Origin of the sequence: Anabaena sp. UHCC 0204, assembly GCF_009711975.1 — a bacterium.
Taxonomy (GTDB): domain Bacteria; phylum Cyanobacteriota; class Cyanobacteriia; order Cyanobacteriales; family Nostocaceae; genus Dolichospermum.
In genome coordinates, this window is sequence record NZ_VIKW01000010.1 from 1 (window position 1) to 57,671 (window position 57,671).

The window sequence follows — 57,671 nt, forward strand, 5'->3', positions numbered from 1 at the left end:
GATTTTAGTAGTGTGAGAGTGCATACAGATAGCAAATCAGATCAACTAAATCAATCATTGAATGCTAAGGCATTTGCCACAGGACAAGATGTATTTTTTAGACAGGGAGCGTATAATCCTACAAGTAGAGATGGGCAACATTTATTAGCTCATGAATTGACTCATGTAGTGCAGCAAAATGGGAATACAGTTCAACCAAAATCATTAACTAAAATTGCTCGGAAAGAAAATAAAATTGAATCCAAGATTGCCGAAAATCCTCCAGAACAAAAAGAAGAAGATAATGAATCACAGGTAGAAAAATCAACTTCACAAACATCATCCACTTTAGATGAAAATACCGCCAAAACCTCTCAAACAGTAACAGCAAAGTCAAATAAAGCCAGTTCTGAAAATGTAGCAACTGCTAAAGAAAGTAATGAAACTGTTGAAAATGCGGATACCCCAGTAGGTGAACAAGAAAAAGCCAGTACCACAACAGAACCCAGCAAACAACTAGCGGCTGCTGGTGCAACAGACACCACCAACAACTCCAGTAATAACCAAACCACAAGCATCAGTGGATCTGCCAGTACAGCTATAGCAGGAGGTGGAGCAAAAGCTCCCGCTTCAGCAGAACAAGATCCTGATTTTCAAGCAGTAGTAGGTAAATCTCAGACAGTAGCTGGACAACATAAGCAACATGATCCAGCCCAGTCCAAATCTCAACAAGCCCAAGCCGCAGCCCAACCTCCTAGCAATGAAGTAGAAAGTAAAGCCCAAGGTAATCATGTTGGCGACATGGGGCAAACAGAAACCCCACCATTTGATGCAGCCGGTTTCAAAGCCAAATTGATGGAGCGCATTGCGGAAATGGCTCCTAAAACATTGGAAGAAGCTGATGACTTTAAGAAAAACAATAAACTTGATTCCATGAAAGGGGAATTAAGTGGAACAGTCAAAGAAGAACAGAAAAACTCCCAAGGTTCACTAGAAGAAAAAACCAAAGAACCACCAAGCACTAATGGTATAGAAGCCAAACAAGTCACACCACTACCACCACCAGAACCAGGAACAGCACCATCAAATATTGGCGCAGATAAAGCAGCACCTAAACCAAAAACACAAAGTGAAGTAGAAGCACCACTACAACAAGACAGTAAAAAACTTGACCAACAAATGGCGGAAGCCAAAGTAACAGATGAGCAATTAGCAAATTCCAACGAACCAGAATTTCAAGGTGCATTAGCCAGCAAAAAACAAGCCCAAACCAGCGCAGAAAAAGCAGGTCCAGAATATCGTCAACAAGAGCAAAACTTAATAACTACAGCCAAAGCTACGGCTGAATCTACAGCACAACAGCATTTACAACAAATGCAAACTGTGAAAACACAAAATTTAACTCAGGTATCAAGTGAGCAAATAGGAACAAAAGGCAAAGATGAAGAAGCAAGAACGAAAATAGCAGGTGATATTAATAAAATCTATGAAGCTACGAAAACAAAAGTAGAACAAACACTTAGTGGACTAGATAGTAAAGTACAACAAGCCTTTGATACAGGAGCAGCAAACGCCAAGAAAACCTTTGAGGATTACGTTGGTAAGCGCATGGACGATTATAAAAATGATCGCTATGGCGGCATTTTAGGACCAGGGAAATGGTTGTGGGACAAATTGTTTGGTATGCCCAGTGAAGTTAACGCCTTCTATCAAGAAGGAAGACAACTGTACATCAACCAGATGGATGGTGTAATTAATAATGTCGTAAGTATTGTCAGTCAAGGATTAACCCAAGCGAAAGCAGAAATCGCTAATGGAAAACAAGAAATACAGCAATATGTCCAAAAACTCCCCCAAGAATTACAAGCAGTTGGACAAGAAGCCGCAACAGAGATTCAAGGCAAATTTGATGAATTACAACAGAATGTTGACGATAAACAAGGCGAATTAATTGAGAGTCTCGCCCAAAAATATCAAGAAAATTTGCAAGCGATAGATGCCCGCATTGAAGAAATGAAGGAGGCAAATAAAGGTTTTATTCAAAAAGCTTTCGACTTCATCGTGGGAGTCATCAAGACGATTATTGAGCTAACCCAAATGCTCTTGCAAGTGCTAGCGCGAGTTGCTGGCGTAATTGGGCAAATCCTCAAAGACCCGATTGGTTTCTTGACTAATTTGATTCAGGCGGTGAAGCAAGGCTTCCTCAACTTCATGAAGAATATCGGGAAGCACCTCCAGCAAGGATTAATTGGCTGGCTGACAGGCACAATGGCAGAAGCTGGTATTCAAATGCCAGAAAACTTAGACATCAAAGGGATCTTTAGCCTAGCAATGCAGATTTTGGGCTTCACCTATGAAGCAATTCGCGCCCAAGCCGTGAAAAAATTGGGTGAAGAAAAGGTCAGTCGGTTGGAACAAACTGTTGATGTATTTCAAGTCTTAGCCAGTGAGGGAGTGGCGGGGATATGGGACTTTGTCCAAGAGAAAATGCCCTTGCTAAATCTTTACCAGTAGTCATCAGTTTCCTAGCAAGTCTTTTGGGCTTAGATGGAATTGCCGGCAAGATTCAAGCAATCTTCCAGAAGTTACGGAAACCGATGGAAAAAGCAGTTGATTGGGTAATTGATAAAGGCGCGAAGGCGTTTAATAAAGTTGGCAACAAGGTTAAGAATAGCAAGTTGGGTAAGAAGGCCGGAAAACTGAAAGATTCGGCGAAGGAAAAATATAAAGCCGGTAAGCAGTGGGTTGAGGATAAGAAGGAAGCTGCCCACAATTGGGTTGACGGCAAGAAAAAATCAGTTAAGGATAAGTTTGACAAGTTTGGCAATAAAGTCAAAGATAAGTTTGGGTTTGCCAAAGATAAGGATAGTAAGGAGAAGCAAGGCAAAGATCACAAGACCGATGAGCGCACAATGGAGCAAAAGAAAGCTGACGTTCACAAAGCTGTGGTCGATGCTGAGAAGATAATGGAGCAAAAGGGTGCTACGCCAGATAGCATTAAGGCAAAATTACCAGCTATCCAATCACAGTACAAATTAACTGCGATCAATCTAGTAAAAGAGAAAAGCAACAAATACCATATAGAAGCAAAGATTAACCCTAAAGAAAATTCAGATTCCATTTCTCTAGGGGATGGTGAAAGAAAACCTGCAACAATCAAGAAGATATTCTTTGCATCTAAGGAGAATCAAAAACAGACCCCAGAGGGTGAAGCTTGGTATGGTGACTGGTTATTAAAAAAATTGAATAGTTTTGCACCAGGTTTAGACGATAGCAAACTAAAAACGAGAAAAAATACTATTAGAAGCATCAGAGGTGACGATAATACATGGACAGAGCTGCAAGGTGCTATTTATGCTCCGTTCATAGAAGACAATCGCCAAGCTATCCAGACTCTTCAAGGAGAAATGGATGATTGTAAGTATTTACTGAGTCTTGAAAGGGGAGGAGCATTCCTAGCTGATCAGTTAACAAAAGGAAAAAATCTTCCTAGTAAAAAAATTCAAAAAAGAACTCTAAGCGAAGAGGAAGCTCAAGCTCTCAACACGAAAACAGATGCTCACAAAGTTCAACAGCAGTACGATCTAAAAGAAGGTATTAAGCAACTGATGAGCGGTAAGGAAAATGAAAATATCACCATAGCTATCGCAGAGACTCTAGTAGGTGGTGGCTCTAGAGATGCGTTGATCAAAACCGTGAAAGAGATACTAGAGAGTGGCGAATATCCTAATCTTAAATTTAAACTTCTTCTGCTACAACAAACAATACATACAGAAGATGAAGGACAAGGTATAGTACGGCAAGGATTAACTAAAGTTAGTGGGATAACGGAAGCGAATCGAATACAAATTGTTACTGGATCGACAAAATATATTCTTGGAGAAGATGTGGGTTATCAATTGGCTAAGAGTGGCGGTAATTCAAATAAACCAGTAATTGTGTTTCAAGGAACTAAAGAAACGCTAGTTGCTTACCAAATAACTCCAGAAAATAATACAACAGCAAGAGATATAATTACAGACCTGAATGCAGGAGCCTACACTGGCCTTCTGCCAGGGATATTATAAGATCCCATGATGGAAAAGGAAAAACACACCTTTATTCTTTAATAAGCGGTGAGAGTTTGGACAAATTTTTCTTGGTCGTAGTCAGTAATAATCCATGTCCTAGTACTAGGAGATAATTTTGCTCCCCACTGGCCATTATCGCAGTACAGATCAACCTCAGCCCAAGTCCCGATAGATTCATCAATAGCACAGCAAGCAGCTAAAGGATCGTGAAATTTTTTGCCAGCAGGTTTCTTTTTCAAATAGGCATCCATCCCTTTCCAAATGTAGGCAAGAGCCTTGCTTTTGTCTTTTACTGCCTCGAAATGCTTGTGCATCTCTTGGTCATAGTAAACTTTATGGCAGACGTTTTTAGACACAAAACGTCTAATACCAATACCTGAATACTCTAAAGCTGCTAACGCCGATTTTGAATCTCCATTCAGGTTATAGCTAGGACAAGTGACCATCCCCTTGAACTTCTCCAACTGCTGTTCAGGAGGAATCACACCTTGACCAGCAAATCCCCCTTGGGTAACTAAACGACCTAGTTTCAACACTTCTCCCCCTGGTATTGAACTAAGGGTTATGGCAGCACCAAGGTTCTTAAGAGGCGCACCCGTAATCAGGGTTGTGTTCTCGTCACAGCAACGCAGCAGAACCTCACCTCCCGGTTCAGCATCGTAGGAGGGAGGTATGTTTCCATAGACTTTGTAGTGCCATCCAGAGACGCACTGCTTTCCATGCTCAAGATTATAAGCTCCCACGGGGATATTCAAACCAAACCATTGCGTGAGTGCGTGTCGAACTAATCCAATTTGATCGGGTGTACCAGGAGTGACGGTTACTGCCTTAAGGTTAACCTGGGGATGTCCAATTAAAAAGAGTAGAGTTAGGAAGTCATCAGGATCGCTGGTTTCCATGTCCCAAACTACATTAATCACCCTTACCTCTATGTGCTTTAAACATCAACTCTTATGTAATCTAACTCTTCCATTAACCGATCAAAGTCTATTGGGTTGTTTTCAACAGGTTGTACTAAGGCATAAACGAAAGGAAATTTGCTTTTTGTAACTTCTTCAAATTTATATTCTATTAATTTTTCCTCAACATCAATTGTATTTTCTATTAAAAGTAGTTGATAACCCATTATTTTATTAGTATCATAAAGCGGTTTGATATTTTCCTTTGTCTTTTGAATAGTTCCTTTGCAATTTACTAAATTCCCAATAGAATTAAAATGAACATATTCATGGGCTAATTCATTATTCATTTTATTTTGACTCTCTGTTTTTCACGGCTATCTAAATCCTTACTATAGGAGTAGTATTTGATTTGGAAAAAAGATACATACGTAGGGTGTTTTATCGGCGAGAGTACGGCACCGTCCTCAAGGGTTTGGTGCGTTACAAACTGCATTCTAACACACCTACAATACCTAATTTTGTTCAAAAATCAAATATGATTCCTATATCTTTAATATTAACCAAAAATTCTTAAACAGGATGACCAATAACTTTGAACATCTCCAGTTAAACGGAGACTTAACCCTACATGACTCCTCCCAAACACCCCTAATAGTTTGCGCGATCGCTATTGACCAAGTATTAGCCCTGTTCTGTCAGATTGGGAAAATGCAATACCTGAAAGGTTTACGGGGCTTGGGTTTTGACATTTTATGCAGCAATTTTATTTTTTAATACATAAAAAAGCGCCAAACCTTGATGAAATAAGAGTTACAAAAGATGGATTCGATTATTGTTTTCCGAGAGTGACAAAACAGGGTTAGCGGCTGATGCCCTTGGATGTAGTTTAGGGCGATAGTAAGATTTTGGGAAGTGCGATCGCGCTTGACACCAATCCAATTGATAATGGTGCAATCAGCGCAAAACCAAAAGCGTTGCCTACGGCGGCTCCTTTGGAGCATCGCTCGATCCTGGCTTGGCAGTGGGATAATGTGTAGAGCGATCGCACTGAAACCCGATTTATTAGCGAAACATATTCCACTAACTCAGGTGAGCAATACTCACTAACTAAGCCTGCCATAAGAATTCCAGTGCTTCTCAAAAGTGCGATCTCTAGCTCGATTGTTTACCACAGAATATGTTTACAACAGATAGTTTTGTCACCGCTCAAGCTAAATATTTAGCTGAAGACATGATTGAGTCCGATATTGAGGGTATTGTTGAAAAAGGGCAGGATTATGAGGCTTATTTACAAGAAAGAGGAGTTTTTTGACTGAATATGACTACTTATACTGAAAACCATCAACTTAAAAATGAATTGATATTACATGATAGCTTCCTATCCTCTATAAGTATCAATAATGTTTCTCTAAACTTCATCAAACAAGATGATCAAATCATCGAATGTCGTCTCACATTCCCAGTAAACCTAGAACTCTATCAACGCATTGAAAAAGATGCTCTATTCAATCTTAAACCAGAAATACGCAGCCCTTTTATTGGCGGTAAATTCCTCTTAGAAACTGATATTACCATCGAAATTACACTTCAACCTGACTTACTCCCCCAACTACTAGAAAATGCTAATAACATTGAACAAGCAGCTACATATCTTTTAAAACTTAGTCAACATTTCGACTTCGCTCAATGCCAGCAATCAGAAAATCAAGAAAATATCAATCCCCTATTACAAACAGAAAATTGGCTATGTTTATCTGTAAAACAAACTCAAAATAACCAAGAAATTGGTTATAGTACCTTTTGGAATTACGTCAATCCTGCTACTATCAATAATCCTGATAAAATTAGTCAAGGAATAGTTGATTTTTTCCAAGAATGGACACAAACCAATTTATCAACAACAGGAATTATAAATAATAGTATTAGTGATATTTTCAAGAATTTCACTGATGAGATATTTGGAGAAACAAATAACAATAATATTAATCAAACAATGCTAACAACAATAATTAACTTTTTCCTAGAAGATGATTGGACATTTACCAAAATCGAAGGAGAAACTAGTTTAAGACTAGGTTTTCAAGGAGATAATGGTACATGGAATTGCTACGCTAAAGTCAGAGAAGAACAAAAACAATTTGTATTTTATTCTATTTGTCCATTTAAAGTAGAAGAAGATAAAAGATTAACCATTAGCGAATTTATCACCAGGGCAAATTATGGCATGATTAATGGTAACTTTGAAATGGATTTTAATGATGGAGAAATTCGTTATAAAACTAGTATAGATGTAGATGGAGATCAACTGAGTTCTGCACTAATTAAAAATATAGTTTATGCCAATGTCACCATGATGGATGAATATTTACCAGGAATTATAAATGTAATTGAAAGTGATATTTATCCTGAATTAGCTATTAATAAAATAGAACAAAATGAAGAGATTAACCAATCATTAGATCAAGTTGAACAGTTACCATTGATTATAGCTGTTGATGAACAAAAAGAGGATCTTAAAACCCAAGAGAGAACTCCATATATACTAACAATATTAACACCAGAAGAAATTGCCCAATTTCATCACGCATTACAATTAATGCCTCCTTATCAACATAAACAAGCTAATGCTATATTGGAGAACCTGAAAAAAGAACTTATTTCCAGATTAGGAGAATTAGGAGAAAAAATATTTATTCAAGCAAATATATTTTTTAAAGAAATAACAATATCCGCAAAAAATATTAAATTGATTCAAAGATATTCAGGAATAGCGGGAAAAATACAGTCACTAGTAGAAAAATTACAGAGTTTGAGCCAAAAGGATGACGAACTACCTATAAATACTCCTGAATTAAAAGCCATTTCCGATTTACAAACATTATTTAATAGTGTTGAACAACGGTTACAAGAATTACCAAGTGATGCACTAATTGGTAATAAAGAAGTAGAATTATTGGTAGAGATTGAAGACTTGAGAGCAAATTTAGTTCGCCGAGAGAAGTTGTTATAAGTAATGTTAGTAAATCAATGGTGATGGATAGGATTACAGATTTTGTAACTGATAAATGCCATTATAGACTCAGTAACAGCGATCGCTTCGCTGGCTGTAGGTATCGCCACAGGACAAGCAATTCAAGCTATAGACAATGCCCAGGGGAAACGCATCTAAATGATATTTTTAATAAATTGAAAGAAATTAGCTTCCTCCAGACTCCCACAAATACTGATGCAAAGATAAGATTTTTGTTAAGCTTCCTGGAAAATTAAAATTTGAGTAACTTCTAAGACAGAAAAAAGTAGTAAATATTACGAATTGTATTTAATTAAGACCAATATCGCCGACGAATAGGAACGAAAATAAGTGTTCAAGAAAGTGGTCATCATTGGATGTTTAACCCTATTGTTGCTGATAGGGTTATTGACAGGAAATGCTTCTGCACAAACTTCAATTCCTGGACCTGCTCCTGATCCAGGAGATACAGCATTTATGCTCATATCATCAGCCATGGTATTGTTGATGACACCGGGGTTAGCATTTTTCTATGGTGGATTTGTGCGATCGCAGAATATTCTCAACACATTAATGATGAGTTTTGTGTTGATGGCGATTGTCGGAGTAACCTGGATTCTCTGGGGTTACAGTTTTTCCTTCTCACCGGGTAACTCGATCATCGGTAGTTGGCATTGGATGTTTGGGAATGTGGGTTTAGAAACTCAAGGCTATTTACCCCACATGGCTTATGAAGATGCCCTCAAAGCAGCAGATCCTACCTATGCGGATGTCACTTCCTATGCTAAGACAATTCCCCATCAAGCATTCATGATCTATCATGCCATGTTTGCAATTATCGCCCCAGCCTTAATTTCGGGAGCGATCGCCGAACGGATGAGTTTCCGTGCCTATTGTCTATTTGTGCTACTGTGGTCAACCTTCATCTACACACCCCTAGCGCACATGGTTTGGGCAAAAGGAGGATTTTTAAGTTTATATGGCGGACTAGGCGCTCTAGACTTTGCTGGGGGTACAGTCTTGCATATTAGTTCCGGTGTTTCGGCACTAGTCGCAGCCATTGTCCTCGGACCCAGAAAAAATTATCCCAATCGTCTTAGCCCCCCTCACAATGTCCCCTTTATTTTGTTAGGTGCTGGCTTACTTTGGTTTGGCTGGTTTGGCTTTAACTCTGGTAGCGCCTTATCTGCTGGCACAGTAGCCACAGTAGCCTTTGTTGCCACTAATACATCAGCCGCGGCTGGGGCATTAATGTGGTTGATTTTAGAAGCCCAATTAAGGGGAAAACCTACTGCTGTAGGCGCAGCCACGGGTGCTGTAGCTGGTTTAGTTGGTATCAGCCCAGCCGCAGGATTTGTCACACCTCTAGGAGCAATGTTAATAGGTTTCATGACTGCTTGTGTCTGCTTCTTTGCTGTCAGTTTCAAGCATAAGTTACGGATTGATGATGCCTTAGATACCTACCCTATACATGGCGTTGGTGGGACTGTAGGCGCGATTTTCACAGCCATCTTTGCCACAACTCAAGTTAATCCCGGAGGTAAAGATGGTTTACTGCGTGGTAACTTTAGTGAATTATTTGTAGAACTAATAGCGATCGCTCTAGCCTATATTGTTGCCGGGGTGGGAACTTGGATCATTCTCAAAATTATTAGTGCTACAGTCGGTTTACGAGTTCCAGAGCAAACAGAAAATCAAGGTTTGGATATCCACGAACACGGTGAAGAAGGTTATAACTCCGACTTCGCTGATCGCATTTCTCATAAGTAGTCAGTAGGGGAAGTAGGGAGCAGGGAGCAGGGGAGTAGGGGAGTAGGGGAGTAGGGGAGTAGGGGAGCAGGGGAGCAGGGGAGCAGGGGAGCAGGGAAAACTTCTTAACAACTGACAACTGACAACTGACAACTGACAACTGACAACTGACAATTACCCATGACCAGATTTACAATTAATTCAATATCGGTAATGTTTCCTAGTCGTGTCTAATCGTGTAAAAACCTTTCCTTTCTGGGGATTCTTAGCATTGTTAACTAACATCATCCTAATGTTAGCGGTCATTTTATTGATTTGGCGACAGCAAAAACTAATCCCTGGATTAGAAACCACAGCTATCCCAAATCCCCCAGAACCAGTTAACCTCAACTGGAAAAATCAATATGTACCCCCAGAGTTGGGTCCTCGTCATAAACTCAGTTATCCCCAATGGTTAGATATTCTTAAACAAGAAGCGAAAGCCACTGTTGAAAAAAATCCCCAGCGATTAACTATCCTCGCGGGAGATTCTCTGAGTTTATGGTTTCCACCGGAGTTATTACCGGAAGATAGATCCTGGCTAAATCAGGGAATCTCTGGGGAAGTTAGCAATGGGCTATTACAAAGATTAGATTTTTTTGACCGCACCCAACCAGATATGATTTTAATTATGGTAGGGATTAATGATCTAATTCGGGGACTAGATGATCAGGAAATTTTAGGTAATTATCGGCGAATTATCAATTATCTGCAACAAAAACACCCCCAAGCAGAAATTGTTGTCCAGTCAATTTTGCCTCATGGTGCAGAAGGAATCACTTGGGAAGGAAAAGAAAAACTCCTAGCTATTCCCAATCTGCGGATTCGCAAGTTGAATGAGGAATTGAATAATATCGCTACTGCAAAAGGTGTCAGATATCTCAATTTACATCCCCTATTCACTGATAAACAAGGTAATCTCCGTACAGATTTTACTACCGATGGTTTACATCTGAGTCCTCCTGGTTATCTAGTTTGGCGGACTGCTTTACAAATGTATAGTAACCAACAAGTAGCACCCCAGCTTCCTCAACCACAAAAGATCAACTCAGGAAATCGGATATAAATCACAATTTTCTGTCTTAATCGTCTCCAAGCGCGAGAAAATCAAAAATAGTAATTTTAGTGGCTTATTTCAAATGGATACAAAAGCTTTTAAACGCAGCCTTCAACATTCAGCCAATTACAATCGTAAGGGTTTTGGTCATCAAGCGGAAGTTGCTACACAGTTACAATCTGAGTATCAGAGTAACTTAATTCAGGAAATACGCGATCGCAATTACACTCTCAAACGTGGTAATGTCACTATCCAACTAGCTCAAGCATTTGGTTTTTGTTGGGGTGTGGAACGGGCTGTAGCTATGGCTTATGAAACCCGTCAGCATTTCCCCACGGAACGCATTTGGATTACTAACGAAATTATTCACAATCCTTCTGTGAATAAACGAATGCAGGAAATGCAGGTAGAATTTATTCCCCTCATTGATAAGGTAAAAGACTTTTCTGTTGTTGGTAAAGGTGACGTGGTAATTTTACCAGCCTTTGGTGCAAGTGTTCAAGAAATGCAAATCCTCAATGATAAAGGTTGTCAAATTGTTGATACTACTTGTCCTTGGGTATCTAAAGTTTGGAACACTGTAGAAAAACACAAAAAAGGCGATTACACCTCAATTATTCACGGCAAATACAAGCATGAAGAAACTGTTGCAACCAGTTCTTTTGCTGGTAAATATTTGATTGTTTTGAATTTGAAAGAAGCAGAATATGTCATTAACTATATTCTCAATGGTGGCAATCGTGAAGAATTTTTAGCCAAGTTTGCTAAAGCTTGTTCGGCGGGATTTGATCCTGATCAAGATTTACAACGGGTAGGTATTGCTAATCAAACAACTATGCTCAAAGGTGAAACCGAACAAATCGGTAAAATGCTAGAGCGAACTATGATGCAAAAATATGGACCAACAGAGTTAAATCAGCATTTTCAAAATTTCAATACTATCTGTGATGCTACTCAAGAACGTCAAGATGCTATGTTGGAATTAGTGGAAGAAAAGGTGGATTTAATGATAGTTATTGGTGGTTTTAATTCATCAAATACTACTCAGTTACAACAGATTGCTTTTGATAAAAATATTCCTTCCTATCATATTGATTGTGTTGAAAGAATTCAATCAATTAAGACTATTGAACATCGGCAATTAACAGGAGATTTGGTAATTACAGAAAACTGGCTACCGTCAGGAGAAATTAAGGTTGGTGTTACTTCTGGTGCTTCTACACCAGATAAGGTAGTTGAAGATATCATTGAGAAAATTTTCGCCCTCAAAACAACCGCAGCTTTAGTTTAATCGTAGACTCCTGAAAGGGCGCAGACCCTGCGCCCCTACCTCCTAAAATCGTCCATTACCTTGAACAATGTGTTTTACAGTTGTCAAAGTCTCCAAACTAATAAATCCCCTTCTATGTCCTTTTTGATTTGACATTCCTAAAAATACTGCATCTCCCCGTGAGGAGTTACGGGCAAAACGGGGGGAAGCATTAATGTAGGTGGAGGCGCTATTTACTCCTAAGGCAAATTGACGACTTTCTTGGTAGGATTCTGTAACAATGCTATCAGCATGACCACTACTATATTGATTAATCCAAGCGATCGCACTTTCTAAACTATCTACCAATTTAAACGCCACTGTTTTGGTTAAATAGGGTACTCCCCATTCTCCATCTTTTGCTAATTGCAACTGGGGAAAAGCTTCTACTAATTCCGCATCACCTCTGAGTTCAAAACCTTTTTCCTTTAAGCTACTCCACAATACCGATAAGGAAGATGGTAAAGATTGACGATGAATTAAAACTTTTTCAATCGCATTGACTGGATCTGGTTCGCTTTCATGACTATCCATAATCATCAAGCGCACCATTTCTAAACTACTATTTAGTGACCAGTACAGGTAACAATTACCCATTGCTGATTTTAAAACTGGGCAAGTTGCTTGTCTAACTACCTGTTGAATTAAGCTAGAACGTCCGTAGGGAATAACTAAACTTAAATCCTGATCTTGAGTGACTAAATCTCGCACAGAAGCCCCATGTTCAGCGGTGATTAATTGTACACAACCTGCTGGTAAACCAACTTGAGTAATGGCTGATTGTAGTGAATTAGCGATCGCCGTATTAGAATGACTAGCTTCTGTACTCCCTTTGAGAATAATACTATTACCTGTTTTCAGGCAAAAACCAGCCGCGATCGCCCCCAAATCTGGGAAAGCCTCATAAATAAAGGCGATCACCCCTAAAGGCATTAACTGGGTATAACTTTGGGAGTCTTCCTGTTGATAATCAGCAGTTCTCACTCGTCGCAAAGGATCTGATAATTCCCCTAGTCTTTGCAGAATCTTGATTGTATTCTCCAATCTGGAGGGAGTTAGCTTCAACCAGTCCAAAATTAATTCTGGAACTGCCATTTCTCGACTTGCTTCTAGATCTAATGTATTAGCTTCGAGAATTTCATCAAAATCACATTCTATTGCTTGTGCCATTGCTAACACAGCCCGACTCCTGTCTATCCCCTTCGTAATTCCCAACTTCAATGAAGCTTGAAAAGCGCGTTTTGCACTAGTCATGGGTTCGGGGTAATCATCAATCACTTCACCTGTCATGGAGTTAACGTCTGTAAGTAAGCCAGACCATTAGTGCTGGCAGAATTGCCAACAACACTGCTACCATTGCCCACGAGAGGATGCTGGAACTAGTAGCAAACCACAGGGCTAATGGCAACCATATAATCACTAACACAAAAATAATGCTTAGTGCTATGGGTAAATAGCTTTGTCCTAAGCGAGGTTGAACTATGTGCCAGTTATTTCCTTTCCATCGCCAAGCCCGCTTATAGGGATAGGTGGTAGAAAGTTGTTCTAATACATATCCATTTTCCTCTACAACAAAAATCTGCTGGCAGCGATCGCATCCAAAGGCTTCTGTGAGAGTAATAGGAATCAGTTGTCCCTTGCGACGACAAGGACAAGTATATTCCTTATTCAGGTCAATTTTATCTGGTTTTGGAGATTGCACAAGCGAGGTAAATAACTTGAGCGGTTTTTTTACATTATTCCCCAATTATTCTGAAAATCAGTATGGGGAAACCTAAAATTACTTCTAAAAATTGATGTAGCCCGGAAAGTCTATATTACTATCCCAACTGAAAAAGCCATGACCCACTAGATTAGCAGGCACAGAAGAAAATTTAGCCCTGTTCTCATATCATAGCTTTAAATTAAAAGCGGGTGATGGGATTCGAACCCACGACATCAACCTTGGCAAGGTTGCGCTCTACCACTGAGCTACACCCGCAACTGCACAATAATCTTATTATTCCAGATTTATTCTCAGTTGTCAACCCCTAAATTAAATTTTTTTGTCAGTGGTCAGTTGTCGGTGGTCAGTCGTCGGTTTTAACTGGCTAAATTTGGGCGTAGTTGACGCATTAGACTAGCCATTTCGATCGCATTCATGGCATATTCCCAACCATGATTACTTTTAATTCCGGCTCTTTCTAGAGCTTGCTGCATAGTATCTGTTGTCAAAATGCCAAAAATTACAGGTACACCTGTTTGAAAACTAGCCGCAGCAATCCCTTTAGAAACTTCAGCCGATACATAATCAAAATGTGGTGTTTGTCCTTTAATAACCGCACCAAGGCAAATTATGGCATCATACCGACCAGACATAGCCAATTGCCGAGCTACATTTGCCACTTCAAAACTACCAGGGACCCAAACGTAGTCCACTTGTTCACCTTCGGGATCAGGATCGATCCCGTGACGTTTCAAACAATCTTTACACCCTTCTACTAGTTTAAGTGTGACCAAATCATTAAATCGAGCAATGATCAATGCAAACCGCAATGACTCGGTTTGCAGAAAATTCCCTTCAAAAACTGCCATAACTGCCTCTGAATAAATTTACTCTACCTGCTTTATCAATATACTTTTCTATCTTCAAAATAGAAGAGCAGGAAAGCACAATTAGGAAAAAGTCATCGAGAAAAAAAGTTTTTTCCTTTTTGACCCTTTACCTGGGCTTTTCTGCTCCTCTAATCTGTATGTTATGTGTTAGTGGATAATTAAAGCAGTCAATTAAACCACAAAAAAGTTTAATATACCGACTAACACCACTAAAATTGCCCAAATTCCCGAACCAACCCAGAGCAGTTTTTTAGATTCTACCCAGTTTTGAGGAGTGGCGTAAACAACAGGTACACCAACTACAAGCACAAAAGAGAACAAGACTAATGATATTAAGGCGATTTGAAATACTATGGTCATTTTATTTTTCCCAACATAACGAAATCTTAGTTTTGCCCATAACTGTTACTGTATAAGCAGTCTGGGTTTTTCAGTGAACCTCATGAACTCACAAGGCATCACCTGATCAATTAATATTTTACGTCTGGTTTTTGACACTCTCAGCGTCTAAAGACGCTGAGATTCTTTAATCAATGAGCCAACTTACAATTGCTGGATTACTCCAACAAAAACAGAGGTCGATTCTCCTAAAGCGTTAATTCCGGTATGCCCTACCGTACTTGATTTTTGCATTTCATTTCTCACCAAATTTAGCTTTCCTAAACTGCAATACCGTTAGGTATGACTACGCACTCAACCAAATAAGTTAAGTTTTTACGTTGTTTAGTTATACTTAAATTCTAGAATCGTTGAAATTGTATCACATCTACTATTACCATTCGATGAATTAGGCGCAATATTTTCGCCCGTGTCGCTTATATCTCAGCACGCTTTGTGACTGAGCTTTACGCTTACCGGGTAATTTTGTATGTAACAGTTGCTCATTTCTCATCCTGCAATCTGTTATTTCTTTCGAGGATTGGGTATGGGGATTCGAGAAATGATTAAGATAGAAGTGGCATTAGCCATACTTCTGGGTGCAGTCCTTGCGCCCCTACATATATGGATTTAATTCTTTGTCATACAACTGCTGATTTTGATGCTTTAGGGGCAGCAGTGGGGTTAACTTGTCTTAAAGCAGGAAGTAAAATCGTCTTGACTGGAGGGGCCCATCCTCCTGTAAGAGATTTTTTGGCACTACACCGAGATGAATATCCGTTGATTGAAAGACGTTCGGTAAATCCTGAAAAAATTCGTTCTTTAATAGTTGTTGATACTCAAAAGCGCGATCGCCTGGGTAAAGCCGCTGAATGGTTCGATTTACCCAATGTCCAAGAAATCATCGTTTATGATCATCATCTCGGACAAGAAGGGGATATTCCCACTACCCAATTATACATTGACCAAGTGGGCGCTACAACTACCTTAATGGTAGAAGAATTGCAAAAAAGCCATATTTCCCTCAATTCTGCCCAAGCAACCGTAATGGCTTTGGGTATTCATGTTGATACAGGTTCATTAACATACAAACAATCTACCTCTAGAGATGCTCTCGCATTAGCTTGGTTAATGCAGCAAGGGGCAAATTTATCAGTAATTTCTACTTACCGTGATCCTGGTTTATCGCCACAATTACAACAATTATTAAGTGAAGCTTTAGAAAACTTACACTATCTCTGTTTACGGGGATATACCATTGCTTGGGTGACACTGACAACAGATGGTTTTGTACCGGGTTTATCAAATTTAGCTTCCGAAATAATTGATTTAACCGAATCTCATGCTGTCCTCTTAGCGAATAAATATCCCTTGGGTGAAGATGATTGGCGCTTAACAGTAATTGGGAGAACTCAAATTCCCCATACCAATCTTAATTACTTATTTCAACCTCATGGCGGTGGTGGCCATTCCCAAGCGGCATCTCTCAACCTCCGCACTACAGATGCACAACCAATTTTACAACAATTATTAGATGGTTTAAAAGCCCAAATTCCCCATCCTCCTACAGCTAGAGACTTAATGTCTTCTCCGGTCCGGACAATTCGTCCTGAAACCACAATAGCCGAAGCACAGCGGATTTTATTACGCTATGGACATTCAGGTTTATCTGTAGTTAATACCCAAGGTTTATTAATAGGAATTATTTCTCGACGGGATTTAGATATTGCTTTACATCATGGGTTTAGTCATGCACCAGTTAAAGGTTATATGACAACTAATTTAAAGACAATTAACCCAGATACTTCTTTACCTGAAATTGAATCTTTGATGGTAATTTATGATATTGGCAGATTACCAGTATTAGATCACGGGCAATTAGTTGGTATTGTCACCCGCACCGATGTTTTAAGAGAATTACATCAATTAACAATTCAAAATAGTGGTTCTGCTAGGCTGCCGTCAAAAAAATTCAAAATTCAAAATTCCGAACATAATTTAGGACTTAGTAGTGAATTAGAAAATCGTCTCGCGCCTCAACTTTGGCAATTACTAACTATAGCATCGCAAGAAGCAGAAAAACGAGGCTGGCATCTTTATTTAGTTGGTGGCGCAGTCCGAGATTTGCTACTATCAGATGCGGAAACTCACGCCTTAATGATTAATGATATTGATCTAGTAGTTGATGGTTTTCATAAAACCGCAGATGTCGGTGCAGGTGTAGAATTAGCTAAAGCATTACAACCACTTTATCCAAATGCTAGATTAGAAATTCATGGCGCTTTCCAAACTGCGGCTTTATTATGGCACAAAGATCCAGAATTAGATTCATTATGGGTAGATATTGCCACAGCCAGAACAGAGTTTTATCCTTACCCAGCAGCAAATCCAGAAGTTGAAGCTAGTTCCATTCGTCAAGATTTATATCGGCGAGATTTTACTATTAATGCCATGGCATTGAGATTAACTTCTCCCCGTGCTGGAGAATTATTAGATTTTTTTGGTGGTTTTCTAGACTTACAAAATCAACAAATTCGGATTTTACACGCCAATAGTTTTATTGAAGATCCGACTCGTATTTATCGCGGCGTGCGTTTTGCTGTGCGGTTTGGATTTTACATAGAACCACAAACAGAAGCCTATATTCGTTATGCTATCAATAGTGGAGTTTATGATCGGACTAGTCAAACAAATAATAAAACTCCGGCTTTACAAACTCGTCTAAAAACCGAATTAAAATATATATTAGCAGCATCTTATTGGCAATCAGCTTTAGAATTGCTGAATAGCTTAGGTGCTTTACAATGTATTCATCCTTCTCTCGAATTAGATGCGGAACTGGCTCGACAATTAAATTTGTTAGCACGCTGTTTAGAGAAATTTGACCGCAACCAAACTTTAATAAATTGGCAACTACGTTTAGAAGTATTAATAGCTTATTTAAAACCAGAATATCGCCAAAAAGTAGCGAAGAATCTCCAATTAGCTGATGATAGTATTGCCAGATTACAGAAATTATCTCAAATTCAGTCTGAGGTGATGACATTATTACCGACTTTTGAAAAACCTAGTCAAACTGTCTATTTACTCAAGAAGTATGATTTGCAAACTTTAATCTTAATTGCTTTACAAAGTCCCCGGAAAATTAGAAGACGCATTTGGCAATATTTAACTAACTGGGGAAATATTCAACCGCTGTTAAATGGGAATGATTTAAAAGAATTGGGTTATAAACCTAGTCCTCAATATAAGCAAATGCTTGATGATTTATTAAGTGCTACAGTAGATAGTCTAATTAAGAATAAAGCTGAAGCAAAAGAATTTTTAGCCAAGCATTATCCTCGGTAATTTAGCGACTAGAAGTCGCGGCTACACAGACAAAACCCATCTTCATGGGTTTCAAATTCTGGCGTTGCTGATTAAGATTCTCATTCGTTAGTCACCAGTGCTGTGAATGAAACAATTGTCAATTATCAATTGATAAGATTTTGCCCAAAATGACTGAACACAAGCAACTCCAGTTGGATAATTTGCTAGAATTACGCATTGATTTTGGGAGTTTGATTAATGGCAATAATTTTAGAGATAAATAGTATGAATTTACTATCATGGCAACTACTACAAGTAGGAGTACCTGCTGAGGCAGTTACTAGCCAAGTTGATATGCTGCAAGGACTTATCCAGGCGTTTATTTTAGGGATTGTGCAAGGGATTACAGAGTTTTTACCCATTAGTAGCACTGCACATTTATTAATTGTTACCAAGATATTTGGGTGGAAAGAACTTGGTTCTAAAGATTTTGTTGATGCTATTCAGTTTGGTAGTGTGATTGCTATTTTGTGGTATTTTTGGTCTTTGGTTTCTAGTTTAGTTAAAGGTGCAATTAAAGCCTTTAAAGATAAAGACTGGGAAAGTGAAGATTGGAAAATTGTTGTGGGGATTGCTGTGGGGACAATTCCAGCTTTAAGCATTGGTTTTTTGTTTAAAGATGTCATTCCTGAAAGTGCATTAATTATTGCTATAATGTCAATTGTTATGTCAATTTTGCTAGGTTTAGCCGAGAAAATTGGGACTCGCAAACGAGGTTTCGATACTTTAGAAATTAGAGATGGTATTTTGGTAGGATTAGGACAAACTCTAGCTTTACTTCCTGGAGTTTCTCGTTCTGGTGCAACTTTAACTACTGGGTTATTTCTAGGATTAGAAAGAGAAGCAGCAGCGAAATTTTCATTTCTGCTAGGGTTTCCAACTTTGACGATCGCTACTTTATACAAAAGTCTGAAAATCTTCCAAATGTTTCAATCTCAACAGTTACCAAATAATATTGTCATCTTGCTAATTGTTGGCATCATTTCCACCTTTATTTTTTCCTATTTATCAATTGCCTTTTTAATCAAATATTTACAAACTAAAAACACATTTGTTTTTGTTTGGTATAGATTGGCTTTTGGTATTTCCATTTTATTAGCGATCGCCAGCGGTTGGCAAGGATAACCCTATTATGTAAGAATTCAGGAGTCAGGAGTTAGAATATTACCTATTTCCTGTTCCCTATTTCCGGACAACTGACAACTAACAACTGACAACTGACAACTGACAACTGACTCATGACTACCATTCAACCTGCTAAAATTACTAAGGTGCTTCCTGACTCAATTGCTTCCGAAATTGGCTTTGAAGCCGGGGATGCGATTGTGGCTATTAATGGCACACAACCCCGTGATTTAATTGATTATCAGTTTTTATGCGCTGATGAAATTTTGGAATTAGAAGTTTTAGATACGACTGGAAAAACTCATCATGTAGAAATTGAAAAAGATTATGATGAGGATTTAGGATTAGAATTTTCTACAGCTTTATTTGATGGTTTAATTCAGTGTAATAACCGTTGTCCTTTTTGCTTTATTGATCAACAACCACCGGGAAAACGTTCTAGTTTATATTTAAAAGACGATGATTATCGCCTAAGTTTTTTGTATGGTTCTTACCTAACTCTTACAAATTTGACAGCAAGAGAATGGCAAAGAATTGAACAAATGCGGTTATCTCCTCTGTATGTTTCTGTGCATTCCACAGAACCAGATGTGAGAATTAGACTTTTGAAAAATCCTCGTGGTGGAGAAATTATTTCCCAAATTCGTTGGTTTCAAGAACGAAGATTACAAATTCATGCTCAAGTCGTGGTTTGTCCAGGAATAAATGATGGTGAACATCTAGAAAGGACATTACAAGATTTAACATCTTTTCATACTGGTGAATTACCAACAGTAGCATCAGTAGCAGTTGTTCCCGTGGGTTTAACGCGGTTTCGTCCCCAGGAAGATGAGTTAATTCCCGTGACTAAAGAAAAAGCACAAGAGGTAATTTGTCAAGTTAAATTACTCTCTCAACAATTTCGGAAAAAATATGGTTCTAATGTGGTGTGGTTAGCTGATGAATGGTTTTTAATTGCAGGGGAAGAACTACCAACAGAAGCTGAATATGAAGAGTATCCACAAATTGATAATGGTGTTGGTTCAATTCGTTTATTTATTAAACAATTTACCCAAACTGCAACTGAGTTATTACCACCAAAAATTACACAGCCCCGCAGATTAACTTGGGTTGTTGGTAATGCAGTGGAAACAGCATTTCAACCACTTGTACAACAATTAAATACTGTAGCAGGATTAGAAGTAAAAATACAAGCTTTCTCTAGTGATTATTGGGGACAAAGTATCAGTGTCACGGGTTTATTAACAGGACATGATTTACTTTTAAACTTAAAAGGGCAAGATTTAGGAGAGGGAATTTTATTACCTAGTGTTATGCTTAAACATGGGGAATTGGTATTTCTAGATGATATGACGGTTGAGGAAGTATCTAAAAAATTGAATGTCAGTATTTTCCCAGTAGCGGGAGTAGAGGAATTAATAAATACTTGTATACAATAGGATTGATAATTGACAACTAACAACATTACGGGCGAAGCATTCGGTGTAAGGGCGTTCGAGAAGCGTGCTGGAAGCATCAGCATTCGGAAGATAAATTATCGGTTTTTTCCCAAGTTTACTTTCCGAATGCTTCGCCCTTACGACAACTGACAACTGACAACTGACTAATGAATAACAAAACAGTCGGATTTATTATTTTAAATATTAACCTTTTCCTGTTTAATATCTTGGGAATATTACCTGCAAAAGCTACCAATAATACTCCTGTATTTAGTGTAGTGAATAGCCAAAATAATCCTGAACAGTGGAGGGGAATTAGTAACCGTTTACAGAAACTAGGTGTGAACTATTGTGTCATTTCTTTGAGTAACGTCAAAAATAAGGCTGATTGGGGTAAACCACAGGTATTATTTTTGCCAAACGTAGAGGTATTGACAACAGAACAAGCGATCGCTTTAGATCAATGGGTAAGTCAAGGTGGTTACTTAATAGCTACTGGACCAGTTGGTAATTTATCCACCCCCGGAGTTCGTCAATTATTACGAAAACTGCTGGGAGGTGCTTGGGGATTTAGCTTAAATACTGCGGAAAATTTACAACCTACAAACACGACTATTCCCAATTGGGTAAATCAATCAGAACTTTTTGGGATAGTTCGAGGTGGTGTCATTATTCCTAATAATTCTCCTAGTCAAACTGCTGTAGTTTGGAACTCAAAAGATCGTCCATTAGCAATATTAACAACAGAAAAATCAACCTTATTAGGTTGGCGTTGGGGAACAGATACTGTCGCCCCAGAAGGGTTAGATATTGCTTGGTTAAAGGCTGCTTTGAATCGGCATTTAAAATTACCAGTTAATAGTAAACTGAAAATTGCGAATCCTGCACCAAATTGTCAGCCAGCAACTATAAATACACAAACTCCCACTGTTCCATTTCAACCCAAAATACAAACATCTAGCTTATCAGTTCAACCTAAAACTATACCCCAAAATATCCAAGATCCAATTAATCAACTAGAGCAAAACGTGCGTTTAGATGTTATTCCTAATTCTAACGTGCCGATTGATCAAAAAGAAGCGATCGCTCTGCAAACAGAATTAGAAAATCTCATTAGTCGTGTAGAAAGCGCCCATATATCAGCCTCAGTTACTAATTTTTCTAGCGTCAATAATTCTCAAATCAAAAGAATAGAAACTAGAAAAACAGCACCATCAAACTTAGAAAAAACCTTGATCAAAGCAAGGAATTCCGTCAAGGATCTCCCCTTATTAATTGAACAGAAAAACTATGCAAAGGCGCGGCAATTATGGTTGCAAACAAAATCTGATTTGTGGCAACAATTTCCGATTAATCAACAATTAGCCCAACCAGAAATCCGTTCAGTTTGGTTAGATAGAGGCACAATTGTTAAAGCTGGAAACGAAGCCGAATTAGCCAAAATTTTTGATAAACTAGCACAATCTGGGATTAACACCATCTTTCTAGAAACAATCAATGCTAGTTATCCTATTTATCCCAGTCAAATAGCACCCCAACAAAACCCTCTCATTCGTGATTGGGACCCTCTCGCCAGCGCCGTCAAATTAGCCCATGCAAGGGGAATGGAGTTACACGCTTGGGTGTGGGTATTTGCAGCCGGAAATAGCGCCCATAATCAACTTATTAATGCTAGTCCTGATTATTTGGGTCCCGTACTCGCAGCAAATCCTGATTGGGCTAACTATGATAACAAAGGTAACATTATTCCCATTGGTCAGACCAAACCTTTCTTAGATCCAGCCAATCCTCAAGTCCGGGAATATTTACTGAAACTATATACAGAAATTGCTACTCGCTATCAGGTAGATGGTATCCATCTCGATTACATTCGTTACCCTTTCCAAGACCCGTTTGTTGGTCGTACCTATGGCTATGGTAAAGCTGCAAGAGAGCAATTTCAAGAACAGACGGGGATAGATCCTTTAGATATTTCCCCCAGTCAGCGGGAATTGTGGCAAAAATGGACAGCATTTAGGACCCAACAGGTTGATAGCTTTGTGTCCGAACTATCCAAGACGTTGCGACAAAAGCGGAAAAATCTGATTCTGTCAGTAGCCGTTTTTCCCTTACCAGAATATGAACGAATGCAAAAGATTCAACAGCATTGGGAAGTATGGGCAAGACGGGGAGATATAGATTTAATTGTGCCAATGACTTATGCTTTGGATACGCCGCGGTTTCAACGATTAGCCCAACCCTGGATTAATTCTACAAAATTAGGTGCTACCCTATTAGTCCCCGGAATCCGTTTACTGTCTTTACCAAGTATAGGTGCATTTGATCAACTGCAACTGATTCGAGATTTACCAGTCAGTGGTTATGCGTTGTTTGCAGCCGAAAACTTTAATCATGAACTTGAGCAGATATTTAATAGTACCCAAGGGAGAAAAAATGAACCTATACCCCAGCGTCAACCTTTTCGCACTGCGGCTTCTCGTTATGCAGCGTTGCAAACAGAATGGCAGATAGTCCAAAATAATGGTCAATTATCCATGTCTGCGATCGCTAATACTGAGTTTAATAACCAAGCTAAGGAATTACAAAATGCTTTAAATCAACTGGCAAATGTCCCTACTGCCATTAATTTAATTACAGCTAGAAAGACTTTAACCCGTTTCCAGGCACAATTTCCCACCTGGATACAAGCAGAAAATTCTCCCAATCCTTATCAAGTTAAAGTTTGGCAAAACCGTCTTTTGACTATAGAACGATTAATACGTTACGGTGAAAGAAGATTAAATCTGCGTCGGCAAACTAGTACCAGTGTGAATTAAAAATTAATAATTGTAGCAACTGCCAAGGTGGTTAGGACATTAACTAATGATAAAACAAAAAACAGAAACAGACTTCCCACCCTGTCGCCTGCTATAAAAATGAACACAATTTGGTCCGATCTCAAAACCTGGATAGAGAATTTTTGTCTGCGATTTCCTAAGTCTAAATTTATACATTGGCTAAGAAATAGTTATGTTTCTATAGATAGTGAAAAACGCTTTTGCTTTCTAGCCGAATCTATCCCCCAACAAGTCTGGATTGCTGATATTGAGGGCAGTATTGAATATGTGAATGAAAGAACCCTAAATTACTTTTGCTGTACCAAAGCAGAGATTCTGGGCTGGCAATGGTTAGAAATGGTACATCCTGACGATGTATCAACAACTCTGACTGCTTGGAATTATGCCTTAGTAACAGGCACAAATTATGAAATTGAATTTCGTCTTTACGATAAAGCTTCCCAATCCTACCGTTGGCATTTAGGACGGGCTGTACCTTGGAAAAATCAGCAAGGTCATATTATCAATTGGTTTGGAACAAATACAGATATTCATGACCGATTATCAGCAGAAATTTCCTTGCAAAATAGTGAACGCCGGTATAAAACTATTGCCGCAATCTCACCAGTAGGAATATTTCATACAGATGCTTTAGGCAATTGCCGTTATGTTAATGACCGTTGGTGCGAAATTACTGGTATCAACAGAGAAACAGCCCTGAATATGAGTTGGATTAATACTATTCACCCAGAAGACCGAGAACGAGTTGAAGCTGAGTGGTATCATGCTCTGACACAAAAGCGGCCATTTCGTTCCAAATACCGTTTTCAGCGTTCTCATGGAGAAGTAACTTGGGTTTTAGGTCAGGCTGTAACAGAGATAGATACAGAAGAAAAAGTTATTGCTCATGTCGGTACTATCACTGATATCAGTGATTCTAAACAAGTTGAGGAAGCTTTAGCTGAACGGTTGCGATTAGCTGATTTGCAAGCTGATATAGATGCTATTTTAACCCGGTCAGAAAGTTTAGAAACGATGCTGCGCGGTTGTACGGATATTTTAGTTCAACATCTTGATGTTGCTTTTGCTCGAATTTGGATACTCAATCAAAAAAATAATATCTTAGAGTTACAAGTCAGTTCGGGAATGTATACCCATATTGATGGATTTCATAGTCGCATACCTGTGGGTCAATTAAAAGTTGGTTTAATTGCTCAAGAGGGTAAATCTTATTTTACGAACTCTGTACCAAATGATCCGCAAATTAGTGATCAAGAATGGGTAAAAAGAGAGGGAATCATGGCTTTTGCTGGTTATCCCTTAATTCTTGACGGTGAAACTATAGGAGTAATTGCTATATTTTGTTGTCAAAAAATTAGCGAACTTATTTTTAATGCTTTGGCTATTTTAGCAGATGAAATAGCCTTGGGTATTCAACGGAAAAAAACGGAAATTGCCCTGAAAGAAAGTGAAGAACGTTTTCGCAATTTAGTCGAAACTAGCAATGATTGGATTTGGGAAGTTGATCAAAATGCTGTTTATACCTATGTAAGTCCCAAAGTTTACAATATTTTAGGTTATGAAATCAAAGAAATGCTGGGTAAAATTACTTTTGATTTTATGTCATCAGCACAAGCAGAAAATATCAATAATGATTTTGCAGAAATTTTTATCTCACCACGACCTTTTCAATGTTTGGAAAATTTGCAAATTCATAAAAATGGTTATCAAGTTATACTAGAAACTAGTGGAGTTCCTATTTTTAATGTTGCAGGACAATTCTGTGGTTATCGTGGCACAAGTCGAGATATCACCCTTCAGAAACAGGAAGCAGCCAAGTTAAAAGAAACTCAGCAGTGGCTTCAGGCAATTTTAGATAATTCTCCAACAGTGATCTATGTCCTAGATCCTGAAAATAGATTTATTTTAGTTAATCGGCAATTTAAAATCCTATTTAATCTGACTCAAGAGGATATTGTTGGTAAGCATTTGGATGATATTTTTCCTGTTGATGTTGTCAATCGTTTTGCTGAGTATAATTTTCAGGTATTATCATCTGGTATTCCTCAAGAAAGGGAGGAAATTGTGCCTTTAGCAGATGGAATTCATACATATTTATCTGTTAAGTTTCCTTTGAAAGATGTTAATGGTATTTCCTATGCTTTATGTGGAATTTCTACAGATATTACGGAGCGAAAACGATCAGAAGAATATTTCCGGTTATTAATTGAAAGTGTTAAAGATTATGCAATTTATATGCTAGATCCTCAAGGACGGGTAATGAGTTGGAATTCTGGTGCAGAATGTATTACTGGATATACAGCATCAGAAATTATTGGCAAAGATTTCTCCTGTTTTTTCCCTCCAGAAGATATTTTGAATTCTCTCCCCCGTCAACAATTAAATAGAACAGCTATAGAGGGACGTTGCGAATGTGAAAGTATTTTTGTTCGCAAGGATAATTCTGAGTTTTGGGCAAATTGTATTTTAACGGCTTTGTATGATGATTTTGGCAACTTACGCGGTTTCTCAAAAGTGACCCGTGATATTACAGAACGCAAGTTAGCAGAAAAGTCTTTATTGCGGTTACAAAAGGCGATAGAAAGTACAAGTGATGCTATCAGTATTGCCGATATTAGTGGAAAAGCAATTTATGTTAATCCCGCTTTTACGGAAATATTTGATTATACATTTACTGAGTTAAATGAACAGGGCGGATTATCAGCTAATTTTAAAATTCAGGAAGTATTTCAAACAGTATTTAGCACTGTCCAAAAAGGTGATTCTTGGCGTGGGGAAGTGACAATGGAAACCCGGAATGGTCAGGCTGTACAAATTCATTTATGCACAGATGCGATTAAAGATGCTACCGATACAATAGTTTCTTTTGTCAGTATATATACAGATATTACCCAACGAAAATTAATAGAAGAAGATTTGCGATTAAGTAACCGAGCGATCGCTGCTAATAGTAATGGTATTATCATCGTTGATGTGACTACTGCCCATAAACCCATTATTTATGTCAATCCTGCTTTTGAAAAGATGACAGGATACCTAGCAGCAGATGTCATTGGTCAGAGTTTTCCTCTCTTCACTGATATTCATATTAATCAATCTAGTTTAGCACAACTCACTGCTGCTATAGAAACAGGACAAGATTGTACTGTAATTTTACGTAATTCATCTCAAAATGGTAACTTATTTTGGCATGAATTAAATATTTCTCCTGTTTATGATCATCATCATCTGATTACTCACTATATTGGTATTCAAACTGATATCACTGAACGTAAACAAGCAGAAATAGCATTACTTGTCAGTCAACAACGATTGCAATATTTACTCCATTCCAGTCCCGCTGTCATCTATACTTGCAAAGCTCATGGTGATTATGGTGTTACCTTCATGAGTGAAAATGTTAAATCCATTATGGGTTATGAAGCTAGTGAATTTGTAGCAGGATCTGATTTTTGGTATAGTCATATCCACGCAGAAGATAGAGAATATGTAATTACCGAAATGTCAAACATCGTACAAAGACAAGGAGAGTATATTCTAGAATATCGCTTTTTACATCAAGATGGTGTTTACCGTTGGGTATATGATCAAGGTAAAGTAGTATTAGATCAATCTGCTAATCCCATCGAAATAGTTGGTTATTGGGCTGATATTACAAATCGTAAACAATTGGAACAAGAACTAATAGTAGCACTTGAGAAGGAAAAAGAACTAAATGAACTAAAATCCCGTTTTATCTCCATGACTTCCCATGAATTTCGCACACCTTTAAGTACAATCCTTTCTTCCTCTGAGTTGTTAGAACACTACCGCCACCGCTGGACCGAAGAAAAACAACTAACTCATCTTCGTCGTATTCAAATGGCTGTTCAACGCATGGCAGAAATGTTAAATGATGTTTTAGTCATTGGCAAAGCGGAAGTAGGTAAATTAGAATATAAACCTATTTATATTGATTTGGTTGCTTATTGTCATCAATTGCTAGAAGATGTAAAATCCCATGGAAATAATCACAAAATCATTGATTTTAATTGTCAATATCAATCTATCCCCTGTTACATGGATGAAAAATTACTTAGTCACATTCTAACTAATCTCCTTTCTAACGCTATTAAATATTCACTTCATGCCGATATTGTTAAATTCACCCTTATTTGTCAAGAGGGAAAAGTAATATTTGAAATTGAAGATCAAGGAATTGGCATTCCGGAAGCAGATATCTCTAGATTGTTTGAATCTTTCTATCGTGCTGGTAATGTTGGTAATATCCTGGGGACTGGACTAGGACTAGCAATTGTCAAAAAATGTGTTGATATTTATCAAGGGGAAATTTCCTTCACCAGTCAAGTTAATGTTGGTACTAAGTTTACTGTTACTCTGCCTTTAAATTAAAAAAATCATAATCAAATGAGGTGAATTATGCCGAAAATTTTAGTTATTGAAGATGAAGAATCAGTGCGGGAGAATCTACTAGATTTACTAGAAGCTGAAAATTTTGAAACTGTTGTCGCTGCTAATGGCAAAATAGGTTTAAATATGGCTATGTCGGAACAGCCAGATTTAATTTTATGTGATATGATGATGCCAGAATTGGATGGCTATGGTGTATTAACAGCTTTGCGTCAAGATCCTTTGACAGCAACTGTTCCTTTTATTTTTTTGACCGCTAAATCAGCTAAATCTGATTTTCGTCAAGGGATGAATATGGGCGCTGATGATTATCTCACTAAGCCCTTTACTAGGAATGAATTATTAAGTGCTATTCTCAATAAATTAGAAAAATATGCAAATCTCAGGAAGCATTTATCAGCTATTGCTAATAAGTTAACACCGAGAATGCAGATAGTTATAGAAAATTTACACCAAACAATTAAAGAAAAAAATTTTGCAGGTTTTGAAATTAACTATCAACCAATTGTTGATATTAATACTGGTAGAATTACATCAGCAGAAAGTTTATTACGCTGGCAAAGTACAGAGTTAGGAAGAGTTTCACCACAAGAGTTTATTCCTTTAGCCGAGTCGAATGGGTTAATTATTGATATTGGTAAATGGGTTCTAAATACAGTTTGCAAGCAAATGCGAATCTGGCAAGATGCAGGTATTTATGATTTAACCATAGCCGTGAATCTATCGGCAATTGAATTTAATCAACCAGAGTTGATTACTAAAATTATGTATTTGATATCTAGCAATAATATTCAACCAAATTGTCTAGAACTGGAATTAACAGAAACAATGATTATGGAAGATGTTAATGGGGCAATTAAGGCTATGAATACATTGCGTTCTCTAGGAGTGAAAATCGCCATTGATGATTTTGGTGTTGGTAATAATTCCTTGATTTCTCTCAAGCAATTACCAATAGATACACTCAAGATTGACCGCGATTTTGTCCAAAATATTAATACGGATTACCGAAAATCTGCAATTACAAAAAACTTAATTCGGTTGGGGCATGAACTTAATCTTAAAATTATTGCTGAAGGAGTAGAAACTGAAGAAGAATTAGCATTTTTACGAGAAAACAATTGTGATTCTATTCAGGGCTTTATCTGTAGCCCAGCTTTACCTGCGCTAGAATTTTATAAGTTGTTAATTACGAATAAATCTTTATCTATTTAAGGAGTTAGTTGTCAGTTGTTAGTTGTCAGTTGTCAGTTGTTAGTTGTCAGTTGTCAGTAGAAAGAAAATCACCAATTCCCAATTCCCAATCACCAATCACCAATCACCAATCACCAATCACCAATCACCAATTCCCAATTCCCAATCACCAATTATAAAATGGAAACTAAATCTAATTCGAGTATAAATTCATCCCATACAGGCGATCGCTATTGGGGCTATGTGGAAGTTATAGAAGAGGGCGCAAATTATCGTATCAGTCGGGTAGAAATTAAGCCTAGACACGGCATAAAATCACAAATCCATTATCATCGTCATGAACATTGGGTAGTGGTTTCTGGCGTGGCTAAAGTGACTTGTGGTGATGAGGAAATATTACTCAATCACAATCAATCAACCTATGTACCAGCAGCAACACTGCATAAAGTAGAAAACCCTGGTACGATTCCCTTAGTAATTCTAGAAATCCAAAATGGAGAATATTTAGGTGAAGATGATATAGAACGTCCAGCGGAGGTTAACGAGTAATTTTAAACAAGTTAAAATTTGCCAATGAATAATGCTTCCTTCAACTGGTTTGCCAAAAAATTAGCAAAATTGCAACTAAGAACCTTCTTGATAGTGCCGTTTGTTTTGCAAACGATGGGGATAGTTACATTAGTAGGCTACTTGTCATACCGCAGCGGACAGGAATCTGTAGAGAAGCTGGCTGATCAGTTGATAACAGAAGTAGGCGATCGCATTGATCAACATTTAGATAGTTATTTAGGAAAAGCCCAGGAAATCAATCGTATAAATGTAGATGCTTTCGAGTCCGGAATCTTAGACTTGAATGATTTTAATAAACTAGGTAAATATTTTTATCATCAGGTGCGATCGCTCAATTTTACATACATCAATTTTGGTAGTCAAAAAGGAGAATTTATTGGTGCTGGTTATGGCATAGATAATAAACTAGGAATTGCTGAAATTCCCATATCTGACATCAGCAAAATCCGCTCCTACTCAGTAGATGATCAGGGTAATCGGCTAAAGTTAGAATATGAGGTTAAAAACCCACAAACTAATAATACTGCTTGGTATTTAGATGCCGTCAAAGCTGGTAAACCGATCTGGAGTTCCATTTACACTTGGGGAGATTTACCGAACCACATCAGTATTTCCGCCAGTACACCTGTCTATGACAAGCAGAAAAATTTGTTAGGTGTATTCGGTATTGATTTAGAACTCTCGCAAATTAGTCAATTTCTGAAAACACTGGATCAGAGAAGATCAAATCACATCTTTATTATTGAACAATCAGGGCTAATTGTTGCTAGTTGTGAGGATGAATCCCCTACTCCCATCATCAATGGTAAAGCAACAAGACTCACAGCCTTAAATAGCAGTGAACCGATGATCCGCGATGTGACGCAGGATTTAATACAGCGGTTTGGCAGTTTGCAAGCTATTTCTCAGCCACAAAGTTTCCGCCCTGCTTTAGAACAAAAACCCTTTGTCAGAGTCACACCCTACCGCGACGATTACGGCTTAAATTGGCTCGTAGTGACCGTAATTCCCGAAACGGAATTTATGGCAGAAATTCATCGGAATGCCCATAGAACCATTTTAATTTGTGGTTTGGCGTTGATAATTGCTATTGGCACAGGTAGCTTCACTGCATACTGGATAGCTCAACCGATTTTAAGGCTAATTCAAGCTAGTCAAGCAATGGCCAAAGGAGATTGGCAAGAGTCTTTATCTGAGGATATAGTGGCCGTAGAAATAGCCGAATTGAAGGTTTTAGCAACGTCTTTTAACCAAATGTCGGCTCAAGTGAAAAAAGCCTTTCAGGAATCCGAAACAAAATTTTCAACCATTTTTCACACAACTCCTAGCCCCGTTTGGATTGCTACCTTAGCAGAAGGAAGATGTTTAAATATAAATGAAAGTTTTTGCCAGTTTTGGGGAGATACTCCAGAAAATATCATCGGCAAAACCTGCATTGAATTAGGATTGTGGTTAAATTTAGAAGATTTGCACCACTTCAGACAAACCCTAATTAATCAAAGAAAATTTCTGAATTTTCAAGTAAATATTTGCACCTACTCTCAACAAATTAAAACTGTTCTCATCTCTGCTCAGGTAGAATGGTTGGATGGGCAAGATTGTATTATTGGTGTGATTAGGGATATTACTGATCTCCATAATGAGCTTAGGTTACGCCAACAAGCCGAACAAACTTTATTAGAAAGTGAACACCGATTTAGAAGTTTATTTGAAAATTCCCCCGTTGCTTATCAGTCTCTCGATGAACAGGGATGTTTTATTGATGTCAACTCGCAATTGTGTGACTTATTGGGATACACCCAAACAGAATTAATTGGTCGAAGTTTTGGGGAATTTTGGTCACAGAAGACACAATCTTATTTTCCCGAAGCATTTGGATATCTCAAGTGTAATAGATATGCAAATGCAGAATTGTACCTAACCAAAAAGGATGGTAGTGAAATATTTGTTCTCCTGGAAGGTCGCGTTCAGCAGGATGTAGATGGTAAATTTGTGAGAACACATTGCGTTATCTACAATATCACCGAACGCAAGTACATGGAGGAGGCATTACAGTATAACCAGAATTTATTAGAAACATTAGCATCTAATATTCCGGGAACAATGTATACCCTTGTCCAGCATTCTGATCAATCTTTGACTTTTGAATATGTCAGTGTGGGTTGCCGATATCTTTTAGAATTAGAACCAGAACAAATTTTAGAAAACGCTAATCTTTGTTGTGAACAAATTCATCCTGATGATCTAGTTGGATATAATCTTGCTGCTGCCATTAGTGCCAAAAATCTCCAGCCATTGTTTTACGAGTGGCGAATAATTACACCTTCTGGCAAACTGAAATGGGTGCAAGCAAACTCTCGTCCAGAACTGCGAGAGAATGGTGATATTATTTGGCATGGTGTTTTGCTCAATATCACTAAGCGGAAACAGGCAGAAGCCGCGCTGAAAGAGAGTCAGCATTTCATTGAACAAATTACGGAACTAACACCAAACTTACTTTATATTTACGATCATATTGAACAGCAAAATGTTTATATGAATCGCTCTGTGGGGGAAATATTGGGTTATTCTGCGGCACAAATTCAGGAAATGGGAGCTAATTTGTTTCCTATAATTTGTCATCCTGATGATTTGAATCTGGTCTATAATTCCATACAACAGCTTTATCGTTTGCAAGATGGTGAGTTCGTGGATACAGAGTATCGAGTCAGAAATGCTCAAGGACAATGGCGTTGGCTTTATAGTCGAGATATGGTGTTTTCTAGAACTGGGGATGGTAGGGTAAGGCAAAATTTAGGAACATCCCAAGATATTACTGATCGTAAACAAACAGAGTTAGAACTCAGAAAAAGTCGAGATTTTAAAGAAGCTATTTATAATGAATCTACCGATGGAATTTTTCTGGTTGATGTTCCAGATCCATTTATTCTTGATTGCAATAATCGCGCTGTGGAAATGTTTGAAGTTGCCAGTAAAGAAGATTTAATTGGCACTAAGGGGCAGACTTGGCAAAAACAGCAATTTACTGATGAGGAATTGGTAATGATTGCTGAAGATGTAGCTAAGTTGGGTTTTTGGAGTCGAGAAATAGAATATATTACTAAAAAAGGTCGGAATTTCTGGGGCAATCTGGCAGTAAAACGCATTAATATCGCGGGTAAAGTTATTGATTTGGTGCGAGTTACAGATATCAGCAACCGTAAGAAAATAGAATTAGCGTTGCTGAAAAGTGAGAAGCGGTTAAAAGAGATTTCTGCATCTTCTCCAGGCGTAATTTATATTACAGTTAGAAGATTAGACGGCTCTTGGTATTACGAATATATGAGTCGTGCATTTGAAGATATTCATGAAATTTCTGTGGAACAAATACTAGAAAATCCTCATCTTTGCTTTGAGCAGTTCCATCCTGATGATTTGGCTGGTTATGGAGAAGCGGTGACTTATAGTATGAAAACTATGTCTCCTTTTAATTATGAGTGGCGCATTATTACCCCTTCAGGAAAAATTAAGTGGATAAAAGCTAGTTCTAGACCAGAACTGCGGGAAAATGGAGAGATTGCATATTATGGTATTGTGTTAGATGTGAGCGAACGCAAAGTAGCTGAATTAGCTTTAGAGGCAGCGGAATATAACCTCAGATTAGCAAATCAAGAATTGGAAAAACAGGTACATACTGATGGTTTAACGCAAATAGCCAATCGCCGCTGTTTTGATAGTCGGTTAGAGCAAGAATGGCAACGACTCTACCGAGAACAGCAACCTCTATCTTTACTTTTATTTGATGTTGATTATTTTAAACTTTATAACGATACCTATGGTCATCAAATGGGGGATGAATGCTTGATTAAAATCGCTGAATCCGCACAGCAGGTGATGTACCGAGCCACAGATTTGGTAGCTCGTTATGGGGGGGAAGAATTTGTGGTGATTTTACCTAATACTGATGTTGAAAGTGCGATCGCTGTTGCTGAACGAATTCACGCTGCAATTCAAGATTTAGCAATTCCTCACCGAGCTTCTGAAGCACGGGATACAGTGACTATTAGTTTGGGCATGACTAGTATAATACCTACTTCTGAATCATCACCAGCTACTCTAATTGAACAAGCAGATCAAGCTCTCTACCGCGCTAAACAGCAAGGACGCAATCAATCTGTTATTTTCTGAGTCTCCTGACTGGGCGCAGGCCCTGCGCCCCTACCTCCTGACTCCTTTTTCTAAAACCATCCGTCTTGTTCGAGGGTTTCGATTAATTGCAAACCGCGAGGATCGCCTACTCCCAGAAGTGCGGCTTTAGTATCGGCTCTGACTCCTAAATCTTTATCTTCGGCAAAGGCTTGTATTAATGCGTCAATAGCTGTGGCATAGATGACGTTAGACGGGAGTTCTTTACAAAGCTGGCCGATTGTCCAAGCGGAGTTACTTCGCACGGCAGCGATGGGATCTTGCACTAGGGCTTCGATGAGGGCAGGAATCGCGCCAACGATGGCTTCATAACCTACTTCTGTCATCTGTGCTAGGGCGCTGGCTGCCCAAAGACGGACGGCGGAAATATCGGTTCTGAGGGCATCTGTGAGGGGTGCTAAGGAACGGCGATCGCGGCAATTTCCTAAAGCCCAAACGACTCCTTTGCGAACATAACCATTCCAATCGCGGTTAAGTTGAATAATTAATGGTTCTACAGCTTCTTTTGAGGGGTTGCGTCCAATTCCATAGGCGGCACTGACTCGCACTAGGGGACAGTTATCTGTTAATAGATGAATTAGATGGGGTGTTGCTCGTTCATCTTGAAGATCACAAAAAGCACGCGCTGCTAACATCCGCTGCTGGGGCTGAGGATTTTCTAAAAGTACCAGCATTAAATCTGGATCAGGTTTTTCCACTGCTGACTCGTCAGTCAGTGGTTCTATGTGATCTAGAGGGCTTTCTAGCTCCCCTTCGGCATCGAGTAGGCTTAATTCGTATTCGTCGTACATCATGATTTCACTGTAATCCCTGGTAGGGATCAACATATCAACCCCTGTCAACTGATAATTGTCAATTTTCAATTGTCAATTGTCAATTGTCTAGAGTGATTTTACCATCCAGAGGGATTGTTCTTGATAACCGAGTTGATGATAAAGATTTAATGCGGGTGTGTTGGATAGAAATACTTGGAGGCCGATTTGGCGATTGCCTTTTTGTTTAGCCCAATTTTCTATATAATCCATCAATGCTTTACCAATGCCTCTCCGGCGATGTTCTGGGATCACGTAAAGAAGAAAAATATGCGGATGGCGATCGCCTCTAACCTGATCTATGGCATTTCCCACCCAAAGACAAGCTACGGGGGAAAATGTCTCTCCTTTGCTCCCTACACCCTGCTCCTTTGCTTCTTCATCTACCCACCATAAGGGAGTATCACGAGAAAAGTATTGTTCTACGGTATGAGCAAGGTGGGAAAAATCTTGCTCAGGAAATTGTTCTTGGTAAGTCCGCTGCATGAACTTTACCAAGAGGGCTTTATTAACAGTAGAACCTTTGCGGATTGTATAGCCGGGGATTAATACATTCAAAATTTCAGATTGGGGAAATAAAATTACTGTTTACCCAATTACTAATTATCATCCCAATAGGTGCAGGTGCAGCCATATCGGCAGGTAGAAAAATCCGGGCGCTGACAGCAACTAAGGCAAAGGCAAATATGAGAATTGCGATAAAAGGGGCAATATATTGACGAAGAATAGCCATGTTGTTGATTGTAAATAAATAGCAACAGTATTGATTCTAGCGAACTACGGAAAATAGGATAGGGACGGTTAAATAATTGACAATTGACAATTGACAATTGACAACGAACAACTGACCAATTTTTCTATGATTGTTGATCTCGATCTAGTTCATCTAAAACTCTTTCACAGTACCAATTTTCTGGCATTCCTGGATAGTTTTGCTTGGCTTGTTCAATTAATCTTTCCGCCGCTGCTACGTCTCCAGATAATCTAGCAATTAGGCGATTTTTGAGGTAATTGCCAGTTACTTCTTCGTCTACTTGGGTGGGTATGCTGGGATTAACTGTTTGTAGGGGTTCTCGTCGCAGTTGCCAAAATAAGACGTAATAGAGTGTGCCGAAAATTAGTACCAGGCTGATTGTTCCTAGAAGGGTAAGGAAGTTAAAAGCCAGGTTTTGCAGAACTAATTGTGAAAGGACATAGCCTAGTAAAAGACCTGTAACTATCAGAACAAATGTACCGACAAGAATAACTACTTGGGTTCCCATATATCTTCTTCTTCTTCAAGTCCTGGTCTAGTTACTGCCATTGGTTTAGAATTCCAAGGGGCAAACAATGGTAACAGGAGAAGTCCCGGTACAGCAGCAAAAATACTAATTATGAAAAATAATGGCCAACCTGTACTTTTTGCTAAAGAACCTGCTGGCGCAACTAGAATATCACGACTTACGGCCATAAAACTAGAAAGTAAAGCATACTGAGTTGCGGAATAACGCTGATTACACATATTCATCAAGAAGGCCACAAAGGCTGCTGTCCCTAAACCAGCACAAAAGTTTTCTATGTTGATTGTCAGTACAAGAACCTGATAATTTTTACCAACTTGGGCAAGGATGAGATAGGCTAGGTTGCTGATTGCTTGTAAACCACCAAATACCCAAAGTGAGCGATTCAGTCCAATTTTACTCAAAAATGCGCCACCTGCCAATGTCCCCACTATTGTGGCTATTAATCCCATTCCGCCTTGTATTGCCCCAATGTCGGTTTGTGTGAAGCCGGTTTGTAGTAAAAACGGCGTGGACATATTATTGACAAAGGAATCACCGAGTTTATAGAGAACAATAAATAACAGAGTGAGTATGGCTTGAACTACTCCTTGACGTTGGAAAAATTCTCCAAAGGGCAGGATGACAGCGGCGGTTAAGGATGCTGGTGGATTGATTTCTTTTGGTTCTGGTGCAAATAGGGTGGCAATAATCCCTAATGCCATACCGACTGACATTAGTAAATATACTGATGACCAAGCTATTCTATCGGCGAGAATCAGGGCTAATGAGCCTGTGAGGAGAAGGGCGATGCGATAGCCAAGGACGAATACTGCTGCACCTGCACCCATTTCTAGGGGTTCGAGAACGTCGGTACGGTAAGCATCAGCAGCGATGTCTTGGGTGGCGCTGAGGAAGGCAATAACTACGGCGTTGATGGCTAGGAATTGCAGGGCTTGTTTGGGTTGCTGTAAGGCCATGCAGGCGATCGCTATTAGTAACCCAATTTGGATGGTAATTAACCAACCCCTTCTTCTGCCTAAAAATGGCAATGTAAACCAGTCTAACAGCGGCGACCACAGAAATTTTAAGGAATATGGGACACCTACCAGGCTAAATAAGCCGATGGCGGTTAAATCTACTTTTTCAACGGTCATCCAAGCTTGTAAGGTCTTGCTGGTCAAAAATAGGGGCAACCCGGATGAAAATCCGAGTAGGATCAAGGCTGCCATTTTCTGACTACCGAAAACTCGCAGTAGGGATTTGACTGGATTCATTTTTTATAGTCATTAAGGATATTTGCAGTCATCTGGCTATACTGGCTAGACATTGCAAAATCAGGATTGTACTTTGTTTGTAGCGATCGCAATTAAATCTTCAATTTTCTTGATATTCTGATCTCCTGCTAGGTAGCCAATACCACGATGTAAGTGTAAGCGAAATTGGGTAATTAGGGTTTCTCTATCGGTATCTAAGCCGTCGTTGTAACAGCGTTGTTTGAGGGCTAAAAGCAATATATCGGCTATTTCTCCCCCAAAAACCCGCCATGTCAGTTCGACGTTGCTATCTTGGGGGATAGGTACGGGGGAGGGTGGGGTGATTTCTGCGAGGGAACGACAAAACGCCCACCGACATAATATGTTCCATTGTTCTATTTTTGTGCTGCGTTTGAGTTTGAGTAGTTGTTCTTTGGCTGTTTGGGAGAGTTTGATTCTTTCTATTGGTGATTCCATGATTTTTTGATTAACGATAGCGAAGCGTGGCGTTAGCCATACCGCAGAGGCGCAGAGGACACAGAGGGAAGAGAGGAAGAGGTAAAAAAATTTGATATTACCTCATATTAAAAGTTATTGAGAGGAAGAAATGGGATCTTCGGGAGGTGGATGACGATTAATAGTTTTATCAGCAGCACGAATATTGATAATTCTTTCTCTATTTAAATCTAGTATTGCTATGGTTGCTTTTCCTGTAGGTGTCAAACCAATAATTATTAATCCATTTTTTGACCAAATAAAATGTTCGTTCCATAAGCTTTTTCTAGGGTTGAATAATGCAACTTGATTACCGGAGTCAGGATCTATTGCTGTGAGATTATTTGATTTTCTGCGATTACAATGAAAACAGGCTAATGCTAAATTATCTATAGTATTTTTGCCATCTTTACTTAATGGAATTACATGATCTACTGTAAATAGTACATATTGCCATTTTTCTGATGCGTGACAATATTCGCATAATTCTAATGCGCGTTGACGTACTTGCTGCTGAATTGAATCTGTTATTTTCCGAGTTGACACTTTTATATAGTTTGGTGGTTTTGATTATGAGCAAAATTACGGACTATGCGATTTAGAAAACTGAGATAATCATCTATTTCTTCATAACTATCTAATTCTTGTTCTTCTTCTGGTGTCAGTTGAGAATTTTGTTGTTGCAAGAGTAATGTTTCAATGCGATTCTGGACATTACTAGAAGCACGAAAGATAGGTGTTCCTTCTTGTAACTCGATTCTGATAGCACCTTCTAAGGGTAAGGTAGCAGGTAAATTATGTAAGGTTGGTAGTAAGGGAATTGTCATATTTAACTCTGTGAAATACTAAATGATATTTTACCAAAAATAACCGGGTTTTATTGTGGTTTCTCTTTTACCGGAGTTGTATTGGAGGAGGTATTCGCGGGCTATGGCTTCGGTTTCTTGCAGGTTTTGATATTCTTTTTTTGCTATTTCGGTGTCGGTGGAAAGGAGGATTACTTGATGACTGGCTGAGGGGAAGTATCTTTCTACTAGGTTGTTACGGTGGGAGGAGTCTAGTCTTCCTAGAGGGGTGTCTATGGCGACGGGTAAGCGTCTTCCTGATACTTTGGCTAATCCCCACAAAAATGCGATCGCTAATAGTTGTTTTTCACCGGCGGAAAGGCGATGTTTGGGAACTGGTTTACCGTTTAAATCATATAATGATAAGCCGAAGGTTTTGCTATCAATAGCTATGCGATGTACTAAATCTGATTTATGTAATAAATACAGAAAACAGTTTTTTACTTCTTCTTCTAATTTATTAAGTTTTCTCAGGGTTAATCTTTCTCGAAACACTTTTAATGTTTGTTGAACTTTTAAGGCTGAATCAATAATGTGTTCGCTATTTTGATATTTGAGATTTTCTACTGTATATTCATTTAGTTCTTGTCTCAATCTTTTAGTTTCTGTTTCTAATTCTATCAGTTTTTGAGTCATTATATCTGACTGAGATTTAAGTTTATTAAATTCAGTTTGTGCTTCTTTTACTGCTTTTTGTAGTTTTGTATATTCTTCCGGTGCAGCCGCTGTTTGTACTTGTCTTTCTAAGGTGAGGATTTCTTCTTCATAATTAGTTAGTTCATCTAATTGTTTTTGGGCTGTACTTTTGGTAGTTTGCAAACGATAAGTTATATTGTCAAGTAAACTTAAACTTTCTTCATCTCCATTTAACCAAGTATTTTCTGTTGATAAATTATTGGTATATAAATTATTGATATCTTCAGCTAGAAAAGATTGAATATTAGTAAGTTTATTTGTTTCTAGATTTAATTGTTGTAGCCAATTTAATAATCTTTCATCTCTAGCAATTAATACATCTTTAGCTAATTGGATTTGTTGAGTTTTTAGTTCTTTTTCTCCTTGTCTTTGGACTTGCGATAATAAAGGACTAATTAAAGCCAATGGTAAAACATCAGCAGCTAGTTCACATAAGGACTCACGGACGTTATTACCAAGTTTGAGTTTTTCTTCTTTTTGTTGTTCTAATTGGCTACGTTCAGCGGCAATTTTACCACCTTCATTCACAAATCTATCTAAAGCTTCTTCATGAATTTTTTCTAATTCATCAACCTCAATATTTAAATTTGCTAGTTTTATTTGATTATTTTCGTATTCTTTCTGTTTTTCCTGGAGTCGGGTTTCAATTTCTTCTAATTTGGCTAAATCTTTATTATCTGCAAATTCTCGTTTTTTGCGATTTACTAATATTTCTAAATCAATTGCCAATTTATCTGCTAATTCTAAACCCAAAAGTCCGTTAATCGCATCAACAACTATGGGCGGTGGTATTTCCTGTTCTGCAAGTTCTTTAACTTGTTCACCGTCGAAGAGAAATAAGTTGGAAATACCTAAAGGTAAGATATTTTCTATATATTCATCCCAAATATTTACTAATGAATCAATTGGCCAAGTTTCATCATCTCCTAATATTCCTAAATGGTCTTTTCCGTCTTTAGGATTTTTTTCCCAAGTCCGCACAACTCGATATTTGATTGGTCTATCTTCTTCGATATGTTCAAAAACTAATTCAATTCTGGTTTTTTCTGTGGGGGTACTTTTACTATTTACACATTGGGTTAAAAAGTCACTATAACTCAAATTTCCTCTGGTTGAACATTGGGCGCGTTGTCCATATAATGCGAGGCGAATGGCATCCATTAGGGTGGTTTTTCCGCCGCCATTCATTCCCCCAAACAAGATAATTGGACGGGCGTTATCTTCGTCAATTTGGGGGTTGAGGTTGATGATTTGTTTTCCAGCATAAGGACCGAAGTTTTGCAGGACTAATTCTAGGAAGATCATGATACAATTTTGGATTTTAGATTTAAGATTTTGGATTGATATTGTTCTCTATCGGATGATTAGAGGAAGGGTAAAGATATTACTTTCTTCTCAGCCGAAGAATATAGATTAAATGAACCACGAAGGAGCGAAGAACACGAAGAAGGAAGAAGGAAGAAAGAAGAAGGAAGAAGATAATTAATTTTTATCTGGGAAGGGAGTATTCTATTCATCTGGGTTCTTTTGTGCATATTTGAAGTTAGCCCACGTTTGTGGTTTACTTTCTTGTTTTTCGGGGGTATCTCCTAAGCTTAATTGCTGGAATTTTTCCCGAATTGTGGCAACATCACCATCTAATGCTGCTTGTCTTAAATCCCTTTTTAAATGGGCATTTGCGATCGCTTTTTCTGGAGAACGGGAACTTGTATCAAAGCATTTTTCTAGGCTTTCGTAGATACCTACACGGCGGATTTTTTTCTTGAATTGTCTTTCTGTATCTAATAATCTGGCCATTAATTCTAGGTGCATTCCGTCACCGTCACATATTTCTTCTAATACTCCCCATTCGTCGCTACCAAGTATGCTATGGTCAGCACCAGGACGGGGATCTTTAAATACTTCTCCTGTTACTTCTTCGTATATGCGGGGAACGCTATCATCAAATTCGTGTTTTTCTTCTAACCATATTCGGCGAATTTCACTTAATTCTGCTTGAGAAATTAGGGTAATATCGCGCATATTTTCGGGCGCATTTTGTCGCATTTCTGTTTGCGCTGTCAATAATTTTCTTAGCCAATATTCTCGCCAATATTTTGTATAAGGACCATGTATAGGTTCAACAGATGTTTCACCATTTACATTACGTTCAAATAATTGAACTTCTCCCCGTAACCGACGAAAATCTCTTTTTTCGCGGTCACGGTCAACATCTAATTCAGCACGAAAATCAACTAATGGTTGTAACCATTCTTTTTCTTCATCATTTTGAATCATTGCTTGCATAGATTTATCACTATTAACCAATGTGCAAACCCAGCAACCAAAGCGAGAACTACCACAGCTAGGAGTAGAAGTATCAACAACTAAAGGACATTCATTATCTGCTGTTGCACCCCTATACATAGAAAATAAATCTTTATTGCTATATCCCCAAGGGTTTTCCCATTGCATTAAATATAGCCAAACTTCATCAGTCCGCCAATCTTCAATAGGTGTGTAAAGTAGAGAATTTATTAAATTAGGATGAGGACAAAGGCGTTCTCTGACTCGACCTAATTCACGTTTTTCCATAATCAAACCGCGAGTTATGCTTTCAGTTTTGCGAGTTCCTAAAATAACTATTGTTTCACCATTAGCTCTCACAACATCACGAATAAAAAGATTAGAAGGTTCTATTTTTAATCGTCCGGTACACCAACGGAATTTATTGCGCGGTGCTGGGTAGCCTTTACCAATTAAACCTGCCCAATATGTTTGTTTAGTTTCTGGTTGTAACAAATGAGGTTGTATTGGCATTTGTTGTTCTTGAGCAGCTACTTCCATTTGTTTTAATGAATTTTTTACCCAAGCAGAAACATAGGGATTTTCTACCCCTGTATCTGTCGTAATTACATGAATTGGTTTAGTTCTTTTTTCTGGTGGAAGTCCAGAAATTGCATTCCACACAAGTTGTAAAGTAGCACTGCTATCTTTTCCACCGGAATAGCCTACTACCCAAGGTATCTGGTCTAAACAATACAATTCTTGAATTTCTGTAGAGAGAACTTGGATATACTCCACTAACTCTGCTACAGTACGATTCGGCTGATTTTTATTTTCTGGCTGTTGGGCTGTAGTCATTTTTCCCCACCTATGTATATATGGACTTAGACTCAATACTTCCCTGCGGGGGAAATTATCTGGTATATAAATAAACCTAGCTACGAGTGCAACATATTTTTAAAAATTGCATCCCTAGTATCCATTTTTTTTGACAATAAAGCAAGAGTTAGTTACTAAGTTTTCAAAAAGCAATATGAATAATAGTACAAACACACTAAATGATCAACTCGCTAACGAGTATTTAGAACGGGAAAATAAGGATAAACAGGTATTAGCTTTGCTGCTAGACAGGTTTTTAGAGAAGAAAGACCAAATTCTTGTCCAAAAGACTGAAATGGGTGGAACTGAGGCTTATGTAGGTTCTGTGACATTGGAATGGTTCGCGGGACGGGTACATTTTGCGTCTGGTTTACCCCTGCTGCAAAAAAAGTACAACCCAGACACAGAGAATATTGAAATTGACGCTGATAGTATTGATGAAATTCAACAACGTCCTGTTGATTGGTCGCGTCAAGCACCGTTAGTGCAGTATTTAGCAGCAAGAAAAAACCATAAATTTCCGGCTGTTTTGGTGGTAATTAATCAACCTTGGGTAGATAACCCCAAAGCAGCGGAGTGGGATAGTCAAGGAAGGGCTAAAAAAGCGACTACTGATTTTATACCTTTAGATAAAGATGGTAAAGTTGGTTTACTGAATATTTCTGAAGAAAATGTGACAATTTATGCTTTAGATGGTCAGCATAGATTAATGGGTGTCCAAGGTTTAATGGAGTTAATTAAATCTGGTAAACTCCAACGTTATAAAAAAGATAAAACTGCTGATGAAAGTTTTATTACTCTATCTGATTTAATCGAGAAATATCAAGTAGAACCTGCTTATTTACAAAATTTGCGTCAAGAAAAGATTGGGATTGAATTTATTTGTGCGGTGAATACTGGGGAAACTCATACAGAAGCAAAACGACGGGTAAGATCAATTTTTGTTCATGTGAATTTGATGGCTGCACCTTTAACTAAAGGTCAGTTAGCACAATTAAATGAAGATGATGGTTTTGCTATTGTAGCGCGAAAAATTGCGGTGACACATCCACTTTTAGAACAAAAACCAAATCGTAATCCCCGTGTTAATTGGAATAGTGCCACAGTCGCTGCTAATTCTACAGTTTTAACGACGCTGCAAGCCTTACAAGATATGTCTGAAAGGTATTTGGGGCAAAAGTTCCCCCATTGGAAACCTTTGGAAAAAGGGTTAATTCCCATGCGTCCAGAAAATGAAGAAATTCAGGAAGGAATTGCCGATTTTAAGCTACTTTTTGATAATTTAGCTAATCTTCCCAGTTATAAAATATTGGAACATGAAGAAACAACTGCTTTGCGTCGCTTCTATTTTGAAAAAGATGGTGGTGAGGGAAATATGTTATTTCGTCCAGTTTCTCAAGTTGCTTTAGCACAAGCTTTGGGAACTTTGGTATTTAAAAAAGGTTTTGCTTTGACGGATATTTTTAAGAAGTTGGAGAAATTTGACCGTCAAGGGGGTTTTAGTAGTATGGAATATCCTCAATCTTTATGGTATGGGGTTTTATATGACCCCAATAAAAAGCGGGTGCAGGTAGTAGGAAAAGATTTAGCTGTGAAGTTATTTATTTATATGTTGGGAGGAATGACTGAAAAAATGGAAGTTACTGCTTTACGTAAAGCTTTAGCTAATGCTAGGACGACAGAAGAACAAACTATAGGTTTTGATGGAAAGTTGGTCAAACCACAGGAGGTAGGGCTACCAGTTATTTTATAATAATGGCTAATTATGGCTGAAATATATGATAACGATGCCATTGTAAGGCTTCAATATCTGGAAAATATTTCTCTACTTTCGGTAATATGAGTATTTCCCCATGAAATTCCGTTATTGTTCTAGCATGGGGAGATACTTCTTCTAATTCTTTACTAACGATAATTTTGTATTTATCATCAACAGCAAACCAACCTCTATCAAAAGCCCAATGATGATTTTTACAAAGTGCTATGCCGTTATGTATTCTACTGTCATAGAAAGCAGAAAATGGCTTTATATGTGCGCCGTCAACAATATTTTGATTACCAGTTTTAGTAACTTTCAACCCACAAAAAGCGCATTGACAATCATATACAGAAACAACCGCTTTTCTAAAAAAAGCATTTCTAATTAGGGTTTTTTTTAAACTCCATTTAGGGTTGTTAGGTAAATTTTCAATATTATCTAGTTTTTCTACTTCTGGATAATCTTGAAAAGTCTGATTAATTTGTAGAAATTCCTCAATTTCATCTTCATTATCCGAGAAAAAAGCAGCTACAAGTGCATCAATTAATTCTTTTCGAGAAGATTCATTTTCTAAATAATTAAATAATTCACGGTCTAAATATGCGTATTCAACAGCTAATTTTAATTTGTTAGTTGTTTTTGGTTGTAAATTATTAAAACCTGCTTTTATTTGTACGTGCCAAAATCCCTCATTTTGCAGATGAAAAAATGGGTAGTGTAAACCCCCTTGATAAGATTGTGAGCCAATTACATCCCAATATTTATTAAAAGTTTGAATTAATTCATCTGAAACAAAAATTTGATTATTGGTAATAACTCCTCTCATAATCAAATCAATTACGGTTAAAAGTAATATTGGTTTATATTGAGCATTACCACGTTTTCGGCTATTACTTACTTTCAAGCTAGAGAATTTTTCACAATAAAAACGAAGATTATTCATGTTTAACTACTTTAGAAAATGGATCATTTTAAAAATCTACTTAAATTAAATTCTTCCTCTATGTTATTTTCTGGATAATCTCTTGCAGTAATTAAAATTACTAGAAGTTGTGCTGCATAATCAACAACTCCGCGCAATTCACTTTGTAATATTTCTAATCCACCATTAGCATACTCTTCAAATATTTGAGTCCGTTTATCCTCATATTCATCTTCCCTAGACGCAAGTATTTGGATATCACTGGTCTCAACAATTCCTAATAATTTTATAATTTTGTCATATCCAAGTGAAGCAAAATTGTCTTGTGGAATTGGAGAAGGATCTCTTTTTGTGGTATCTCCTAGAGGAACGCTTTTTTTATACTTTACGCCTAATGCTGCTGCAAATATCATCACCTCCACATAAGTCTGGAAAGGTCCCGGTGTTTCCTTAGACGCTAGTAACGATTTCACCAACTCAGCCTTATCTTGAGCAATTTTGATTCTATTTGCAGCCATAATTATAAAATCTACACCCTAAATATATTAAACCAAACCTAACTTACTAATACCATACTCTTATGCTCCTCTTTGCGCCTCTGCGCCTCTGCGTGAGAAAAAAATCAAAAAACATCCTCATAAACCAGAGAAAGAGGAAAAGTAAAATCAACACTAACTAAATGTACCTCATCACCCTCAACAAAAGGATGCAACTCCCATAAACCCTTCTCATTTAAGCGAAAACAATCCAAACCGATTTTATCAGCACTAATTAAAACATATTCCTGTAAAGATTCAATCCGTCTATATAGCTGAAACTTTCCCCCCCTATCATAAGCTTCCGTACTCGGAGAAAGCACTTCAACAATTAAACTAGGAAATTGAATAAACTTAATTGCTTTTTTATCCCGTTCATCACAACTTACCATGACATCAGGATAAGTAAACGGACCATTTTCCGATATACCCACTTTAGCATCTGCCATAAAAGGACGACATTTACCCCCACGCAAATGATTTTTTAACGCAGAAGCCAAATTTAAAGCAATAGTAGTATGGGGAATAGTTCCCCCAGTCATAGCAAAAACTTCACCATTGATATATTCATGTTTAATATCTTGCTGTTCCTCCCACTCCAAATACTCCAGAGGACTCATATAACTTCTATCAAAATTAGCAACCATAACTTCTTAACTCCTGATTTTGCGTTAAAAAAATTAATAATGTTGGGTTTCCTTGCGTCAACCCAACCTACTGAACTTATCCTTCAGTTTTCACAGTCAAAACCTGCGGAGGAGTAGAATCAGGAGGATACAAAAAATCAACCTGAACCCTTCTTTTTGTACCCCCCGCTAACCGCAACCTTACCAAAACTTCCCCAGGTTGTCCCCGACGCTGTACCAAATGCAGATAGCGCGTTTTTTCCCCACCATTATCATCCGTATAACGTACCCGCACAGTCCCCCGGAAAAATATTTGTTCCACTGGTGGCTTCAAAAACAACAATCTATCAGTACCACCTTCATCCTTAATAGGGGTTTGAATTGATACAGCCACAGTTCGGGTTTGACTACTAGAATTATATAAAGGTAACGTCAGATTATATTCTACACCGTAGTTACTATGGGCAAAATACGCCGTATCAGGATATCGTTTGAGCATGGACGCACTCTGTATTTGTCCAGTGCTAAGAGTAATTAAATGTACCGTCCCTAAAGGATAAGAAATAGCCTTTCCCGGCTGAGGTAAAGTTAAATTAGTAACATTTGCATCATCTGTAATATTTGCTTCCCATTTTGTCCCCTGAGAAACACCAGCAACACGACTAAATACAGTTGGTTCTCTGGGAGGATCTAAAGGCGTAGGAATAGGGTCACGCTTTCCTGCTAAACTGCCATTATCTAATAGCTGTAGCCATTCTACAATAGTTGGGGGGCGATCGCTCCTCTTTGCTAAATTTGCCATAAAAATCGGTTTATTGCTACTCAACCGCATCATCACCGTGCGACCATGAGAAGAAGGTGCTTGAACCCCAATTGGTAAATTCGCTAAAATTTGACTTTCCCCTGGTTTTATCACCAATTTATCAGGAAATACCTCTTGCTTAACCCCTCGCAAGACATCATTCATAGTCCGACTACCAGGACCAGCATAAACCGTACCTTGGGGATTATCTACCATATCCGGTAGATTAATAAAAGGTGCTTCCCGTGACAGATAACTAGCAGCTTGTAAAACTTCCAAAGTCACCGCTTCATTACCTGGATTATGAACAATAATCCCCTGATAAACCGTCCGGTTTTGAGAAGTAGTTTCGGCTCGAACAATATGATGAGAAAACACATCAAATCTACCTTGAAAAAGATAATTTAAATGTGCTTCCTGGCTTTTTTTACCAACAGGAGAAAAAGTAGAAAGTAAAATTCCATCAGTATCCACAAGTTCAGGACTATTACTATTAAAAGTAGGAATAGAATCTAAATTTCCTGGTAAAGCGCGTACCTCTTGGGGTTGTACTTCCACACCAGCAATATATTGAGGAGGGACAGCATAAATATTTAAAGCTCGACACATTAAAGCAGCAACTTCACCTCTAGTAGCTATTGCTTGAGGTTTTAACTTTTTGACATCAGGATAATTAACAACAATACTATTAATAGTTCCCGCAGCTATAGAACTTTGAGCATAATTAGGAATTAAATTCGCATCTTCAAAATAACGTTGTAATATCTGCGCGGGGTTAGAGACAGAACCATAATTTTTTCCCCCAGCGACAACACCAATAATTTGCGCTCTCGGAATTGCTTGATTAGGTTGAAAAATATTTCCTGGATAACCAGAGAAAAAACCCTTTTGATAAGCAGAATTAATTGCTTTATATCCCCAATAATTAGGAGATACATCCTTAAATATTACCGCATTGCGTTTTATTGGTGCATTAGGAAAAGCATTCAACATTAAAACCGCAGCTTCCGCGCGGGTAACAATTGCATTAGGACGAAAATTACCATCAGGATAACCAGAAAGTAACCTCCTTTTTCCTAACTCTTGAATACAATCTTTACCCCAATAATTTTGAGTATCAGAAAAAGCCAAAACACGAACAGCAAAAAAACTTAAACCAACCACCAACAAACAACTTCTCAATAACATTCTTCCACACTGAAACTCTGGGGTATACATATCAACTAAAAATTCCTAACAACCAACGATTCACCTCACCATCATCTTGAGTTAAACTCTTCTGAATAGCTTCCTTAACAATAGCGATTTGCAAACCTGGTAAAACCTTTGACTCCTCAATTCTTCTACTTCCTCCGTCAATAATTTCAAAAGCAATAATATCATGATTATTAGCATCCATTACCCAATATTCCTTTACACCCAAACGTTCATAGAGTAACCGCTTAAAACCCAAATCATCATTAATAGAAGAAGCAGCAACTTCCACAACTAGAGTCGGTGCTGCTAAATCATTAATATTCACAGGAGAATTATTCAAAGGAGGGAATTTTATTTTCTCACCAATATAAAAAGCTAAATCAGGTTGACATTCTCCTTCATTCATTCTGCGAAAACTGGTATTTACCCAACCTTTAATTTTAATATTTTTCAATGTCGCATAAAAATTCACAACATTGGCCACAACATTATTATTGTTTCCATGAATTGAACCAACAGGTGACATTTCTACCCTCATATAATTTTGATAAAAATAAAATCTTCCGTGCTGATAATCAGAATGTTCAGCAAATTCTAGAAACTCATCCCAACTTACCTTTACCCAACTATCAGTAACCAAACTCAAAGAACTAACAACCATTTCTTTCTTCCTTTGCGCCTTTGCGTCTTTGCGTGAGACATTCTAACCTCGTTCCACTTCCACAATTTCCGTATATTCAAAACCATTCAAACTCTGTCGAACCAAAGAATATCTTTCCTTCCCCAACTCAATAAAATCCTGTTCACAATTAGGCTTAGAAGAATAATAAACCAAAACATATTCCTTCCCAATCTTATCAGCAATTTCCTCCTCAACCTCCACCCGCCATTGCGTCTTAGTCACCAAAACAATCAACTGATTTGCTAACTTAGGAATAGTTCTCGCAATGTGACGACGAGAATTAGCATCTAAACTCCCAAAAGGAGAATCCATAACAATTGGAAAAGTGCTACTATCAGGAACCATCATCATTTTCCGCTTCTCACTCCAGTCTCGCACCTTATCAATAATACTAGCGATAAAAGATAAACTGAGAACTTGATTTTCACCCGTCGAAGCTGCAACCGGTGCTTCAATTCCCGTCGTATTTTCCACCAAACTCAATTCATACTTTTCGCTAATTTTCGGAACATAAGGAGTAAAAGAAATATCCGAGAAAATTTCTTGTACTCGTTGTTCCAATTGCAGACGAAACTGATTTTCTTGACGATTTTTAACTTCTGATAATCGTTCAATAGCATCTTGAGTAGCATTAATCCGCCGCTGTGCTAAAGATTGTTTTTCTTCATTTTGTTTTTGCTTAGATATTTGTTTTATTAAAGCATCAATAGCCGTTTTTAGGTGAGAAACTTCCTGTTGATTTGCACCATGTTCTCGATTTAATTCATCAATTTTAGCTTCAATTTCATCAAGACGTTTTTGTAAACTACTAATTTCTTCATTGGGATCTTTTCGTAATTGTTCTTGAATAGTCGCTAATTCCAGTTCAACCTGATTGATATTTTCCCTTAACTGTTGAATTCGTACTTGTTCCCTATCTGCTTCTTCCCAAAAAGCAATTGCTTGTTTATCAATTTCATCAACTTGCGCGCTCATTCTAATTGCGGTTTCTTCCACAGTCGAAGAACCTGCTTTTTTCATCAAATTCTTAACATGAAAATGAGTATGCGTTCCTTCCCTTAAATCTGCGCCACAAATACAACGTCCACTAGTAAGTAAATCATTCACAAATTCCCGTGAAATTCCCGCAGTCAATTCACCTTTTTGTTTTAAATCTGTGAATATTTCTCGGAACTTAGTCGTAGTTTCTGACAACAGAACAGTATAACCCCGTGCGGAAATAACCTTTTTCAAATTCTCCCGTGTTTTCTTCAACTCTTCCCGTAAACTATCTCTTTGAGATTCTAAACTTTGCTTTCTTTCCTGTAATTCCTTCACCGCACTCAATTCTCGTAACTTATTACTAACTTCCTTTTTAAAAGTTTGTTGATATTCCAACTCTTGATTTATTTCCGTTTGACGTTTATTGATATTGTCAATTTCCAGTTCTTGTTTTTCTTGCTGAGTCAATAACTGCTTAGTTTCCGCATCACCAATATGTTTTAACTCAGTTTCCAACGACTTCTTAGCATCCTTCAAGTGTTTAATAGAAAGTTCAATTACTTCCACACCTAAAAAAGTTCTAATTGCTTCAGAAATTTCCGCTTTATTATCAGAACGAACAATTTCCTCAATCCGTTCACCATCAAAGAAAAAATATTGATGCAAACTTGCTGGTAAAATCTGAGTAATAATTTCCTCCGCTTGCTGAAGAGGAAAATACCATTTTCCATCATCTCCAGCAACTTGAATTTTCAACTGAGTTTTCCCAGCTTCAATCACATCACTTTCATTTTTATAAACCCGACAACCACGAGTAGCACGATAACGATTACCTTCATGTTCCCAACCAACTTCCACCCAACATTCCACAGGTTGACTAGGTTGAGATTCGGAAATTGCACGTTTATTTACTAACTGTTCAGTTGACGCAAAAGCCGCACTAAACTTTTCATATAAAACCCAAGTAAAGGCATTCAAAATACTGGTTTTACCAGCGCCATTACTACCATAAATCATAGTAGTATTGCGAACATCTCCACCAGCTAAAATTATTTCTGGAGTTTTCCCATAAAAAGAACGAAAATTACATAATTTAATAGAAGTTAGCTTCATTGCACCGCTTCCTTCACAATAGTGAGAATATCATCATTAATATGACCCTTACTCTTCCTATCTAATCTGCTTTTCTCCAATCTCCATACCTTCTCAATAATTTGCTTTACCTCCGGTGGTGCGCTGGTAATTGGTTCTTGAACATCATCAATATTTGCTTCTGGAATCATTTCAAAATAGCAATAGATTTATTTTCCATTTTAACCATTTCTGATACTATAAATATAACCTATACAAAAATTCTCTAAAACCTTCTTTTCTTCCTTCGCTTACTTCGCTTCTTCGTGGTTTATTTCTTCTTACATAAATACAAGTATAAATTTATATTTAAGTAGAAAAAAATTTCTTTTTTTAGAGATTGGGGGGTTGACTTGCGCCGCTAGGGATGATATTCTGATAATGGTAATGCGTGCTTTCATAAAAATTTTATCTCCACTCCATTATATTAATATAGCACATCGCCGGCGATGTTGCAAGCCAAACCCCGAAAAAAAATTCGCCCCAGACACAAAACTGAGAAATTGTGTAGAATTGCTGTGTGTAACGTTGAAGCTGGATAATGAATTTTAATTTACAAGCACCTTTTGTACCTACGGGTGATCAACCGCAAGCGATCGCTCAACTTTCTGCTAGTATTCAAAAAGGAAATCATTATCAAACATTACTGGGTGCGACAGGAACAGGAAAGACATTTTCCATAGCCGCAGTCATAGAAAAAGTCGGTAAACCAACCCTAGTATTAGCACATAATAAAACATTAGCAGCCCAGTTATGTAACGAACTGCGGGAGTTTTTTCCTAATAATGCAGTTGAGTATTTTGTCAGTTATTACGATTACTATCAACCCGAAGCATACCTACCCGTTACTGATACTTATATAGAAAAAACATCAGCAATTAATGAAGAAATAGATATGTTACGACATTCCGCCACCCGTTCCTTATTTGAACGTCGGGATGTGATTGTTGTCGCTTCAATTAGTTGTATTTATGGATTAGGAATGCCGGCGGAATACCTCAAAGCTGCAATTCGTTTACAACTGGGAATGGAAATTGATCCACGTCAAGTTCTACGGGATTTAACCGCAGTCCAATATACCCGCAACGACATCGAAATGGGGAGGGGGAAATTCCGAGTTCGGGGTGATGTTTTAGAAATTTCTCCTGCTTACGAAGATAGAATTATTCGTGTAGAATTCTTTGGTGATGAAATTGATGCAATTAGATATGTAGATCCTGTTAGCGGTGAAATTCTCAACAGTTTAGAAGCAGTAAATATCTACCCAGCCCGTCACTTTGTTACCCCCAAAGAAAGAGTAGAACTAGCTTGTGAAGATATAGCCACAGAATTAAAATACCAACAATCAACATTAGAATCAATGGGTAAATTAGTTGAAGCGCAACGCATTGATCAACGCACCCGTTATGATTTGGAAATGTTACGAGAGGTGGGATATTGTAACGGCGTAGAAAATTATTCCCGTCATTTAGCAGGAAGAGAAGCAGGAGAACCACCAGAATGTTTAGTTGATTATTTTCCTAAAGATTGGTTATTAGTTATAGATGAATCTCATGTTAGTGTTCCCCAATTGCGAGGAATGTATAACGGAGATCAAGCTAGGAAAAAAGTATTAATAGATCATGGTTTTCGGCTTCCCAGTGCGGCGGATAATCGTCCTTTAAAAGCCGAAGAATTTTGGCAAAAAGTCAATCAATGTATTTTCGTTTCTGCGACTCCAGGAAATTGGGAATTAGAGATTTCCGAAGAGAATATTATTGAACAAGTAATTCGACCAACGGGAGTAATTGACCCAGAAATATTTGTGCGTCCCACGGAAGGACAAATTGATGATTTATTAGGAGAAATAAAAGATCGAGTTGACCGTCAAGAAAGAACTTTAGTTACCACATTAACTAAACGCATGGCGGAAGATTTGACCGAATATTTAGAAGAAAGGGGAATTCGGATTAGATATCTGCATTCAGAAATTAATTCAATTCAAAGGATTGAAATATTACAAGATTTACGAAATGGTGTTTTTGATGTGTTAGTTGGTGTAAACCTCCTCAGAGAAGGTTTAGATTTACCCGAAGTTTCTTTAGTTGCAATTATGGACGCAGATAAAGAAGGATTTTTGCGAACTGAACGTTCTTTAATTCAAACTATCGGCCGGGCTGCGCGTCATGTTAGAGGAAAAGCAATTTTATATGCTGATAAACTAACAGGGAGTATGATTAAAGCCATTGATGAAACTGATAGAAGAAGGGGAATTCAAACTGCTTATAATAAACTGCATGGAATTACACCGCAACCAATTATTAAAAAGCAGAGTAATTCGATTTTATCATTTTTAGATGCTTCTCGGCGGTTAAATGCCACTGATTTAAAAATGGTTGATGAACATTTAGATGAATTATCTTTAGAAGATATTCCAGAGTTAATTACTTTGTTAGAGAAACAGATGAAAGAAGCAGCGAAGAAGATGGAATTTGAAGATGCTGCAAAATTACGCGATCGCATTAAACATCTTCGAGATAAAATGTTAGGTAGATAAACTAAATTTATAATTAACGCCTTACTAACTTCTTTTGCATAGCAGCATCTTGAATAACATATTTATTGCTAGTAAACACCTGAATACCTGGAACAACACTATAATCCATATCATCAGTAATAATCTTAACTGTTCCTGCTCCTGCTTTGCTAATAGCTTCAAGCATCAGCAAATCATAACCATCAACTGCTTGAGTGGTAAATCGGTTAATAGCAGCATCAGTTGTTGCGTCATCTACTGTTAAATCAATAGGAATTGCAATTTTTTTGATTCGTCGCCAAGTAAACTGAACTTCAGCGACTACATTAGCTCTTTCTGTTGGATAATCATGACGGTATTTCTTAAAGTGTAAATATCCATTAGATTGAACATAAATATCATATTCTGTTTTCTCAATAATATGAGCAAGTTCAGCTAAAGTGAGTCCAGAATAAGTAAGAGTAGCTCCATTTTGGCGTGTTTTGTTGATATAGTTGGGATAATCTGTAATTTGGTAACGTTTAGCCGTAAATGCAGCATTTGTATAAGTTTGCCAAAACCAGATGTTGGTATCTACAAAGAAAATGTCACTTTGCTGTGGTATGTCAGTTGTGATATCTATGATATCAGCTTGAATAATTGCCATACCTCAAAAACTTGCAGCCATATCTGTTATCACCGTATCCACAGCATTACGATATTTTTCATCAGAGTAATAACGTTTAGCTCTAGTCATTACGTGATTAATAACATCCCAACCATCAGCATTGAGAGAGGTAAATTCAAGTAATTGATTCAACTTTTCAGATGGAATATCTTTCAACAATTGACCAAATGCAAAATTCACAAATGGAGATGCAAAAATCTTCACTCCTGCAAAATCTAATTCCACTGTTTCATCACTTAGTAAACATGGATGAATCTGATCATATAACCTTTGTCCACCATCAGGAGTTATGGCATACTCACCAACTATATCGTAAACTTTATACATCATGTCCTTATCTCCCTCTCTCTAGAGCTTCAGCTTCTTGAGTTTAGGAACTTCTGAAGCTAAACAATAGTATTTTTCATCACATCGAAAAGCTATATTGACTAGCGTTCCTGAAAAGTTAGTACAAATGTTTTCGTATTTAACTCTATTATCCCCTATATTGACATAGCTGTCATTACTGAAAATCATCAGACTTCCATGATTTTTTTGGACAAATTCTTGTAGTATGTGTAAGCCTTCACCCTGTCGGACACCTTGCTGCTTGGTGCTATTTCCCGGCTCAAATGCCCACTTTAAAGCCTCAATAGATGTCATTGCTGCATTTTCGGGTAAAGTACGAACACTATTAGAAATACCAATCCCAAAGTCAACCACCGTTAACTGAAGAGTACCTGAAGTAGTGTAATGTTGACCGCAGCTAAATACACCTATAGGAGAATTGCTATGTTCAAAGGCATTAAAGTATATTTCTACAACTTTACCTGCGATCGCATTCTGTAATCCAGAACTGATATTAACCCAACCTTTACCCAGCCATTTATATCCTAAGTAGTCAGCAATGGCTATAGGGTCGTGTTGAGTATCGCTTCGATAAGGTACGGAGTTACCATCCCAAGGTTTCTGATTGTAGCCAAAATCATAGAGGAATCCATTTTGAGCCAAATTCACACGGATTTTCTCTATAAGCGTATCCCATAGGAACTTGACCTTCCCACCCCTGTATTCAAATAGACGAACTATTCCGCCTAAAAAGGCAACGCCAATGTGTCCTAAGAATGTGCAATAGTGGAAATCAATTATCAATTCTAAGCAATCTTCAGGGAGTTGCAATATCTCATACCAGTCTTTCAAAAGCATCTCTACATGGCGCGGATAGTCTCTTATTGTATCCACATACAAAACTGGTGGTTGATTTTCGGTAATTACTAATGACAAAACAACTCCAAATAATTATGATTCTCTAGAATTTTGACAATTAGAGCCAATAATACTAGATTTCACAACCTCATTGGTTATTTTTAGCTAGAGTAGTATATTTTTATCCTTCGCATTAAACATCTGCGAGATAAAATGTTAGGAAGATAGATAATATATATCAAAGGTGATTATTCTGTAACTTTTCCTCTAGTCAACTTAATTTGTCCACGCTTGTTTTTACTATCGAGACGTTTTCTTTGAGAACTGCGACTTGGTTTAGTTCGTTTGCGTTTTCGAGGTAAAACAGACACACTTTTAATCAGTTCCTGAAGTCGTCTGAAAGCCTCCTCCTTATTCTGTTCTTGACTGCGGTATTCCTGCGCTTTAATCACCACAACTCCCTCAATAGTAATGCGGTGATCTTTCAATTTCAAAAGCCTTTCCTTATAGATTTCTGGTAACGACGAAGCCCCAATATCAAAGCGCAAATGAATAGCAGTAGCCACCTTATTAACATTTTGACCACCTGCACCCTGAGAACGAATTGCACTAATTTCAATATCGCTATCAGGAATAATTACAGTATTAGAAATTTCTATCATAGTAATTTAGATCCATAGCTCATAATATTAACATACAGCAGTTTTAACTCTTGAATTCTCTTTGCGCCTCTGCGTGAGACATCAAAATTTCCATCCCCGCAAATGCTTATGAACCACCGCTAAATACCACATATAATCATCAATTTTGTAATCATCAGCAGCCTTAACAATATATTCCCGCGCTAACTCCAAATTACCCTCAACCTCATAATATAAACCCAAATAAAGATGACTGTAGAACTTACCCTTTAAACCTGCCAACTTTCCCACATTCAAAACATCATCTTTTGAACAATTACCAGCAAAGAAATCATATATAGATAGCATAATTTTCCGAGGATCATTTTTCACAAGTAATAGAGAATTACGAGCTTCTGTCACACCTGACAATCTCGCTATACAAAGATATCTCCATACCGTTTCCTCCACATCTTGAGCATTAACAGTCAAATCAATCTCAAACTGTTTTGCACCCTCAGCAAATCGTTCAGCATAATAATAAGATAAACCCCGTTGCCAAAGATAAGGAGTAATTTGAACATCTAACCTTTCAGCAGTATCAAAATCTTGAATTGATTCCTCAATTTTTGCCAACTTAAAATAAACCATGCCTCGACGAATATAAGCACTAGCATTATTTGGCTGCTTACTAATAGAATTGTTCCATTGCTGGAGTTGATTTTCTAGAGAATTGGTAAAAAACATATTGGTAATTGGTGATTGGTAGAAGGCTTAATTAATCTACTTTTTTAATTTTTAATTTTTAACTCCACCCTGCGGTACTAGCTTATAATTACCAATGGGCTGATGCTCTGTACTCGTAAATTAAAGGGGAATAGATGACAATTAAGCGGTTGCTGTTACTGGGGCTAACATTGTTAGCGATCATGTTGTCAGGGTTATCTTTATTGAATAGCTGGCAAAAACCTCAATTCCAAAGTCGTCTAGAATTATATCAGACTAATATTATCTTACAAGCCCAAGCATGGCAGCCAGAAGATAGCAGCGACAAAAATATTCAAACAATTCAAGAATCTATTCTGGGTGCAAATCCTCAGATGAGCGCGACGAAGCAATATAAAGAAGCGAGTGAATCTGTCCAAACCAGTTTAGAGACAACTAAGAAAAAATTAGTAAAACTGCAATCGTCAGCACCTACTCCTGCGTTATCTCTCTCTGTAGAGGAAAAAAGTTTACAAAAATCTATCCAGCAACAACAAAAATTGTTAGCAGAATTAGATTTGCGTCTAGGAATTTTGCAAACACAGCAACAGGAAATAGA

At 37.8% G+C, this 57,671-nt stretch carries 47 protein-coding genes and 1 tRNA gene (1 of these 48 running past the window's edge); 19 read left to right on the top strand and 29 right to left on the bottom strand.

All coding sequences use genetic code 11. From position 1 onward, the window contains the following. Both FJR04_RS10535 and FJR04_RS10540 read left to right on the top strand, forming a co-directional pair. Nucleotides 1–2,493, top strand: a 2,493-nt coding sequence (locus tag FJR04_RS10535) for a DUF4157 domain-containing protein (RefSeq protein WP_168494384.1), incomplete at its 5' end; no start/stop codon positions are given. Next, a complete protein-coding gene (locus FJR04_RS10540; RefSeq protein ID WP_168494386.1) occupies nucleotides 2,445–4,046 on the top strand; it encodes a hypothetical protein in 1,602 nt (533 codons plus the stop codon). The genes FJR04_RS10535 and FJR04_RS10540, both read left to right, overlap by 49 nt. A gap of 38 nt (nucleotides 4,047–4,084) precedes the next feature. On the opposite strand, the gene FJR04_RS10545 is transcribed toward FJR04_RS10540, so the two are convergent. Together FJR04_RS10545 and FJR04_RS10550 are read right to left on the bottom strand one after the other, a co-directional pair. Continuing rightward, nucleotides 4,085–4,948: a nucleoside hydrolase gene (locus FJR04_RS10545; RefSeq protein WP_168494388.1), complete on the bottom strand. Its 864-nt coding sequence runs from the start codon at nucleotides 4,946–4,948 to the stop codon at nucleotides 4,085–4,087. Nucleotides 4,949–4,986: 38 nt separating this feature from the next. Further along, the gene (locus FJR04_RS10550) at nucleotides 4,987–5,298 is read right to left on the bottom strand and encodes a hypothetical protein (protein ID WP_168494390.1); all 312 of its coding nucleotides are present in this window, start codon (nucleotides 5,296–5,298) and stop codon (nucleotides 4,987–4,989) included. Nucleotides 5,299–5,530: 232 nt separating this feature from the next. Here FJR04_RS10550 and FJR04_RS10555 point away from each other — a divergent pair, with 232 nt between their 5' ends. From FJR04_RS10555 to FJR04_RS10575, 6 genes are all read left to right on the top strand, one after another. Beyond that, the gene (locus tag FJR04_RS10555) at nucleotides 5,531–5,725 is read left to right on the top strand and encodes a hypothetical protein (protein ID WP_168494392.1); all 195 of its coding nucleotides are present in this window, start codon (nucleotides 5,531–5,533) and stop codon (nucleotides 5,723–5,725) included. Between the two features lie 403 nt (nucleotides 5,726–6,128). Continuing rightward, entirely contained in the window at nucleotides 6,129–6,263 is a 135-nt protein-coding gene (locus FJR04_RS26480) for a hypothetical protein (RefSeq protein ID WP_256366795.1), read from the top strand. A 6-nt stretch (nucleotides 6,264–6,269) separates the two neighbouring features. Beyond that, the gene (locus tag FJR04_RS10560) at nucleotides 6,270–7,961 is read left to right on the top strand and encodes a YbjN domain-containing protein (RefSeq protein ID WP_168494394.1); all 1,692 of its coding nucleotides are present in this window, start codon (nucleotides 6,270–6,272) and stop codon (nucleotides 7,959–7,961) included. 351 nt (nucleotides 7,962–8,312) lie between these two features. Continuing rightward, the gene (locus tag FJR04_RS10565) at nucleotides 8,313–9,731 is read left to right on the top strand and encodes an ammonium transporter (RefSeq protein WP_168494396.1); all 1,419 of its coding nucleotides are present in this window, start codon (nucleotides 8,313–8,315) and stop codon (nucleotides 9,729–9,731) included. A gap of 271 nt (nucleotides 9,732–10,002) precedes the next feature. Beyond that, nucleotides 10,003–10,815 carry an SGNH/GDSL hydrolase family protein gene (locus FJR04_RS10570; RefSeq protein ID WP_174763528.1) on the top strand — a complete coding sequence of 271 codons (813 nt, stop codon included), beginning with the start codon at nucleotides 10,003–10,005 and terminating at the stop codon, nucleotides 10,813–10,815. 73 nt (nucleotides 10,816–10,888) lie between these two features. Continuing rightward, a complete protein-coding gene (locus FJR04_RS10575; protein ID WP_168494400.1) occupies nucleotides 10,889–12,097 on the top strand; it encodes a 4-hydroxy-3-methylbut-2-enyl diphosphate reductase in 1,209 nt (402 codons plus the stop codon). A gap of 42 nt (nucleotides 12,098–12,139) precedes the next feature. Here the strand turns inward: FJR04_RS10575 and FJR04_RS10580 are convergent, their stop codons facing one another. The 5 genes from FJR04_RS10580 to psbZ form a co-directional block, all read right to left on the bottom strand. Next, complete coding sequence (locus FJR04_RS10580) at nucleotides 12,140–13,405, bottom strand: glutamate-5-semialdehyde dehydrogenase (RefSeq protein ID WP_168494402.1); 1,266 nt, start codon at nucleotides 13,403–13,405, stop codon at nucleotides 12,140–12,142. Between the two features lie 4 nt (nucleotides 13,406–13,409). After that, nucleotides 13,410–13,817 (bottom strand): hypothetical protein, encoded by a 408-nt coding sequence (locus FJR04_RS10585; protein WP_168494404.1) that lies wholly within the window; start codon nucleotides 13,815–13,817, stop codon nucleotides 13,410–13,412. A gap of 207 nt (nucleotides 13,818–14,024) precedes the next feature. Beyond that, nucleotides 14,025–14,096, bottom strand: a tRNA-Gly gene (locus tag FJR04_RS10590). A gap of 101 nt (nucleotides 14,097–14,197) precedes the next feature. Next, the gene (gene ribH, locus FJR04_RS10595; RefSeq protein ID WP_168494406.1) at nucleotides 14,198–14,689 is read right to left on the bottom strand and encodes a 6,7-dimethyl-8-ribityllumazine synthase; all 492 of its coding nucleotides are present in this window, start codon (nucleotides 14,687–14,689) and stop codon (nucleotides 14,198–14,200) included. Nucleotides 14,690–14,881: 192 nt separating this feature from the next. Continuing rightward, on the bottom strand, nucleotides 14,882–15,070 hold the full coding sequence (gene psbZ / locus FJR04_RS10600) for a photosystem II reaction center protein PsbZ (protein WP_168494408.1): 189 nt from the start codon (nucleotides 15,068–15,070) through the stop codon (nucleotides 14,882–14,884). A gap of 642 nt (nucleotides 15,071–15,712) precedes the next feature. Between psbZ and FJR04_RS10605 the strand changes: the two genes are divergently transcribed. The 8 genes from FJR04_RS10605 to FJR04_RS26150 all read left to right on the top strand — a co-directional run bounded on the left by FJR04_RS10605 (nucleotide 15,713) and on the right by FJR04_RS26150 (nucleotide 34,199). Beyond that, on the top strand, nucleotides 15,713–18,436 hold the full coding sequence (locus tag FJR04_RS10605) for a CBS domain-containing protein (RefSeq protein ID WP_168494410.1): 2,724 nt from the start codon (nucleotides 15,713–15,715) through the stop codon (nucleotides 18,434–18,436). Between the two features lie 219 nt (nucleotides 18,437–18,655). After that, entirely contained in the window at nucleotides 18,656–19,582 is a 927-nt protein-coding gene (locus FJR04_RS10610) for an undecaprenyl-diphosphate phosphatase (RefSeq protein ID WP_168494412.1), read from the top strand. Nucleotides 19,583–19,695: 113 nt separating this feature from the next. Continuing rightward, the gene (locus tag FJR04_RS10615; RefSeq protein WP_168494414.1) at nucleotides 19,696–21,021 is read left to right on the top strand and encodes a TIGR03279 family radical SAM protein; all 1,326 of its coding nucleotides are present in this window, start codon (nucleotides 19,696–19,698) and stop codon (nucleotides 21,019–21,021) included. 167 nt (nucleotides 21,022–21,188) lie between these two features. Then, a complete protein-coding gene (locus FJR04_RS10620; protein ID WP_168494416.1) occupies nucleotides 21,189–23,837 on the top strand; it encodes a family 10 glycosylhydrolase in 2,649 nt (882 codons plus the stop codon). A gap of 99 nt (nucleotides 23,838–23,936) precedes the next feature. Beyond that, entirely contained in the window at nucleotides 23,937–28,250 is a 4,314-nt protein-coding gene (locus FJR04_RS10625; protein ID WP_168494418.1) for a PAS domain S-box protein, read from the top strand. Nucleotides 28,251–28,277: 27 nt separating this feature from the next. Continuing rightward, nucleotides 28,278–29,483 carry an EAL domain-containing response regulator gene (locus tag FJR04_RS10630; protein WP_168494420.1) on the top strand — a complete coding sequence of 402 codons (1,206 nt, stop codon included), beginning with the start codon at nucleotides 28,278–28,280 and terminating at the stop codon, nucleotides 29,481–29,483. Nucleotides 29,484–29,642: 159 nt separating this feature from the next. Then, nucleotides 29,643–30,011 (top strand): phosphomannose isomerase type II C-terminal cupin domain, encoded by a 369-nt coding sequence (locus FJR04_RS10635; protein WP_168494422.1) that lies wholly within the window; start codon nucleotides 29,643–29,645, stop codon nucleotides 30,009–30,011. Between the two features lie 24 nt (nucleotides 30,012–30,035). Further along, nucleotides 30,036–34,199, top strand: a complete 4,164-nt coding sequence (locus FJR04_RS26150; protein WP_254445260.1) for a PAS domain S-box protein — start codon at nucleotides 30,036–30,038, stop codon at nucleotides 34,197–34,199. A gap of 50 nt (nucleotides 34,200–34,249) precedes the next feature. Here FJR04_RS26150 and FJR04_RS10660 read toward each other — a convergent pair whose 3' ends face one another. The 10 genes from FJR04_RS10660 to dndC form a co-directional block, all read right to left on the bottom strand. Then, entirely contained in the window at nucleotides 34,250–35,008 is a 759-nt protein-coding gene (locus FJR04_RS10660) for a HEAT repeat domain-containing protein (RefSeq protein WP_168494646.1), read from the bottom strand. A gap of 90 nt (nucleotides 35,009–35,098) precedes the next feature. Then, nucleotides 35,099–35,587: an N-acetyltransferase gene (locus tag FJR04_RS10665; RefSeq protein ID WP_168494424.1), complete on the bottom strand. Its 489-nt coding sequence runs from the start codon at nucleotides 35,585–35,587 to the stop codon at nucleotides 35,099–35,101. Nucleotides 35,588–35,591: 4 nt separating this feature from the next. Then, a complete protein-coding gene (locus FJR04_RS10670) occupies nucleotides 35,592–35,762 on the bottom strand; it encodes a hypothetical protein (protein WP_168494426.1) in 171 nt (56 codons plus the stop codon). A gap of 124 nt (nucleotides 35,763–35,886) precedes the next feature. Next, nucleotides 35,887–36,291, bottom strand: coding sequence for an ABC transporter permease (locus tag FJR04_RS10675; RefSeq protein WP_168494428.1), 405 nt, complete (start codon nucleotides 36,289–36,291; stop codon nucleotides 35,887–35,889). Next, entirely contained in the window at nucleotides 36,276–37,565 is a 1,290-nt protein-coding gene (locus FJR04_RS10680) for an AmpG family muropeptide MFS transporter (protein ID WP_168494429.1), read from the bottom strand. Before FJR04_RS10680 ends, FJR04_RS10675 begins: the two co-directional genes overlap by 16 nt. Before the next feature lie 60 nt (nucleotides 37,566–37,625). Then, nucleotides 37,626–38,021 carry a DNA sulfur modification protein DndE gene (gene dndE, locus FJR04_RS10685; protein ID WP_168494431.1) on the bottom strand — a complete coding sequence of 132 codons (396 nt, stop codon included), beginning with the start codon at nucleotides 38,019–38,021 and terminating at the stop codon, nucleotides 37,626–37,628. Nucleotides 38,022–38,135: 114 nt separating this feature from the next. Continuing rightward, entirely contained in the window at nucleotides 38,136–38,585 is a 450-nt protein-coding gene (locus tag FJR04_RS10690) for an HNH endonuclease signature motif containing protein (protein ID WP_168494433.1), read from the bottom strand. 2 nt (nucleotides 38,586–38,587) lie between these two features. Next, entirely contained in the window at nucleotides 38,588–38,866 is a 279-nt protein-coding gene (locus tag FJR04_RS10695) for a hypothetical protein (protein WP_168494435.1), read from the bottom strand. A 30-nt stretch (nucleotides 38,867–38,896) separates the two neighbouring features. After that, a complete protein-coding gene (dndD, locus tag FJR04_RS10700) occupies nucleotides 38,897–40,885 on the bottom strand; it encodes a DNA sulfur modification protein DndD (RefSeq protein WP_168494437.1) in 1,989 nt (662 codons plus the stop codon). A gap of 204 nt (nucleotides 40,886–41,089) precedes the next feature. Then, nucleotides 41,090–42,703 carry a DNA phosphorothioation system sulfurtransferase DndC gene (gene dndC / locus FJR04_RS10705; RefSeq protein WP_168494439.1) on the bottom strand — a complete coding sequence of 538 codons (1,614 nt, stop codon included), beginning with the start codon at nucleotides 42,701–42,703 and terminating at the stop codon, nucleotides 41,090–41,092. A gap of 175 nt (nucleotides 42,704–42,878) precedes the next feature. Here dndC and FJR04_RS10710 point away from each other — a divergent pair, with 175 nt between their 5' ends. Next, nucleotides 42,879–44,477 (top strand): DGQHR domain-containing protein, encoded by a 1,599-nt coding sequence (locus FJR04_RS10710; protein WP_168494441.1) that lies wholly within the window; start codon nucleotides 42,879–42,881, stop codon nucleotides 44,475–44,477. 10 nt (nucleotides 44,478–44,487) lie between these two features. Here FJR04_RS10710 and FJR04_RS10715 read toward each other — a convergent pair whose 3' ends face one another. The 7 genes from FJR04_RS10715 to FJR04_RS10745 all read right to left on the bottom strand — a co-directional run bounded on the left by FJR04_RS10715 (nucleotide 44,488) and on the right by FJR04_RS10745 (nucleotide 51,512). Continuing rightward, the gene (locus tag FJR04_RS10715) at nucleotides 44,488–45,426 is read right to left on the bottom strand and encodes an HNH endonuclease (RefSeq protein WP_168494442.1); all 939 of its coding nucleotides are present in this window, start codon (nucleotides 45,424–45,426) and stop codon (nucleotides 44,488–44,490) included. Between the two features lie 23 nt (nucleotides 45,427–45,449). Next, entirely contained in the window at nucleotides 45,450–45,923 is a 474-nt protein-coding gene (locus tag FJR04_RS10720) for a DNA phosphorothioation-associated protein 4 (protein ID WP_168494445.1), read from the bottom strand. A 104-nt stretch (nucleotides 45,924–46,027) separates the two neighbouring features. Next, nucleotides 46,028–46,588: a Uma2 family endonuclease gene (locus FJR04_RS10725; protein WP_168494447.1), complete on the bottom strand. Its 561-nt coding sequence runs from the start codon at nucleotides 46,586–46,588 to the stop codon at nucleotides 46,028–46,030. A gap of 76 nt (nucleotides 46,589–46,664) precedes the next feature. Next, entirely contained in the window at nucleotides 46,665–48,557 is a 1,893-nt protein-coding gene (locus FJR04_RS10730) for a DUF3370 family protein (protein WP_168494648.1), read from the bottom strand. Between the two features lie 31 nt (nucleotides 48,558–48,588). Then, nucleotides 48,589–49,227, bottom strand: coding sequence for a Uma2 family endonuclease (locus FJR04_RS10735; RefSeq protein WP_168494449.1), 639 nt, complete (start codon nucleotides 49,225–49,227; stop codon nucleotides 48,589–48,591). 42 nt (nucleotides 49,228–49,269) lie between these two features. Next, nucleotides 49,270–51,342, bottom strand: a complete 2,073-nt coding sequence (locus tag FJR04_RS10740; RefSeq protein WP_168494451.1) for an AAA family ATPase — start codon at nucleotides 51,340–51,342, stop codon at nucleotides 49,270–49,272. Continuing rightward, a complete protein-coding gene (locus tag FJR04_RS10745) occupies nucleotides 51,339–51,512 on the bottom strand; it encodes a hypothetical protein (RefSeq protein WP_168494378.1) in 174 nt (57 codons plus the stop codon). The genes FJR04_RS10740 and FJR04_RS10745 overlap by 4 nt, the downstream gene beginning before the upstream one ends. A 386-nt stretch (nucleotides 51,513–51,898) precedes the next feature. Here FJR04_RS10745 and uvrB point away from each other — a divergent pair, with 386 nt between their 5' ends. After that, a complete protein-coding gene (gene uvrB / locus FJR04_RS10750) occupies nucleotides 51,899–53,896 on the top strand; it encodes an excinuclease ABC subunit UvrB (protein WP_168494650.1) in 1,998 nt (665 codons plus the stop codon). A gap of 13 nt (nucleotides 53,897–53,909) precedes the next feature. Here uvrB and FJR04_RS10755 read toward each other — a convergent pair whose 3' ends face one another. The 5 genes from FJR04_RS10755 to FJR04_RS10775 form a co-directional block, all read right to left on the bottom strand. Continuing rightward, the gene (locus tag FJR04_RS10755) at nucleotides 53,910–54,521 is read right to left on the bottom strand and encodes a hypothetical protein (protein ID WP_168494453.1); all 612 of its coding nucleotides are present in this window, start codon (nucleotides 54,519–54,521) and stop codon (nucleotides 53,910–53,912) included. Between the two features lie 3 nt (nucleotides 54,522–54,524). Then, a complete protein-coding gene (locus tag FJR04_RS10760; protein ID WP_168494455.1) occupies nucleotides 54,525–54,872 on the bottom strand; it encodes an STAS-like domain-containing protein in 348 nt (115 codons plus the stop codon). Between the two features lie 18 nt (nucleotides 54,873–54,890). Further along, complete coding sequence (locus tag FJR04_RS10765) at nucleotides 54,891–55,805, bottom strand: hypothetical protein (RefSeq protein WP_217359310.1); 915 nt, start codon at nucleotides 55,803–55,805, stop codon at nucleotides 54,891–54,893. Between the two features lie 170 nt (nucleotides 55,806–55,975). Then, entirely contained in the window at nucleotides 55,976–56,389 is a 414-nt protein-coding gene (gene arfB / locus FJR04_RS10770; protein ID WP_168494457.1) for an alternative ribosome rescue aminoacyl-tRNA hydrolase ArfB, read from the bottom strand. 81 nt (nucleotides 56,390–56,470) lie between these two features. Further along, the gene (locus FJR04_RS10775) at nucleotides 56,471–57,094 is read right to left on the bottom strand and encodes a hypothetical protein (RefSeq protein WP_168494459.1); all 624 of its coding nucleotides are present in this window, start codon (nucleotides 57,092–57,094) and stop codon (nucleotides 56,471–56,473) included. 134 nt (nucleotides 57,095–57,228) lie between these two features. Between FJR04_RS10775 and FJR04_RS10780 the strand changes: the two genes are divergently transcribed. Beyond that, nucleotides 57,229–57,671, top strand: the start of a protein-coding gene (locus FJR04_RS10780; RefSeq protein ID WP_168494461.1) for a type II CAAX prenyl endopeptidase Rce1 family protein. 1,093 nt of this gene lie beyond the right edge of the window; 443 of the gene's 1,536 nt are visible here — the first part of the coding sequence; it begins with the start codon at nucleotides 57,229–57,231; the stop codon falls past the right edge of the window.

Excerpts from the sequence above, each read along its gene's own strand:
- FJR04_RS10540 (WP_168494386.1), top strand. The coding sequence starts at position 2,445 with ATGGGACTTTGTCCAAGAGAAAATGCCCTTGCTAAATCTTTACCAGTA.
- FJR04_RS10545 (WP_168494388.1), bottom strand. The coding sequence starts at position 4,948 with ATGGAAACCAGCGATCCTGATGACTTCCTAACTCTACTCTTTTTAATT.
- FJR04_RS10550 (WP_168494390.1), bottom strand. The coding sequence starts at position 5,298 with ATGAATAATGAATTAGCCCATGAATATGTTCATTTTAATTCTATTGGG.
- FJR04_RS10555 (WP_168494392.1), top strand. The coding sequence starts at position 5,531 with ATGACCAATAACTTTGAACATCTCCAGTTAAACGGAGACTTAACCCTA.
- FJR04_RS26480 (WP_256366795.1), top strand. The coding sequence starts at position 6,129 with ATGTTTACAACAGATAGTTTTGTCACCGCTCAAGCTAAATATTTAGCT.
- FJR04_RS10560 (WP_168494394.1), top strand. The coding sequence starts at position 6,270 with ATGACTACTTATACTGAAAACCATCAACTTAAAAATGAATTGATATTA.
- FJR04_RS10570 (WP_174763528.1), top strand. The coding sequence starts at position 10,003 with ATGTTAGCGGTCATTTTATTGATTTGGCGACAGCAAAAACTAATCCCT.
- FJR04_RS10575 (WP_168494400.1), top strand. The coding sequence starts at position 10,889 with ATGGATACAAAAGCTTTTAAACGCAGCCTTCAACATTCAGCCAATTAC.
- FJR04_RS10580 (WP_168494402.1), bottom strand. The coding sequence starts at position 13,405 with ATGACAGGTGAAGTGATTGATGATTACCCCGAACCCATGACTAGTGCA.
- ribH (WP_168494406.1), bottom strand. The coding sequence starts at position 14,689 with ATGGCAGTTTTTGAAGGGAATTTTCTGCAAACCGAGTCATTGCGGTTT.
- psbZ (WP_168494408.1), bottom strand. The coding sequence starts at position 15,070 with ATGACCATAGTATTTCAAATCGCCTTAATATCATTAGTCTTGTTCTCT.
- FJR04_RS10605 (WP_168494410.1), top strand. The coding sequence starts at position 15,713 with ATGGATTTAATTCTTTGTCATACAACTGCTGATTTTGATGCTTTAGGG.
- FJR04_RS10610 (WP_168494412.1), top strand. The coding sequence starts at position 18,656 with ATGGCAATAATTTTAGAGATAAATAGTATGAATTTACTATCATGGCAA.
- FJR04_RS10615 (WP_168494414.1), top strand. The coding sequence starts at position 19,696 with ATGACTACCATTCAACCTGCTAAAATTACTAAGGTGCTTCCTGACTCA.
- FJR04_RS10620 (WP_168494416.1), top strand. The coding sequence starts at position 21,189 with ATGAATAACAAAACAGTCGGATTTATTATTTTAAATATTAACCTTTTC.
- FJR04_RS10625 (WP_168494418.1), top strand. The coding sequence starts at position 23,937 with ATGAACACAATTTGGTCCGATCTCAAAACCTGGATAGAGAATTTTTGT.
- FJR04_RS10630 (WP_168494420.1), top strand. The coding sequence starts at position 28,278 with ATGCCGAAAATTTTAGTTATTGAAGATGAAGAATCAGTGCGGGAGAAT.
- FJR04_RS10635 (WP_168494422.1), top strand. The coding sequence starts at position 29,643 with ATGGAAACTAAATCTAATTCGAGTATAAATTCATCCCATACAGGCGAT.
- FJR04_RS26150 (WP_254445260.1), top strand. The coding sequence starts at position 30,036 with ATGAATAATGCTTCCTTCAACTGGTTTGCCAAAAAATTAGCAAAATTG.
- FJR04_RS10660 (WP_168494646.1), bottom strand. The coding sequence starts at position 35,008 with ATGTACGACGAATACGAATTAAGCCTACTCGATGCCGAAGGGGAGCTA.
- FJR04_RS10670 (WP_168494426.1), bottom strand. The coding sequence starts at position 35,762 with ATGGCTATTCTTCGTCAATATATTGCCCCTTTTATCGCAATTCTCATA.
- FJR04_RS10675 (WP_168494428.1), bottom strand. The coding sequence starts at position 36,291 with ATGGGAACCCAAGTAGTTATTCTTGTCGGTACATTTGTTCTGATAGTT.
- FJR04_RS10680 (WP_168494429.1), bottom strand. The coding sequence starts at position 37,565 with ATGAATCCAGTCAAATCCCTACTGCGAGTTTTCGGTAGTCAGAAAATG.
- dndE (WP_168494431.1), bottom strand. The coding sequence starts at position 38,021 with ATGGAATCACCAATAGAAAGAATCAAACTCTCCCAAACAGCCAAAGAA.
- FJR04_RS10695 (WP_168494435.1), bottom strand. The coding sequence starts at position 38,866 with ATGACAATTCCCTTACTACCAACCTTACATAATTTACCTGCTACCTTA.
- dndD (WP_168494437.1), bottom strand. The coding sequence starts at position 40,885 with ATGATCTTCCTAGAATTAGTCCTGCAAAACTTCGGTCCTTATGCTGGA.
- dndC (WP_168494439.1), bottom strand. The coding sequence starts at position 42,703 with ATGACTACAGCCCAACAGCCAGAAAATAAAAATCAGCCGAATCGTACT.
- FJR04_RS10710 (WP_168494441.1), top strand. The coding sequence starts at position 42,879 with ATGAATAATAGTACAAACACACTAAATGATCAACTCGCTAACGAGTAT.
- FJR04_RS10715 (WP_168494442.1), bottom strand. The coding sequence starts at position 45,426 with ATGAATAATCTTCGTTTTTATTGTGAAAAATTCTCTAGCTTGAAAGTA.
- FJR04_RS10720 (WP_168494445.1), bottom strand. The coding sequence starts at position 45,923 with ATGGCTGCAAATAGAATCAAAATTGCTCAAGATAAGGCTGAGTTGGTG.
- FJR04_RS10725 (WP_168494447.1), bottom strand. The coding sequence starts at position 46,588 with ATGGTTGCTAATTTTGATAGAAGTTATATGAGTCCTCTGGAGTATTTG.
- FJR04_RS10730 (WP_168494648.1), bottom strand. The coding sequence starts at position 48,557 with ATGTTATTGAGAAGTTGTTTGTTGGTGGTTGGTTTAAGTTTTTTTGCT.
- FJR04_RS10735 (WP_168494449.1), bottom strand. The coding sequence starts at position 49,227 with ATGGTTGTTAGTTCTTTGAGTTTGGTTACTGATAGTTGGGTAAAGGTA.
- FJR04_RS10740 (WP_168494451.1), bottom strand. The coding sequence starts at position 51,342 with ATGAAGCTAACTTCTATTAAATTATGTAATTTTCGTTCTTTTTATGGG.
- FJR04_RS10745 (WP_168494378.1), bottom strand. The coding sequence starts at position 51,512 with ATGATTCCAGAAGCAAATATTGATGATGTTCAAGAACCAATTACCAGC.
- FJR04_RS10755 (WP_168494453.1), bottom strand. The coding sequence starts at position 54,521 with ATGGCAATTATTCAAGCTGATATCATAGATATCACAACTGACATACCA.
- FJR04_RS10760 (WP_168494455.1), bottom strand. The coding sequence starts at position 54,872 with ATGATGTATAAAGTTTACGATATAGTTGGTGAGTATGCCATAACTCCT.
- arfB (WP_168494457.1), bottom strand. The coding sequence starts at position 56,389 with ATGATAGAAATTTCTAATACTGTAATTATTCCTGATAGCGATATTGAA.
- FJR04_RS10775 (WP_168494459.1), bottom strand. The coding sequence starts at position 57,094 with ATGTTTTTTACCAATTCTCTAGAAAATCAACTCCAGCAATGGAACAAT.